The following is a 57,671-nucleotide window of genomic DNA, read 5'->3' on the forward strand; positions in this document are numbered from 1 at the left end:
ATTGTGTCAGCGATCGCGACGCTGAAATTTTATCGATCGGGCTGCTTTAATTTATCTCTATTCTGGCAATTTGCCCTTGGTTCGATTCCCTGCGCCTTTTTAGGCGGATCGATTGTCGTTCCCAGTCAGATCTATAAACCGATCGTCGGAATAGTATTGCTTTATGCTGCGGCTAGATTAGGTTTAATTAGCGGCAGTTCTCCGCCTCAGCAACCGCGTTCTTTTCCCATTTGGCTTGCCATTGGGTTAGGGATGGGAATTGGTCTATTGTCAGGGCTGACAGGTGTGGGTGGGGGAATTTTTCTGAGTCCCCTGCTGTTGCTGATGGGGTGGGCGACGATGAAACAGGCTGCGGGGGTTTCGGCGGCGTTTATATTAGTAAACTCGATCGCTGGATTACTCGGTTATCTAACCAAGTTTCCCACTTTACCATCGAGTCTATGGTTATGGTCGATCGTTGTCACTGCAGGTGGTTGGATTGGTGCCGAATATGGCAGTAAGCGGATTGGGAGTCAGCGACTACAGTATTTGTTAGCAATAGTTTTGGCAATCGCTGGGGTAAAATCGATCGCATTCTAAATATTAACGAACCCTTTGCGTCAGAAAGCAGTTACTAGTGGATAGTGGATCGTTTTTAGTAAATAAAAGTAAGTTTTGAGGCTATTTTATCAGTTGTCATATACTGGTGTAAGGTCTAAGTTCATCCCAGTTGCTACTGATAGTTTGTACAGCAGCTTGAGCGCAACTCTGCCACAAAGTAAATTTTGAAATCGATACCCATTAGTGGTTATGAATTTTTAGCTGTAGTGCGTTAGATCTAAATTTGCTGTAAATGAAATCCCCACAACACACCTGATTCGGTGATACTGTGGGGATTTCCATTTCTCTAGTACTAGGCGGCGCAAGTTACGGGACTAATCCCGAATCCCAACAATAGAATAGCAGCTTTATTTACGCTACTTAGTACTAGCTAAAACGATCTCAAATGAGTTATTAAATCTAAGTAATATCTGCGTTAGCTTGTTGACTTTTTGCTAGTTTCCGCTTGAGAGCGACACCATATCCAGCACCGAAGATCGTTCCCAAAACTGTAAGTGGTTCGGGAACATCAGTAACATTAGCAGGAAGCTGCGCGCGATTTATTGCGGTGCCTACATAAAGATTATCAAAATTTTCCCAAGTTGTTGTTGGACCACTGATGGTCAGGGATGTAATAATAGAGCCATCAGTAGTGAATCCACCAAAAGGTACGGGAGCAGAAGTTGGTGAGTTGAGATTGATAAAAGAACCATCATCGAGAGTCAATTTGATGATACCAGTAGTAAGATTGTCATCAGTATCGTTAAGGAAGAAATTACCGCCGATAGCAGTAACATTCCCACTGGTGAAAGAAATTGTGAGATTATCGTTAGGATTTTGGGTACCCACAAAAGGACTCCCAGTGTTTCCAATTCCACTGCCAACCCATAGTCTATTGGGAGCCGAAACTGTGTAAGCGAAACCACTCTGCGAAAATGCCTTTGGACTATTGAGTTCGCGGAGAGGTAGCGAATCAAATGTTTCGAGATAAGTGGTGGAAGTATTATTTAGAAACGTTGTTGAATTGGTGTAGGTTGTAGTTACCGCACTTGCAGATAGAGGAAATACGATCGCCAAAAGAGAGAGAGAGGCAACGCTGCAAGCAACTTTGGTAATGTTTTGCAAAAGATGGGACATCGGTGTTTAATTATAAATGAATTTTGACGATCGATATTTTGAGAGCGATCGGCGAGTAACCTACCCACCTGCTTACATGTTATCAAGCTCTCAAGCTTTCGTTCTCCGCTATTTATAGCAATTATCGATCGACATTTAAAGTCTGTGGATGTCCCCAGATAATCTGTTCATGCTTGTAGATTACCATGCCTGGTTTTGCACCTTTAGGTTTGTAGACATGTTTAGTCGCAGTGTACACGACGGGAACGGCTTGGCTTTGTCTGGCGCGACTATAGTAGGCGACAGCATTGGCGGTAAATTGTAAATCTGCTTCCTCGGCTACCGAGCCAGGGGTAATCCTTAATAAGCCATGACTTCCGGCGATTTCTTGGGCATGAAACCAGAGATCGTATTCTGTTGCTGTTTTAAAAGTGAGTAAATCGTTTTGACGATTATTTCGGCCGATTAATAGTTCAAATCCGCTGGGAGTTTTCAGGGAACGAGGTTTAGTTTCTGCTAGTTCGGCTTTAGCTAATCTATCGGCGGTAGGGAAGTAGCCAGTATCGATTAATTCTTTCTTAATTTCTAACAGAGTTTGCAGCATTTCTCGGACATCATTGGTGCCATCTTCTTGGAGCTGGATGACACTTTCTTCGACTTGCTCTAAATAGTCGATCTCGGCTTGAACGGCTGCAAGTAGTGGGTCTACGGCGAGTTTAGCGCGTTTTAATTTCTGGTGACGTTTGTAGAGAAACTGCGCATTTTGGATCGCATTCTTTTCTGGTTCGAGTTTGATTTTAACTGGTTCGCCTGTCTCAAAATCATTGAGAATAATTTGCTTCATCCCTGGTTGCCATTCCTGAAGATATGACATCAATAAATCAGCATTGGTGCGATATTCGTCTGCACCTGTAGATTCTTGGAGCTTGGCTTTGAATGTATTAGCTTTAACTCGTAATTTCGCTAGGATTGTGCCTAATTTCTGAGTGAGTTGATGTTTGAGTTGGGTAAATGCTTCTCGATCGAGGATCTGACTATAATAAGTCTCGATCGCACTATTGACACTAGCGACTGGAGTGCCTGAATCGGTCCATCCCATGACGCTAAAGCCGTTATTCGTCAGATGAGGATTAAAGCTATATCCATCGACTTGAGTAAGGGTTCTGAGCCAGATTTGCCAGTATTCAAATAAATTTTCCCAATCTGCGGGAGCTAATGTATCGGTAGTTTGAATCGGATCTAACCCAGCGGCGGTAATTAGCTCATTCATCAAGATCGTACTCAAACCGCGATAACTTCGCACAAGTCGCTGATTGAGCTTATCGGGAATCAGACTAACACGATCGATCCACCGCTCGATCGATTCCTCCAGATTCGGCATCGGATCTGTTAATGATGGCGGTACCTCGTAAGGTCTACCAGTTTCGATCGTTCTGACGCTAGACTGTTTATTACTAACCTGGTGCGCTGTGGTGATAATTAAATTATCGGCATCCGTGAGCGTGAGATTGCTATATTTACCGATCGGTTCTACATATAAATAATACAGTGCTTCCGCCCCAGGTCTGGTCGCAAACGTCAGCTTTACCAACCGCTCCCACGGAGATACCATCTCCATCCCCACCATCGCCAATCCGCCCAAAACAGAGCGCAATTGTTGACTGAGCGTAAATGTATCGGGAATCCGTGGTGGGGGGTCTGTGAGGACAATTCTCGCAGCTTGAGGATGCCAGGAGATGGCAATCCAGCCCCGTTTGTTGAGAGTTCTTAGGCTCAGGGCCAGGGTATATCGATCGCGTTGATATACTGATTCTACTCGTGCAGGTACCCAATCTGGTTGTAACTCCCGTACTGCTGCTGTTAATGTCGTGAAGTCAACCTGTTGCATAATCTGGGGGATAGGGGCTAGGGGTAGGGGCTAGGGGACAGTTAATTACAAGCTTTACCCCGAACTTGCTATTGGCGTAGCATTTGGATTAGCACCAAAGATGGAAAATTTAATTTAGATACAGTTGCTTAACCTATCTCCTACTTTACTATCCCCTATTCCCTATCCCCTATCCCCTAACTCATGGTTAATGTTGGTTTTGGAAATATTGTCTCGACACAGCGGATTGTGGCGATCGTCAGTCCTGATTCGGCACCGATTAAACGTAATATTAGTGAAGCGAGAGAACGCGGACAATTAATCGACGGAACTTATGGTAGGCGAACTCGTGCGGTATTAATTATGGATTCTGGACATGTGATTTTATCAGCAATTCAACCAGAAACGATCGCGAGTCGCATTCAAGGTTAGGCTTTAGGCTTTAGGCTTTAGGATACTTGCATCCTTCTAATTCCCCAAAACCTAACACCTAACACCTAATACCTAATACCTAATTATTCAGCCAACCAAGGCGAAACTGTAGGTGTCCAATTAACTAATTCTTCTTCTTTAAACCATAACGCAATCTCACTCTGAGCGGTTTCAACCGCATCAGAACCATGAATCAGATTACGTCCGATATTTATACCCAAATCGCCGCGAATCGTCCCTGGAGGGGATACGAGGGGGTTAGTTGCGCCAATCGCCAATCGGGATGCAGCGACGACTCCATCACCTTGCCAGACCATTGCGACTACTGGCCCAGACGTAATAAAATCAACTAAACCGCTAAAGAAAGGTCTTTCTTTGTGAACTGCATAATGTTGCTCGGCTAGTGCGCGGCTGGGGTGCAATAATTTTAAGGCGACGAGGGTAAAACCTTTAGTTTCTAACCGACGAATGATTTCGCCAACTAAGCCACGTTGAACGCCGTCGGGTTTGATTGCGAGAAATGTCCGTTCCACCGTGAACTCCTGAAAATATAGATAGACTTGCCAACGATCGATTATAGTTCTATTCGCGATCTTTTAGGAAGGGTTTAGGCTTTAGGCTCTAGGTCTGAGGTATTTAGACAGACAATCTTTGACAATTTTACCTAAATTCGATCGAATGTTAGTTTTCAACAAATTTAGATTTCAACAAAAAAGCCCTAATCGTTTTAGAACGGTTAGGGCTTTTTTGGATTACCGATTGGAATCGACCCAATTATCGGTTTGCTACTAGTTGAAGTCAGCTAGAGATCTAGCTGGTAAACCCACAGTAGTCGAAGTAGCTAGCCTATTTGTTGGTAACAAACCGAAAAATTTCGTTACTGTTGGTAACGATTGAGAGCCTAAAATCAAACCACCGAGGTTGTTACTCCGAGTAACTGCAGTCCAAGGCTGTTTGACCGCAGGTGTTAACTGCCGATCGTTCATTAGTGCTACGCTATTAGTCTTCCGCCCGACAACTTTGGTTGTTACGCTCTTCTGTTGTCCGAGACCGACTCCGAGTAAATTAACAGCAGGTTTCACCGCCAAGATCTTCTCGCCAGGAATATCAAATTTCGGGACGCTCGTGTAAGCTTGGGCGGTAGCTAACTGGAGGCTAGCCATCGTCACTGGCGTAGGTGTTGCCTTGGTGGGTGAAATAAACTGTTTTAAAGCCAGCAGGGAGGGTTTATTCGCGATTGTTGTCGCCTTAGCAATTGGTGCGACGGCAACCATTGGTTGACTGTTGAGGTTATTGCCTAACAACCGTTGTAGTCCAGATGGAATGGCAGCAATCGGATCGAGGGAATGAGGTGCCTCTGTTTTGAGACCGATCTGCTTGGGTGCGACAGTTTGAGGTCGTCTTGCGGGAATCACCGCAATCGGATTTATCGCATGTGGCGCACTATTTTTTGCAGTACTAGCAACTACTGGCGCACTTTGGAGCTTGCCCATCAATTCTGGACGCACGACGGGAAAAGGATCGACTGCGGTTTTTGCCGTCATCATTGCTGACAAAGGTGTTGGTGCGCCGATCTCTGGAGCTGCTGACATTGGTTGTGCCATCGGCTTGACATTGGGTAAAACCCGATCCGATAGCTTAACATCAGTATTGCCAATAAACAACCCTGGTACTGGCAGAGGAGTTTGGGGACTGATGGCTTGGGCTAATGCTGTCGCAACAGAATGTTTTACAGGCTGCGGTTTAGTTGCCTTGGAGAGCTTCTTGAACTTCGCTGCTGGTGCGGCTAGGTTAGCTAGTACCTTGCGGTTGCTTTGATGCGGTTTGGTGGCAGAAATAGTTGGCTTAATACCAGCCAACGGAATTTTGGTAGCAGAAATCGCTGGCTTAATACCACTTGTCATCATTGTGTTGATGGCTAGTTGGCGTACTGCTAGATCTGGAGTGACAGGTATTCCACTCAATAATTCGGGAGAAAGTGTCGTGCCTGTAGATTTCGCGCTACTCCAGGTGGAGGGCTGCGTTGGTATTTTATTGCTGTTGCTAATTGCTACTGGCTTGGGTGCCGCGTAGGAATAGATTGGGTTGGATAACACTAACGCTGTTCCAAACACACCAAGACGAGGTTGCAACCAGGTAAGCCAAATTTTTAACATCTTTGAATTAACTCTATATTTAATAGAAATTTTTAGTGACTGTAATTACTAACTCAATTGAATTCTTGCAAGTTGTCAACTGGACGTTTACTCGATCCTTGTCCGAGGAGGTACTGGTTACTTCCAAGTAAAGATTGGAGTTAATTTGCACCTACGTTCTTTCAGTCAATCGGCATAGAGAACAACGTTAGTCGCTGAATTACTGACTCACACATTACCTAAATTTTCTCAGTTTCAATCACTACCCATTTGAGTCGCTTTAAACTACCGATCCTGAATGTAACGTGATGCGAGTCTAGAGTAATACTATACTAACACCAGTATTATATCATGTCTTTTTTACAGGCTCATCAGTATTTATGCTGATATTTGCCACAAGCCAATTTCCCCAGACTGACTCCCTGTACCTAAATACGCACGATCGGGATGCCATGCCAAGGCCGTAAATCTACTGAGGAGCGAGTTGCTGATGACTCGATCGCTTTCTCCTTGTGCCGACCACAGACAGGTGTAACCATCAGCAGATCCAGATCCAAAAATGGGCGCGTGAGGGTGGGCGGCAAGTACCTCAACTGAGTCTTGATGACCTTCTAAAAGTTGACCGTTCCAGCTAGTTTCATCTGGAGTTAAGTTCCACAGGACGATCGTGTTGCCACTGGCTACAGCCAGACAGGGTGTTGTGGTGCCAGCGATCCAAGCAAGTTGCCGAATTTTGCCAGGACAACCTTTCAATGTCCATGAATCAGTAGGATTGTGCCAATCGACGATCGTGAGGGTGCGATCGAGATTACCTGCGGCTAGATACCGACCACCCTCAGCCCACGCCACCTTGAGGCTGGCTGTGTCTACATCAATGGTGTGAGTTGGTGCCATCCGATCGCGAGGTGCCCAAATCTGTACGCCCTTGTATCCAGCTACCGCGAGGTATACTCCCGCCGGATGCCATGCCAGATCGAAGATCGAAGATTTTTCAAATTTCCAGGCGAGCATCGACTCGGACTTCAGTATATCCCAAATTTCTAGTTGCGAACCATAGCCGATCGCCAGACACGATTCGGTTGGATGCCAAACTAGATGTTCGATCCACTTATTAAAGTTAATTTTAGCAACTAATTGGGGTGGGCGATCGATTTCGTCACAATTCCAAATTAATAATTCACCAGCTTGTCCGCCAGCAGCCAGCCACCGACTATCCGCACTAAAGGCAATCCTCTCGATCGATCGGTCATCGGCTGCGTGCAATTCGACTGAATCCATCAGCCCAGCATTCCAGATGATTTCTCCAGCCGCAGAGCTTGCCGCCCAACCACGACCATTTGGCGAACAGACTAATCCGGTCACGAGATCGCTTAATTGACCTTGCCACTCTAACTGTAATTCCGACATGTCAATGCACTCGATCCAAGTTTTGTGCTCGCGGAAATCTAAAGAAATTACCAGTAGTAGTCCCTAATCTGAAAGTTTCAAGTTAGGATGACTGCTACTGGTAATTTGGTGATGTATGGCTCAAGTCAGACTTGAACTGACGACCAAGGGCTTATGAGTCCCCTACTCTACCGACTGAGCTATTGAGCCGAGCTATTTAACGTATACCATCATAGCATGAAAAATGTGTTTTTACCACCAGGTCGATCGAATATTTTCGATCGGGAGTAGTGTAGACCTGGAATGCCAGCGATAGAGACTGAAGATCGCGCTGCGGTACTCAGTGCCCAAACCTAGCTGTTGGCAGGAAGATGAGCGATCGGATTGACGGCATTGCCACCAGTAGGGCGGATCTCAAAATGCAAGTGAGAGCCAGTACTATGTCCGGTGCTACCCATCTCAGCAACTTGCTGACCCTGACGGACAGTTTGACCGACACTAACGGATAACCGACTATTGTGGCCGTAACGGGTGATCGTACCGTCGTTGTGTCTGACTTCGACTAAGTTGCCATAGCCACCAGAATTCCAACCAGCAGCGATGACCGTACCATCAGCAGCGGCGTTAATTGGCGTACCGATCGGACCAGCAATGTCGATACCTTTGTGCATTCTACCCCACCGACGGCCGAATTTGGAGGTGAGTTTACCTGCTGCTGGCCAAGAAAAGCCGATGGTTGTTTCACCAGTTTGGGTGGGAAAATTATCGTTGGAGTTGTCGATATAACCTTCAGATCCCGTGGCGTATGGCTGTGCTGTAGCAACAGGCTTAAAAGTTTTAGTTTTTGGTGCGGCTACCTCGATCGGTACGACGACTTCACCAGTAAATTGTAAATTGTTGGAGTCAGTCCGATTGGCAACTGACTGCGGATAAGAACGGGGTGTGACAGCTTGGGCGATCGGTCCTGAAGGTTTTCGCTCGTGCTGTGCTTGCATGTCTGAGACATCACTACGGAGCTGTTCTATGTATCGATCTTTGCTCGTAGATTGATGTGCTGATGACTCGACGATCGAACGAGATGTAGATCCAGTAGAGTTTATAGCTGATTCGGCGGCTGTAACAGGATTGAGGTAGTTAGCAGGGAAACTAGACATGCCCATCAAGACTGTCAATCCGAGCATTAGTACAGAAGTACGATTTTGGCCATTGCCGATCGATCTAGTAATCTTTGCCAAACTCGATTGTCTATCTGTAATTGTTACTGACGATTGACTCGTCAACATCTCTGACTGGGGATTCGGGGAATGAACTAATTTAACCTTCTGTGTAGTTTCAGGCTTCAACAAAAATAACCTCCTAAATTTGAGTACAACGGTAATCAGCACAGATGAGTTTGTCTGAGATAACTCCCTGCTGACTGACATCTCACTCCGATCTCACCATCAAAAAATATCAACCAGGGCAACGATTTAGTCTGAGCTAAATTCCTACGTTTGCACTTTTATAGATCCATTTTAGATCTATAAAAGCAACGAACTGTCCCATGTTATCTGCGATCCCGATCGCTAATGTCACTTTAAGTGAAGATGCAATAATTTGCAAGTTTTTTTATGGTCGATTGGTATTTTTATCCGATCTTTGCGGTTGTCAAAATTGACGCAAAACACTGGCTATACAGGCTTTGAAGCTCATTTAACTGGTGAGAGGATAACTGATTTTGTCGATCGAGATAACCATAAACACGACCTTAAACGACGAATTACTCGATCGACAACCGTATATTTGCGTAGGAATATTTTGACAATCGACTTTGTGTATCAAAAAACACAAAATCCTTGAAATGCAGTGCTTTCGATGCTAATTATCTTTTGGATTTTTGATGAATTGAATAAGCAATTACTAACTTAATTCCCATAAATCTAAAAAATCAATGATATAAATTTCTTATCTAAAATTGGTAATTGTCTCTTTACTATTTACTGACAAGCACAAATTAGTGACCTCGATCTAGAGCCTGTATAGGGTATAGATCGATGTTTATTGCTATTCCAGATCTAATTGACGACGGGCCTCAAATAGCCCCACAGCGGCACTCACCGAGAGATTCAGGCTTCTAACACCGGATTCGTTCATGGGAATATATACCGTGGCATCGCACTGTTCTAAAATCTGGGCGGGTAGTCCATTCGTTTCGCTCCCAAATAATAACCAGTCATCAGCTTCAAACTGAAATTTAAAATGGCTGCAAGTACCCCGAACGCTAAATCCCACCCAACGTCCAGGCTGTTGGAGTCGAAATTCGATAAATGCCTCGATCGAATCGTGAATTTTGAGATCAACATAAGGCCAGTAGTCTAGTCCAGCCCGTTTGAGATACCGATCTGTAATTTCAAAGCCTAATGGTCTGACTAAGTGTAATTTGGTGCGAGTAGCGGCGCAAGTCCGCGCGATATTTCCGGTATTGGGCGGAATTTGCGGATTGACTAAAACTAACTGGGGCATAATTTCAAAATCGGCTGTCAGGAAATCGAGATTTAGTCAATTGGATGGCAAAAAGGTAGCTTAAACAGAGATTGGAGCTGGATTAGACCGATTTTGTTAACATTCTGCAATCTTTCGTAATATATAGATTTTCTTTATATTTGCAATTCTGGCTCGATCGATTGGAATTTTAAATGAAAGAGGGGTGTTGGGGTGTTGGGGTGTTTCTTACTCCGTTACTCCGTTACTCCGTTACTCCGTTACTCCCCTACCCCCTTTACCCTTAACCGACAGATTGACAGATATAACGATCTAATTCTATTTCTTGCTGTTCGACTTGGGCGATGGCTTGGACGATGACAGCGCGAGCATCGGGATCTCGATCGTACATTTTCAGCCATTGTTGAGCCGTATTGCCTTCGCGGAGAATTTTCTTCACGGGGGATAGGAAGCAAGCAAAGCCGCGTTGTTTGGCAAAATCATGTACCTCATCATAAAGTTCCCCAATCCAATCATGAGCGGTAATCGATCGACCATCCTGCCAATGTTGTAAAGTAGCATCGAGACTAGATTTAGCGACCAACATTTCATTGGCATCGGCAAGTTCGACTAATTCGTCGGCGGATAAACTACTCATCACCAACGGGTCGAGATTTGGATCGGCGATCAGTTGCCATAATCTCGCTTCAATCAGGCTGGTAACAGCGAGCAAAGCGATCGGATCGATGATTAGATCGCAAATCCTCAATTCAAGCCGATTGAGATTGTAGGGGCGGCGATCGCCGTTAGGACGCACTGACGACCAGAGGTGACGCACATTTTGCATCGTCTTTTGCTCTAACTGTTCGTTTACCCATTTGATATGATGCGCGTGACTCTCAAATAACGGGACATATTGGGGTGTCTTGGGAAATAGTCCCCAGCGAGTAGAGTGGTAGCCAGTTGGTGCGCCATTCAGGAATGGAGATGCAGCACTTAAAGCCAGATAGAGAGGGGCTTCAACTCTGACTAGCCGACACGCACGCATCAGTAATTCTGGATCGCTGATACCAATATTGATATGCACGCTAGCCGTGACAACATTGGTACCGTAAGTCTGTTCGATATATGTGTGGTATGGATTATTGGGATCGGAGCGATAAAATGTGTCCGTACCACCCAAGGATAAAGTACTACCAGGAATCAAAGTATAGTCGCCAAGCTGCTGAATATAAGCCCGTAATTGGCGGCGCGGGCGAACTAACGCGCAAAGCAACCGCTCGTATGAATTGAATGGTGCGGTGGTATATTCGACATTGCGACTATCCGGCTCAGTGATAAACCCCTCCAAATTCGCCACAATTCGATCGGACAAACCAACAATCTCTCCTTGGGGTGTACCAGTGTAGACTTCAATTTCAAATCCTTTGGAAAGTAGCATGGGGATAGGGGTTAGGTATTAGGTTTTAGGTATTAGGCTTTAGAACTGGGAGTTAGGAATTGGTAATGATATTTATAGATAATCATAGCGGTTTTGCCCGATCGATCTTCGATCGAGAGTTCTATCTCCGTCCGTTTGGAGCAACTATGGTGTAGTAAACTCCCCTAAAACCTAAAACCTAAAACCCAAAGCCTAAAACCTAACCCCTATTCCCTAATGTGCTGCGATCGCCGATAATTGGGGACTAATCGTAAAAATCACAAAGCAAGTAGCACGACATAAATAATGGGAGTGATTTGGGAGATCGACTTTTACTCACGCCCCCTGGTTGATGAGCGACAGAAAAAAGTTTGGGAATTGTTGGTGTGTGAAAGTCCATCGACTACCCAGCAATCGAGCAGCGAACTATTTCGCTATGCACAATATTGTCCGAGCGATAAAGTCAATTCGGTCTGGTTGGGCGAAGCCTTACAAGCCGCCATGTTAGAAGCAAAACAATCGCCCCAGCGGATTCGCTTCTTCCGGCGACAGATGAATAACATGATTACCAAAGCCTGCGCAGATATTGGGATTCCCTCTGCGGCTAGTCGGAGATCGATCTCTCTCAGGCAATGGTTAGATGAGCGGATGGAACAATTCTATCCCAGTCAGCCAAACTATCAAGCTGTCAATAGCGCGTCCGTTCAGATGTTCTCAGATCCGCCACAACCACTCCCTGAAGCCCTGATCGGCGAAAAGTGGTCATTTGTGAATTTAGCCGCCAGTCAGTTTGCTGATATGAACGATTGGAAAATTGGATTTGGGGAAGCATTCCCACTGGAAATGGTCGGAATCACCCCAGAAATGCAGATTCCTGGCTTAATTCTCTACTCGCCACGTTCGGTACCAATGGCAGCATGGATGTCAGGATTGGAAATTGTCGCACTACGATATCAACCTGCACCAAAGTCTACATTACTATTAGAGACAGGGGCAAGCGAAAGCTGGATTTTAGCCCGTCTAGATGGCACCACCCAACAAGAAGCCGCTCGGTTTGAAGCCAGCAAACAACAAGCTAAAGGAGTCCACTTCATCGCCATCCAAGCCAATCCCGACAGCGAAGAATTTGCCGGATTTTGGCTACTTTACGAAAGTTGAAAGTTGTGAATGGTGAATGGTGAATGGTGAATTTGGACGCTTGCGTCCTTATTACACCTCAACACCTCAACACCTCAACACCTCAACACCTCAACACCTCAACACCTCAACACCTCAACACCTCAACACCTCAACACCTCAACACCCCCCACACCCTGAAATGGATATCGCCGAACAACTATTAGATCTAGCTAGCAAGGCGGGTGCAGAAGCAGCAGAAGTTTATCAAGCTAAATCCTTAGCCCGTCCGGTTTTCTTTGAAGCAAATCGACTCAAACAGTTGGAATCAGCTCAGAGCGAAGGAATTGCCCTGCGGTTGTGGAAAGATGGTCGGCCAGGATTAGCAGTTGCTTACGGTGCAGTCGATCCCAAGATATTAGTTGCCAAAAGCATCGAACTGTCTCAACTCAACGATCGAGAAACGCCCGAACTAAATGAAGCCAATCGCAATATTTATCCCGATTTAGGTCATACAATTCCGATGGAAGAATTGTTGAAAATGGGAAAAATCGCGATCGAATTAGTGCGAGCCGATTACCCTGATGTTATTTGTAGCAGTCAATGGGATTGCGATATCGAAACCACCCGACTAGTAAATAGTCGAGGACTAGATTGTAGCTATACCGATACCACCTTGAGCGGCTACCTCGCTGTCGAATGGATTCGGGGTGATGATTTTTTGAGCGTGGGCGATGGTCAAACTCAACGGGGCGATTTAGATCCTGCTAGAATTGCCCAAAGTGTGATGAAAAGATTGGAATGGGCAAAAACTAATGTCAATCCACCCACAGGTAAAGTACCAGTACTATTCACTGCCAAAGCAGCAGATATGTTGTGGGAAACCGTTCAAGCGGCAATGAATGGTAAACGAGCGATCGAGGGAGCTTCGCCGTGGAGTGACAGATTGGGCAAAAAAGTGCTTTCCCCCCTGCTCACGCTTACTCAAGAGCCAGATTGGGGGCCATTTAGCTGTCCCTTCGATGATGAAGGTTCGCCAACACGTTCTCTGACACTAATTCAGGACGGTAAACTAAAATTATTTTATGCCGATCGGACGATCGGTTATCAGTTGGGTTCTGGCTCTACCGGAAACGGCTTTCGATCTGGTTTGGGTAGTTATCCCACGCCTGAATTAGTCAATCTAACGATCGCGCCTGGTACGATGAGCTTTCCCGAACTAGTCAAACATCTCGATTCAGGAATTATTATCGACCAAATTCTTGGCAGTGGGGCTGGAATGTCTGGTGATTTTTCGATCAATGTCGAGTTGGGATATCGCGTCCGTAATGGTGAAATTGTCGGAAGAATCAAGGATACGATGGTGAGTGGCAATGTCTATACCGCACTAAAACAAGTTGTCGCCCTCGGTGCCGATATCGATTGGAATGGTCCTTGTTACACACCATCTCTGATTGTCGAAGGATTATCCGTGACAGGGAGAGGGTAGGCTTTAGGCTTTAAGCTTTAGGCTTTAGGCTTTAAGCTTTAGGCTTTAGGCTTTAAGCTTTAGGCTTTAGGCTTTAGTAGGGAAGCAAGTATCTCTTTCATTCCCTAACACCTAACACCTAACACCTAACACCTAACACCTAACACCTAACACCTAACACCTAACACCTAAATTTAAAAGAGAGTTATTCTCAATAAGCCTTCCTTGTTGCAAATAGATCCCTAGTCAGATATGATAGTAACTGACGATAAAACTGGGGTAATGAGTATGTCATTCTATACAGCAGACTCCCTCAAAGCTGAACTACACGAGCGGGGATGGCGACTCACGCCCCAACGAGAAATCATTCTCGACATTTTTCAGAATCTAGCATCAGGCAAACACCTAAGTGCGGAAGATCTTTACGAGCTACTCAAGAGTGAGGGACATGACATCAGTCTGTCCACTATCTATCGCACAGTAAAACTCATGGCGCGGATGGGAATTTTGCGTGAGTTGGAGCTAGCAGAAGATCACAAGCATTATGAAATTAATCAGCCACATCACCACCACCACCACCTGATCTGCGTGCGGTGCAATCAAACGATCGAATTCAAAAATGAATCTGTCTTAAAAATTGGCGACAAAACTTCTAAAAAAGAAGGTTATCATCTCCTCGATTGTCAGTTGACAATTCATGCGATCTGTCCTACTTGTCAGCGATCAATTTTACCCGTGTAACAGCAATTATCATTTCGGCATAGTCAAGACTAGAGCTACAAACTCCCACAATCTTTTTCGCCCCGATCGTCAACTATATGTCAAAATGCAATATAGTCGCACCAGGGAGCAGCAGTTGAGTAACTCAGATCGGTCTAGACCAGCACATAAATCGGCTCCTCTAGGTAAAGCCGAAGATATTCCAGCAGCTTTGCGGGATGGCAATAAGATTAGATCGAATAGTCTCCAGAGCATGAATGCATCCAAGCAACTACCATTGGGACCGATCGCCATCGGGTTTGGGCTGCTATTGGCTGGTGGAGCTGCTTTTACGTTTACAACAACCTCCCACGAGCCACCTGCAACATCCAACTCAATGACTAGTTCAGGTAGTATTAACCAGCCAGGTAGTCCCACAACGGATAATAGCCAGCCTATTAATACAGATAACGTCTTAAATCATCTCCCCTATACCGAAGCTCCCGATGCCGAATTAGTCTCGATTGGTGGCGGTTATCGCTTGCGCAAAACTGCTGCGGCAAAGTTTCAATCGATGATCGCTGCGGCTCGATCGAGTGGTGTCAATATTACGACAATTTCGGCATTCCGATCGGTCGAAGATCAAAAACGGCTCTTTTTTGGCGTAGGAGCCGAACGCGGACAACAGCCGACTAAACGCGCCGAAGTCAGCGCACCGCCAAAGTATAGCGAACATCATACTGGTTACGCGATCGATCTTGGTGACAGCTCGGTTCCAGCTACTAATTTAAACCAAAATTTTGAAACTACACCTGCCTATAAATGGCTCAAAATTAACGCCGCAAAGTACAGTTTCGAGCTATCTTTTCCCAAAGACAACATTCAGAAAGTGAGCTACGAACCTTGGCACTGGCGGTTTGTCGGTGATATTAATAGCTTGGAAACCTTTTATAAAGCCCACAATTTAAAGGATAAATAGGCGTTGCTGATTTGCGGCTCGCGCTCCTCGGCTTTGCCGAGGGTTTAGCGAGACAAGACAAAGGTATGATTTCCCATTTTTGTGCTCCCCGCTCCCCGCTCTTCTCTCTAGCTTTTCATACATCACTCAATCCATCAATGCCAAATAATTATTAACGATCGACTAGACTTAAATAGTACGAGAGATCTATAGTAGTTATATATTGAATTTTGAGACGATTCGGCAAAGCCGACGTTACACGAACGAACAATGGAATTAACTAAAGCTCAACAACAACTCTACGACTGGCTGGTAGAGTATATTCGCGAACATCAACACGCACCATCGATTCGCCAGATGATGCAAGCAATGGAACTCAAATCTCCCGCACCGATTCAAAGTCGATTGGAACATCTGCGGAATAAGGGTTTTATCGAGTGGTCCGAAGGGAAAGCACGGACGATTAAAATTCTCAAATATGCAGCGAGTGGCGTGCCAATTTTTGGGACGATTGCAGCGGGGGGACTAGTCGAACCTTTTACCGACGTGACCGACAGATTGGATTTAGCCCCGCTTTTTCACCAGTCCGATTATTTCGCGCTGAAAGTGATGGGAGATAGCATGATCGAAGATTCGATCGTCGAAGGCGATATGGCTATCATGCAGCCTATTAAAGACTCCGCTGACGTGAAAAATGGCACGATCGTCGCCGCACGAGTTGAAGGTCAAGGTACCACCCTCAAACGCTATCATCGTCAGGGGGAAAATATTACACTCCAGCCTGCAAATGCTAAGTATAAACCGATCGAAGCTGAAGCCCATCTAGTTCAACTTCAAGGTATTTTAGTTGGCGTTTGGCGGGGTTATCAGTCGATGAAACGATAAACTCACATCTTTCACCAGCGACGCGCCATCCGCAGGGTGTCCCGAGGGTTTAGCCTCTCAATACAGTACAAAAATATAGTAATTAAGGTAGATCTGAGGGTACCCATTAAGCGGCGTTTTTATATCTCCTGGGGGAGAGGCTCCGCCAACGGGGGTTCCCTCCGATCGTCCTTTACCCACAACTAATCTACCCTGGTGCATACTGGGCAATTGTTTTTGACAAAAGTGCAATCTCTGCCTGTGCAAAGTATAGCCCTAAGTCAGTCAATGATTAAAACCGGATATAATCAAATACTGGCAGCCCGTTAGCGTAACCTTACCCATGTCGACCGAAATCTCCACCCACCTTCAAACCGAACTCGAAATTGCTGTCGAACATCGGCGTAATTTCGCGATCATTTCGCACCCTGATGCGGGTAAAACTACCCTGACAGAGAAACTCCTGCTGTACGGGGGCGCGATTCATGAAGCGGGTGCGGTGAAAGCGAGACGGGATCAGCGTAAGGCGACTTCTGACTGGATGGAGATGGAGAAACAGCGGGGAATTTCGATTACCTCGACGGTGTTGCAGTTTGAGTATCAGGGGTTTCAGGTAAATCTGCTAGATACGCCTGGACACCAAGATTTTAGTGAGGATACATATCGGACACTGGCGGCGGCGGATAATGCGGTGATGCTGATTGATGCCGCCAAGGGTTTGGAGCCGCAGACACGCAAGTTATTTGAAGTGTGTAAAATGCGGGAGTTGCCGATTTTCACCTTTGTGAATAAACTCGATCGACCTGGCCGCGAACCATTAGAATTGTTAGATGAGATCGAGCAGGAATTAGGCTTGCAAACCTATGCGGTCAATTGGCCGATTGGCACCGGAGATCGCTTTAAAGGCGTGTTCGATCGCCATCAGCGCAAAGTTCATCTATTCGAGCGAACGGCGCATGGTAAGAAGGAAGCGACCGATACGGTGATGGATCTGCACGATCCGCGTCTGAAAGAGATCTTAGACAAAGAATTATTCGAGCAACTCCACAGCGATTTGGAACTCCTGGATGGGGTGGCTTCGGATTTAGATTTAGAGTTGATTCATGCTGGTTACATGACTCCGGTATTCTTCGGAAGTGCGATGACCAATTTTGGGGTAGAGCTATTTTTACATTATTTCTTAGAATACGCGCTCAAGCCAGGAAATCGTAATTCTAACATTGGATCGATCGAGCCAAGTTATCCAGAGTTCTCCGGTTTTGTATTCAAATTACAAGCTAATATGGACCCCAAACATCGCGATCGAGTCGCATTTATTCGGGTCTGTACTGGTAAATTTGAAAAGGATATGACCGTCAGCCACGCGCGTACAGGGAAGACTGTCAGACTATCGCGTACGCAGAAACTATTCGCCCAAGATCGGGAATCGATCGAAGAAGCATATCCAGGCGACGTAATTGGTCTAAATAATCCTGGTGTATTCGCGATCGGCGATACAATTTACACAGGCATGAAGAAGCTCGAATATGAAGGAATTCCCTGCTTTTCACCCGAATTATTTTCTTTTCTCCGCAATCCCAACCCATCGAAATTTAAACAGTTTCAAAAAGGGGTAAAGGAGCTGCAAGAAGAAGGAGCAGTTCAGATTATGTACTCTGCTGATGAATCCAAACGTGACCCAATTTTAGCAGCAGTGGGACAACTGCAATTTGAAGTTGTGCAGTTTCGGATGAAGAATGAATATGGTGTCGAAACAACCTTAGAACCACTCGGTTATTCGGTGGCGCGATGGGTGTTGAATGGTTGGGATGCGCTGGATAAAGTGGGGCGGTTATTTAATACTGTGACAATCAAAGATAACTGGAATCGTCCGGTGTTATTGTTCAAGAATGAATGGAATGTTAATCAGTTATTAGAAGATCATCCTAGCTTGAAATTGAGTTCGATCGCACCGATTACGATCGGGACTTCATCTGTGAGTTAGGTTGAATTTGGGCGGGGATAATTGGTTTTCTCCGTTTGAGAACGCCCTCAAATGAATTTGGGGCTAAGAGCGAAAGTCCATTGAAATGGACTGATTGCGATCCGACAGTTCTCTTCAGAGAACTTTTGCTGTTAGCCCGAACTTCTAGTTCAGGGTGGTACTGGGGTGGAGCAAAAAATTACCTATCGGGTCAATTATTCATGATATCTTCCAATTTTTTAATATATCCAAGTGTTTTAATGACTCAGGTGTAACTTCTATCTGATTGTTGTAAAGATTCAGACGTTTGAGGTTTGTAAGTTTACTAATTGACTCAGGAATGAGCTTAATCTGATTATTGCTGAGACTAAGTTCTTGGAGACTAGTGAGTTTACTAACGGATTCAGGAATAACCTCAATCTGATTATAATGAAGAGAGAGCTTTTTCAGATTAGTAAGTTGGCTAATCGACTCAGGAATAACCTCAATCTGATTATGACCGAGATTGAGTTCTTGGAGATTAGTGAGTTTACCAATCGACTCAGGAATAACTTTAATCTGATTACAATAGAGATCTAGTTTTTCTAAATTAACCATCTGACCAGTCGACTTAGGGATAACTAACGGATTTTGATCGTCGTCATTAACACCAAGATTTAAGTGCTTAAGGTTAATGAGTCTTGTAACTGACTCAGGAAATATCTCTATACAATTTGCACTCAGATCGAATACTTGAAGATTGATAAGTCTCTCGATTGACTCAGGAATAATTGTTATGTCGTTACAACTGATATCTAGTGTTTGAAGGTTAGATAATTGCTCGATCGATCTTGGGAATTGGGTTAGTAAATTACAGTATAGTGACAGTGATTCTAGATTCTTCAGGCTTCCTATTTCTACTGGTAAATCAGTGAGTTTATTGCCTAATGGTTCAGTTGATATTCTCTCATCGTATTTCCCCAAGACCAATCGCTTTAAATTTACTAAACTCCCAATCTCTGGCGGCAAAACTTCTAGATCTAATCCAGCCAGATCTAGCTCTTTCCACCTCCAAAATCGCGCTCGTGCGATTAAATCCAGTAATTCCCGCTCAGTCACGATCTCATGCCACTATCACAATAACTCTAGCGTACCCAAGTTGATGGTAATGTTGTTGCTAATCTCGATCGATCGTTAGTCTAGCCGCTCAATCGAGTTAAAATAGTAACACCACAATAAAAGCAAGTTTTTATGTTGTCGATCGAACAACTTACCCAAGCAGTCCTCTCCTTGCCTAGTGCCTCAAGATCTAAACTAGCAGAAGAATTGGTGCAGAGCTTAGAATTTGATGTAGATCCAGCTATTCAAACAACTTGGCTCAATATAGCCCAGCAACGTCGCGATGAGATTCGTAGCGGCTCAGTCCAAGCAATCGATGGACAAAAGGCTTTAGATCGAGTCAGACAGCTTTTAGAATAATGAAATATATCTTTCATCCAGCCGCTCTCATCGAATATTCAGAGGCGGATCAAGTTGGCATGACTAGACAAGGTTTACAAAAAGCTTTGTCTGATGAAGGCAACCCCCGCTTTGGCAATATCACATCGATAGTTCAGGCGATGGGATATCGCTTAGTACCGCAAAAGCTGCCCCAATCGCAACCCTCACTATAAGTCGTACCCAACTTGATGCCAATGTTGTTGCTAATCTCGATTAATGATATACTTTGTGTATCTTAACTCGATCGATAGCATGAAAGCTCAAATTGGTCGCTGGGGAAATTCTTTGGCGATCCGAATTCCTAAATACATCGCAGATGAATTGGCTCTGGGGGTCAATGACGAAGTTGATTGTCGGTTGGAAAAGGGTCAACTGATTGTCGAGCCAGTGCAGAAAATGCCTAAATACACCCTGGCTGAACTCCTCAGCCAAGAACTAGAGCCAGAGCCAGAGCTTGATTGGGGTAAACCTAGTGGAGCAGAGGAATGGTAGATTATATTCCAGCGCGTGGCGATTTTATTTGGCTAAATTTTGACCCGCAATCTGGACACGAACAGATGGGTAAACGTCCAGCACTAGTCGTCAGCCACACTGAATTTAACCAGCAGCGGGGGTTTATTTTGGTTTGTCCGATTAGCAATACCAAGCGCAAAAATCCGTTCTACATCAATATTCCAGATGGAGAAGCTGTCACTGGTGTCTTGATGGCTGACCAATTGAGATCGTTAGATTATCAATCTAGAGGAGCCGAACTAATTGCTATTTGTTCTAAAGAGTTATTAATGGAAGTTCTGGGTAGAATTTACCCAATTATGTTTTGAATCTGGCGATCGAATTCCACTATCGATCGGATAATAGTCAATAGCTGACTTGAGTTGGCACTTTATCGTTTATGTTCGATCGATCGAGGATCGTTGCTGGCAGCAAACATGAATCAAATTGTAATTATTGGTGCTGGTCCGACAGGCTTGACTCTCGCCATGCTACTCGCAAAACGGGGCATTAACGTCAAATTAATTGAAGCCTCGAATAGTTTTCGGCGGATCTTTCGTGGCGAAGCACTGATGCCCAGCGGTCTGAAGGCGATCTCGCAGATGGGGTTATCGGATGTAGTCCAAAATATTCCGCACCGCTGCTTTGATGCGTGGGAGTTTTATATCGAAAATCGACCGATTTTTCGGGTTGACGAACCGATGGAACTAGGTGGTCAGCCCTGTATGCTGATTTCCCAACCTGCTTTTCTGGAGACGGTGCTGGAAAAAGCTAATGAGTGCGAGCAGTTTGAGTTTATCCAAGGTACTGCCGTTCGGGATTTATTGTGGCAAGACGATCGGGTATCGGGTGTAAAATTGAGTGATGGTCGAGAGATCGCCGCAGACTTGGTAATTGGTGCCGATGGGCGTAATTCGATCGTCCGCCAACAGGCAAATTTGGCTCTGACGCAAGCAGCTCAAAGTTTCGATATTCTGTGGTTTAAACTGCCAACTAGCCCAGATTTTACGGAGAATATCTTTTATTCGATCTTACGAGATCGGGATGGATTTGGGGTATTCCAAAGCTCTGAGGGCAATCTACAGGTGGGTTGGTCGCTAGATCGAGACCATCCGATTGAGTGGCAAAAAATTGATTGGGCGGAAAAACTGGCTTCAGCTTCCCCCGATTGGTTGGCGACCCATTTTCGTCAGCAAAAAGACTTCATCGAACGACCGCTATTACTATCGATCGTGGTTGGGCGTTGTCCTCAATGGCACGTTCCTGGATTGCTATTGTTAGGCGATGCAGCCCATCCGATGTCACCCATCCGCGCTCAGGGCATTAATATGGCCCTCCGCGATGCGATCGTGGCGACAAATCATCTCGTCCCATTATTACAGCAGCAACCCAATTTAGCGGCAATTGATGCCGTTCTTCCCCAAATTCAAGCGGAACGGGAACCGGAAATTATCCAGATCCAACGGTTGCAAGCAGCGGAAGTTTCCCAGGGCGAATTGATGAAAAATAACCCACTGCTTAGATATGCGGTGAGTTTTCTCGCACCATTAATTGGTAGCATAATTAAAAAGTCTTGGCTCGATCGACAACTCCAGTTACGGCAAGGAGTTACATGCGTAGATTTAAAAGTAAAGCAGTAACATTAACGGCGTTGCTGATTTAAGGTATGATTCCCTATTTTTGCACTTTCTACGCCCCGCTCCCCCCTTTCCTCTCTAGCTTTTCATACCTCGATCTAGCAACGCCACATTAACTAGGTTCCCAACATTTGTAGTTGGTATAAGCTAGCATATAAACCACCTTGTTGGAGTAACTCATCATGGCTGCCAGATTCAATTAAGCTACCTTGCTTGAGCACAAAGATTCGATCGACGTTGCGAATTGTCGATAAACGGTGAGCGATAATAATCGCAGTCCGATCGACTATTAATCGATCGAGTGCATCTTGGACTAAGGCTTCCGTACCGACATCTAAACTTGCCGTAGCTTCGTCCAAGACTAGCACGCGGGGATTGCGAATTACCGATCGAGCGAAAGCAATTAACTGCTTTTGTCCAGCGGATAAATTAGAACCGCGTTCCCGTAATTGAGTATCATAACCTTGGGGCAGTTCGCTAATAAACCTGTCGATATTAGTCGATCGAGCTGCATGGAGAATTTCAGCTTCGGTATACTCTTCGCCTAGGGTAATATTCTCGCGGACATCTCCTGCAAATAGAAATCCATCTTGGAGAATTACGCCCAAATAGCGGCGAAGTTCGGCTTGAGTGATTTTTTTGATATCTACTCCATCGACTAAAATTCGCCCCTTTGTTGGCTCATATAGACGGCAGAGCAAGCGAATAATTGAACTTTTTCCCGCACCAGTTGGGCCGACTAGGGCAATTTTTTCACCTGGTTTAATGGTGAAGTCTAAGTTGCGAATTACATAGTCGTCATCTTTGTAGGCAAACCAGACATTTTCAAAGCGAATTTCACCCTGGGCGGCACTATCGATATGGGTGAGATGTAAACTTTGAGCGTTGTCGATATCTTTGATTTCGATCGGTTCATTGAGAATATCGCTAATCCGTTCGACTGCGGTAAATCCCGATTGAATTGCGGTGAATTTCTCCGCAAATTGGCGCAATGGTTCAAACAGTTTTTGGGCGTATAAAATAAATGCTGATAACGTCCCAAAATCTAATGTTTTATCTAGCACCATCAAGCCACCCCACCAAAGTACGGCCGCGATCGCCACGAGGGAAATCCACTCTAGAGTTGCCGATACTGCCGAGTCATGAAAGTTAGTTTTATCGATTTCATTAATATATCGATCGCGGACAGTCCGAAATAGTTCGGCGTTGTATTTTTCGCGTCTAAATAGTTGGACGACATTAATACCAACGACATTTTCCTGTACCATCGAGTTAAGTAAAGATAACTCTTCTCTGCCCCGATAATTTGCTTTTCGATACTCATGTTGAAAATAAATTACCAATGCTGCCACAGGTACTAACATGAATAGTAGCATCAGGGCAATTTTCCACTGCAGCGTGAACATATAGTAAATCATCACCAGGATCGAGAATAGATCGCTGATGATGCCGATCGCTCCAGTTGTAAAGACATCACCTAATGCTTCTACATCGTTAGTTAATCGAGTAATTAACTTGCCGACGGGCGTGCGATCGAAAAAACGTACCGCTAAAGATGTGACTCGATCGAATAAATCATTCCGAATATCTGCGGTGATTTGTTGCCCGATCCGTTGGACGGTATATCCTTGAATTGCAGTGAGAATTAAGCGAATTATCACCGTTCCCATGAGAATCAAAGTGAGGAGATTTAATCCATCTAACATGGACAAACCACTTACAAAATTCCAGGTTTTTTCACTTCTAATTTTAGAAATTGCCTGCCCGATAATCAACGGTTGAATTGCGTTAGAAATCGCTAACGGAATCAATAATCCAAATGATAAGAGAAATAATTTCCCACTCCGACGAGCATAGGGTACTAGTCTCAATAATAATCGCCAGTCATTATCTGGAAGTACTGGCGATTCTAGATTTTGAGAGCGAGATTTTGTAGCATTAGTCATGTAATTGGGTCGGCAGAGTGCAAGTAATTAGAGGTTAGATAAAATTGCGCGAACTACACAATTAATCTGAAAGAGTACCCTAGATTGTCGCAGTAATAAATATCTATGTGTTTAGATGAGATCTGAGGTGAAACTTTCAAATTAACAGATAGGTTTTTGCGTAAATTGCGGCTTGGGTGCGATCTCTTAAGTTTAACCGACTCAAAAGATTGGTGACATGATTTTTGACTGTACCTTCAGAAATGTATAGTTGCTGGGCAATCTCTCGATTATTATCACCTGTGGCAATCAGTTTCAAGACTTCTAATTCTCTGGGAGTTAGTTCCGCCAATTCTAATGGTAAGGCAATTTTAGTTTCATTGCCTCGACCAGACATCACTTTTGCCATCATCCCTGGTGCTAAATGAGTATAACCTCGATCGACAGCTCGAATTGCTGCGGCGATTTCCTCGGAAGGGGTATCTTTGAGCAGATAACCTTTTGCACCAGCTTCAATTGCTGCTGACACGGAAATATCATCATCAAAGGTAGTCAGTACCAGAATATTTACAGCGGGAAACTGCTGACAAATTTCCCTAGTCGCCGTCACGCCATCCATCACAGGCATCCGAATATCCATTAATATTACATCTGGCTGAAGTGCTTTGACTCGATCGTTGGCGAAGCCTTCCAGAATGGAAATCGCAATTTGCCCATTCTCCGCTTCTCCAATTATCTTTAAATCGGGTTCGAGTTCTAATAATGCTTTTAGCCCCTGACGAATCAGATTTTGGTCGTCTACCAGCAAGATATTAATCATAGCGGTGCGCCATCTGTTAACGGAATGAGTGCCACAATTTGACAACCTGAATCGATCGCACTAATAATCTCAAACTTGCCATGTAATGATAGCACTCGTTCGCGCATCCCTTGTAAGCCAAATCCAGTCATATTATTCGTAGGAATAAAACCGCGTCCATTGTCGATGACTCTTAATTCTAACTCAGTCGGTCGAGTTTGGATTTCGACGATCGTTTCGCTAGCACCAGCATATTTGCTGATATTTGTCAATGCCTCTTGAACGATCCGATAGATGGTAGTTGCTACGGGTTGCGGCAGGTTCGGGGGCAAATCCAGGCGACAGACGGGTTGAATCTGGTTAGACAGCTTAAATTCATCCGCTAATTTCTGAATTGCTGTCGCGAGATCTTGGTTCTGGAGGGGATCGGAGCGGAGCGTAGATACAGATTGACGGACATCGTGTAAGGCAATCGAACCGAGTCGTTTGGCTTCTGTCAGCATCGCGCGAGATTTTTCTGGTTGAATCTGCGAGAGTTTGACAGCCATTTCCAGGTGCAAATTGAGCGCAGTAAGGGAATGTCCGAGGGAGTCATGAATTTCTCGCGCAATCCGATTTCGCTCCTGTAAGCTGCCAATTTCTTGCGCTCTGACTGCGTAGCTGCGGATACGTTGATTGGCAATTGCTAGTTCTTCTTTGGCTTGCTTTTCTGCTAAAATTCGGTCTACTAATAATTGGAGACTGAGTAAGATCCCGCCAAATAGAATTACAAAACCCCAGCGAAACCCATCGCGATCTCGACGATTTTGTGGGGCTTCGGCGGTGGTAATCCGCCGATCTGAATTGCGAAATCTTCCTCCTGAGGGATGTGGATGATGGCGGGGAAATAATTGCATGGTTATCAAAAATAGCGCAAATATTCCACCTGTAATCCACACTCGATATTTTCGCCCAAACACCAGATAACTGCGAATTACTACAATGATATAAAACAACCCAACCGGACGCATCCCGATATAAGATGCTACTAAAATCGGGATAATTTGGGCGATTGTATAGAGAATTTTAATCGATAATTTATCTGGTGGGAAACGTAGTCCGATCGCTGCTAATATCACCACAATCCCAATATTAAGCCATTCTGGTTGATACTCCTGCGAAGATACTTCCAATGCCATCACCACTGCAAATAAAATCCATTCAATATATAGCAACAATCGCAGGGGATGGCGCATGTTAAATTAGTGGAAAGTTGAAAGTTTTGTCTCGATCGCGATCTTTAGCATAATCGATCGAGATCGTGCTCGATCGTTACTTTAGTCATGCTTTGAGAAGTTGAGATTGAATTACAACCCTTGCCTCGATATCCCCGACTGTCTTGTCTCGCTGTCTTGTCGTTTTTTTATTCGGGGGGAACCCCCGTTGGCGGAGCCTCTCCCCCAGTAGATATAAAAACGCCGCTAAACCCTCGGGGAACCCGAGGAACGCGAGCCGCTGTCTTGTCTTGACGCACACAACCTGGAGGAAACCTCCAGGTCGATGCGTCGCTGTCTCTCTTCCATGGTCGGGGAACAAAGGCGGGAGAGAGCCGCTTCTTGAAGAAGTCGGGGATATGTCCTCTCAGGGAGATTTTCTCACAAAAAAAGACCGTTCTAACCGAACGATCTTTAACATAAATCAATAGAATATTATTTAATGAATAACATTTCTTGATAAGTAGGTAATGGCCATAAATCGTCTGCAACTTCAGCTTCTAGTCCATCGGCATATTTGCGAACTTCATCCATCAACGGACGAACGGTTGCGACTAAATATTGCATGTGTGCTTCCATCGTATCAAAATGGTCATTGTCCAATGCAGATGTTAACTTGCTGACACAATCCATCATTGATTTAGTCGATGTCGCTACACTTTGGGCACTTTCAGCATCAAAATCAACACCGATTTCTTTGAGTCCAGCAATCGTAGTTGCTAAGTCAGTTAGATAACGAGTTGCGGCAGGGTAAATCAGAGTTTTAGCAATACTAATAACTAGTTTAGCTTCGACTTCGATCGACTTGATATACTGCTCGGCGTAGGTTTCGTACCGACTAGCTAGTTCAACAGGGGAGAGGATGCCCATGCTGCTGAATAAATTGACGATTGCCGCTTCATTCAGTACTGGTAATGCATCTGCTGTCGTCCGCAGGTTGCGTAAACCGCGCTCTTCCACCGCCATTTTATGCCACTCTTCCGAGTAACCGTTGCCATTGAATACCACTGCGCCGTGGTTGTCGATGACTTCTTTGAGTACAGTTTGAATCGCCGCATTTAGTTCGCTACCTTTGGCGATTTCAGCTTCTAATTTGTCAGCCATCCAGATCAGCGATTCTGCTAAGATCGTATTCATTGCCACTAATGGCCCTGCTACCGACTGTCCCGAACCCACTGCTCGGAACTCAAAACGGTTGCCAGTAAAAGCAAACGGTGAAGTTCGATTGCGATCGCCAGCATCTTTTGGCAAGATTGGCAAGGTATCGACACCAATATTCATAGTGCCTTTAGCGGTCGATCCTTTGAGCGCACCCTGCTTGATTTGCTCGAAGACATCTTCCAGTTGAGAACCCAGGTACATGGAAATGATCGCTGGTGGAGCTTCATTTGCGCCCAGACGGTGGTCGTTACTAGCCGTTGCGATGACTGCACGTAAGAGCGGGCCGTATTGATGAACGCCACGAATTACTGCACCGCAGAAGACTAGGAATTGAGCGTTGGAGTGAGGATTGTCACCTGGGTCTAAAAGGTTGCCTTGAGTGGCATTTCCAACCGACCAGTTGACGTGTTTACCCGAACCATTAATCCCTGCAAACGGCTTCTCGTGGAGCAAGCACATAAAACCATGCTTTTTCGCAGTGGTGCGCAGAATTGTCATGATCAGATGTTGGTGGTCGGTGGCGACGTTTGCTGCCTCATGGTAAGGTGCGATTTCAAACTGACCTGGTGCTACTTCGTTGTGACGGGTTTTGGCGGGGATGCCCAGTCTATAGAGTTTTTCTTCGACATCCTGCATGTACACCTGAACCCGCTCTGGAATTGCCCCAAAGTAGTGGTCGTCAAATTGTTGACCTTTTGCAGGTGGCTTCCCAAACAGGGTTCTGCCTGCCAATAAGAGGTCGGGACGATTAATTGCAAAATTAGCATCGACAAGGAAGTATTCTTGCTCTGCACCGCAACTAGAATTGACTGGAGCGATATTAGTATTGCCCAAGATCTTTAAGACTCTGGTCGCTGCCTTATTCATCGCCGCGTTGGAACGCAACAGGGGTGTTTTCTTGTCTAAAGCTTCCCCAGTCCAAGATACAAATACCGTCGGAATGCACAGGGTGGAACCATTATCAGTTTCCATGATAAAGGCTGGACTGGTCACATCCCATGCCGTATAACCACGCGCTTCAAAGGTGGAACGGATACCACCATTCGGGAAAGAAGAACCATCTGGTTCGCCCTGGACGAGCAATTTACCTGCAAACTCCGAGATCACTGTTCCATCACTTTGAACGGATACAAAACCGTCATGCTTTTCAGCAGTGGCATTAGTCAGGGGATAAAATACGTGAGCATAATAAAGTGCCCCTTTAGAAATCGCCCAATCTTTCATCGCCACAGCGATCGAGTCAGCAATGGAGATGTTTAGTGGCTCGCCAGTTTGGATCGTCTTCTTTACCGATTTAAACACATCCTTGGGCAGACTTTCTTGCATCTTTGCCAAAGTAAAGACATCTACCGCCCACAGATCTTCCAATCGTTTGGGAGCTTTGGGGGGCATTGGCTCGCGATTGGTGATTTGATAAATTGCTTGCATCCGGGATTCATTTCCACTCACAGCTTTTTTCCTCTCTGGCTCTTGACACCAATAAATAATAATTCCGATGCATACCTAAAATAGATACATATGATACCGATCTTCAGCGATAGATATGTGCTTGACAATTCTTTCGCTGTCGAGCAGTCAATCAGTGCCTGAAACTAAACGCTACGATCTTCGAGATCGATCTAGCTGAAATTGCTTGGTAACAGTACTTATGAAACACAGCAATTCGTTTAATTCAGTTCTCTGACTCGATTTCAGACATTATCTCATGGTAGCGCGAGATCTGAAAATTTTCTTGTGATATCGACAGATTTTCTCGATTCTCAGCCAGATGTACTTACCATTTGTGTTGTATCACAAACAACTGGACAGTCGATTAAATTAAGTTATGATAGAGATTGTGAGAAAAGTTATTGTAAAACTTCTCGCCACAACAAAATCATTCTTTTTTTGGCATAGTTTTCAGATGAGTATCTCCTCACACATACCCACTAACGATACCTCGATTTGGACTAGCCTCAAGCAAGCGATCGCCGCTAGTTCGGGGTTTCAACACTGGGCATCACAATTAACTACTCTAGAGCAATCAGATCTCAATCTCGATGCTCGCGTCCAACGCTATCTCCGCGAAACTTTAGAGACTCTAGCATATTAAATTAGGGGCAAGGGTAAAGGAAAGATGCCTTCGATCGGTAAGTGATGTCGGTGCGATCGCATGACTTGCCGATTTTGCAGTGACCTTGCCCCCGATCCCATTTTGTGTCACTTAGCTGGTTTTTCGATCGCTAACCCCTTTGACTTCACAATCCAGTTGCTACGCAACCAATTTTTGGTTACTCTGAACAGGCCGTTAAGATATTCTAGCAGGTGATTTCAAGAACGTCTGACTGAGAATTGCCGTACAAGTGAGCGCGAAAATAATTAGCAAGCCAAAGCCCATTGCATAACTTCCAGTTACATCTCGGCAAATCCCCAAAACAATCGGTGGGAAAAAGCCACCCAGTCCTCCCGCAGCACCGACTAGTCCGGTGACACTTCCCGTCTGCTGAGGGAAATATTGGGGTACGAGTTTAAAGACACCACCATTACCCAGTCCAAATAATACAGCACAACCGATCGAGCCAATCGTAAACAACACGATCGAGGGCATCGCCATCAACCAACTAATCGCCGCAATGCCTAGAAATACGCCCACAAGCAGCTTTTGACCACCGATCTTGTCGCTCAATATGCCACCGACAGGACGGGATAAAGTGGCTACCAAGACAAAAAATGCAGTTCTCGCCCCTGCATCTGCTGGAGCTAGTGCAAAGACTTCCTTATAGAGGGTAGGTAAATAAATACTCAGCGCGACGAAGCCACCAAATGTTAGTGCGTAGAAGATACTCAATACCCAAGACAATTTTTCAGTTTTCAATACTGCGATATTTTCAGCCAGTGATTTAGATTTACTTGGCGGCTTGGCATTATTTGCAGTCAGTGCGAAAATCCCACCCCACACTACAGCAACCGCACTAAAAACGAGAAACGTCGCCGGAATACCGATATTAGCAGCTAAAACTGGCCCACCAAACACCGCCACCGACTGTCCGATATTTCCCGCGCCATAAATGCCCAACGTAGTGCCCTGCTGACTCGGTGGAAACCAACCAGAGACAAAAGCCACACCCACAGCAAAAGAAGTACCTGCTAGCCCCATCCAGAAGCCCCAGAATAGCAAGCTGGGATAGGAATGATTGAGTGAAAGTGCGACAGCCGGGACGATCGTAAATGCTAATAGTATACTAAACACGATGCGGCCGCCGTATCGATCGGTCAACAGCCCCAGCGGAATTCGTCCGACAGAGCCTAATAAAACGGGAATCGCAATCATCACACTCGCTTGCGTCACCGATAGCCCCAATTCTTTCCTTAATAATGGTGCTAACCCTGAGATGATGCCCCAATTGGCAAACGCCACCGCAAAAGCCATTGTGGCTAGAAATAGGTTTTGATTAGCAGCAGATCGATCGGCAGTATTCATAGACACAGATAAAAACACTCAGAATATGATGTCACTAAACCAAGACCTAAAAATGGGATAGACATCAAATATCTATCCTATTTCTGCATAAGCTGACTAAAAATTAATTATTAGTGTCCGCAGCAAGCGACTAGCAGATGGACTTTTAAATGTCTACAATCCTTGACTCGCAAACTTTTGAAGATATAAATACTCGATCGATAAGCTCGTCTAAATGCGATCGCAAGCAAGCATATTTGCATTTTGGTAGTACGGCAAGTCGATCGATAGCTAGGATTCTAATTAAAATCTTCACTTTCTTGATAAATATCAATCTGGTATTTGAAATCATTACGAACGCGATCGATGAATTTAGTGATGCTATCAATAGTCCACTGATTGTAAACAACCAATTCCTCTCCATCGACTGTTGTGATAACCTCATTAGGCTTCATGAAATATAGCTTGTCAAACTTTACCTCTTGCTTCAAACTGACTACTAATTGGAACGAAAATGCTTTTTCGATTTCACCACATGTAAAGGATGAATTATCCTTTACATGTTTACTGATTACTGCCAGTACTAATCGCCGCTTATTGTAAATATTGCCGTCGAATAGATACCGAGTATGGTCAGCTTTTTTTGTTGCAATCTGGATAGATCTTTGTTCGTTAGATTGTTCGCGAACTTTAACCTGATAGTCTTGTGCTTCTGGCAAAGGAATAATTTGCTCGATATCTAGTAATACTGTTTCATTTAATTGATACGGCGTTAATCTCACACAGCGAATATCTAGATTTCGCTGATTTAGCCAGATCGCAGTAGTAGTAATCTCAGGACTAAAGTTCGCAGCAGCTAAGACAATCCGTACATCATTAGGAAATATAACATCTTGTTCTTCGCCACCTAAAAAATTTCGCAACTCAATTTCAGCATCTTTGGATTCTCCTAATCTATTTAGGTGCTTTTGATAAATATCGATGGCTCCTTTAAAAGTAAGCGTAGATACCATTGCCGCATATCTCAGGGCCTGTAACTCCATATGCGATCCTGTTTCGTCGCGCTTGAGTTCGATAACGACGATATTACTATCTCGATCGATTCCTAATAAATCTATTCGTCTAGTGCCTTCACTCCAGTCTGAAAATTCTTCAGAAATTATTAGAGTATCTGGTGAAATAGCTGCGATGCGATCGCGTAGAGCTTTTTGAAGATGAGTTCGTTCGAGGATGTGGAGATTTTGAAAAGTTTGTTGAGATATCGGCGCGATTGTACAATCTTGAAGCTCAAACGTATATATTGTCATCAGCGGAAGCTAGTTCTATCTTTAGAGTATTCCCTAATGCCATTCGTTTCTCTACATCAAAAAATTGTAATTAACTACCGTATGATTTGGGATATTAATTATCCTCCTTTGATTATAACTATGACATCTGCTTTTTCCCGTTTTCCCGATCGATTACAATCCGCCATTACTTCCCGCTTGGGTTGGACATCATTGCGCCCAGTCCAAGAACTGGCGGGACATGCGATCCTTGATGGTTATAATACGATCGTTCTCGCACCGACTGCTGGGGGGAAGACAGAGGCGAGTATGTTTCCGCTGTTGGCAAAGATAGTAGAAAAGGAACCGCAGGGCGTGGGGATTCTGTATATCGCGCCGATTAAGGCGTTGTTGAATAATCAAGCCGAGCGATTAGGGATGTATACTCAGATGCTCGGTTTGAGTCGGTTTTTGTGGCATGGAGATATTAAAGCCGCCGAGAAAAAAGCTTTTCGTAAACAGCCGGCAACGCTGTTGATGACGACTCCCGAATCCTTGGAAGTGATGTTGATGTCGGGGAGTGTGCCCCATGCTGAGATATTTGCAGATTTACGGGCGGTGGTAATTGACGAGGTTCACGCCCTGGCTGGGAGCGATCGAGGAGCGCAGCTAATGTCAGTGCTAGAGCGGTTAATTCGGGTGAGCGTCAATGATGTTCAACGAGTGGGTTTGAGTGCCACTGTGGGCAATCCTGACGTGATTCTGGACTGGTTGCAGGGGACTTCTGAGCGTCCGCGCTGTAAGATCGATCCGCCCAAGGAGCATAGTAAAAAAGAGATTCGGATCTTGATGCAGGATTCTAAGCTGGATATAGCTAATCGATCGAGTATGTTGGCGCAGGGCAAAAAGAGTCTATTATTCTGTCAGAGTCGTGCGCTGGCTGAGGAAATATCTGGAGCGATGCAAAATCGCGGGATTGATGTGTTCATCCATCATAGTTCGGTGGCGTTGGAGGAGCGCACCCTGGCTGAGGAACGGTTTGCCAATGGGCATAATAATTGTATCGTCTGTACTTCGACGTTGGAATTGGGGATCGATGTCGGCGATTTGGATGCGGTATTACAGGCGAATGCACCGGATACGGTTTCGGCTTTTTTACAACGATTGGGGCGCACGGGTAGACGGGGTGGCGGTGCGAATACGACGTTTTTGATCGATAATTCGGCGGCTCTATTACAAGCGATCGCGGTGGTAGAATTAGCACGGCGAAATTGGGTAGAATCGATCGTGGTATCCGATCGCAATTGGGCGGTATTAGTCCAACAATTACTGGCGATGACGCTGCAAGCAACTTCGATTTCACCTGGGGATGTGTGGGCACAATTAGGCACGATTCCCGATTTCAAAGGGATTAAACGAACGGAATTCGATCGCTTAATCAAGCATATGATTAAGACAAATTATCTTTATCTGACTGGGGGATTACTGGCGATCGGAACTGAAGCTGAAAAAGCTTTCGGACGGAAGAACTTTATGGCTTTATATGCGGTATTTAGTTCGCCCCAACAGTATGAAGTTTACACCCTAGATGACCAACCGATCGGCTCATTAGAACAAAAATTTATCGATACTCTCACACCCGAAATTAGTTGTTTCTTATTGGGTGGCAGAGCCTGGATCGCCCAATCGATCGATCGGGATAATCGCAAGATAATAGTAGCTCCGGCACCCCACGGCAAGAAACCAACCTGGGGCGGATTTATTCCGCAATTTCTGGGCTGGGATATCTGTCAGGAAATCGCCACTTTATTAAAATCTAAAGCCGATCTAGTCTATTTAGATAAGGATGCTAAATTAGTATTGAACACTGCTCGGAGCGAACGCCGTCAGGAAGTTGTCGATCGAATAATTTGGGAAGAAGATAAACAGGTACAATGGTGGACATTCGCAGGCGGGAGAATCAATCGCACGTTGAAATATGGGTTGGAATGTCTCTGGGGTTGGGAAGTCAGAGCGGATAATTTTCAAATTACTGTCACAGGCGAACATTTAACAGCAACAATGTTTGAGAGTGCGATCTCAGAGGTAATTAAACCAGAGTTTTGGAAGTTAAAAGAAACTCAAAAATATTTATTACAGAATCTCCCTAATTATCGGTTTAGTAAGTTTCAGCAAGTTTTACCCGATCGATATGCTTTAGAGATGGTGCAGGGGTATTTATTAGATATTGAGGGGATTAGTAAATTGAAGATCGATCGATCTTAGATTGTTGCCAATGGAGATCGTCCTCAAAACCGAACAATAACGATTCATTTAATCGTAAATTGACGCAGGACAATTCAGTAATGCCGAACAAGTAATTGACACCGCTTTTCGTCTGCTCGAACAGCATTCGGTTGGTGGACTGTTGTTAGTGTGAGATCTAAATTTCACTCTAACAACCCAATCATCAATTATCGATCGAGATCGCGATCGATCGTCATGATGCTTGGATTTGCGATAGTATCTGCTATGAAGCCTTCAAGATCCTACATACCCAGATGGGCTACGATCTGCGGCATGTGTAATTAAAACAACACGCTCGCCCTAAATTAAGGAATGCATCATGAAGTCAATTTCCTCATATTTCGCAGTATTTAATAGTCGGAAGATGGTAGCAATTTTGCTACTTGGCTTTGCCTCTGGCTTACCATACGCTCTAGCTGATGATGCTTTTAGAGCATGGCTGACTAAGACTGGATTTGATATCAAGACCATTGGGTGGTTGAGTTTGGTGGGTTTACCTTATTCGCTCAAATTTCTCTGGTCGCCATTAATTGACTACTTTCGACTACCTGTGCTGGGACGACGAAGGGGCTGGATTCTGGCTACTCAAATTGGGCTAATTATTGCGATTCTGGGTTTGGCTAGTCAGATGGGGGTAATTGCCGGATTAGATCCCGCAGGTAGAAACAATGCCCTGCAATTAGTTGCTATTACCGCCGTGGCGATCGCCTTTTTAAGTGCAACTCAGGATATAGCAGTTGATGCCTACCGAACTGATGTAGTTAGCACTTTGGAAGTGGGAGCTGGCGCATCGGTGGCTCTGTTGGGCTATAGAGTGGCGTTACTGCTGACAGGTTGGATTGCCTTCGTTTTGGCAGATCGGATTGGCTGGGCATCGGTATATGGTGTCATGGCACTATTCTTGGGAATTGGGATCGTGGGTTCTTTCATCGCACCTAATGAAAAAGCTAATATCACCCCACCAAATATTGGCGAAGCTGTCATACAGCCTTTTTTGGAATTTTTTCGTCGCCTGGGTACCCAACAGGCTATTTTAGTTCTAATTTTTATTGTGGTGTTTCGGCTCGGTGATGCAATGGTGGCGAAAATGGCGGTGTCGTTTCTCGGTGCTAAAGGGCTGGGCTTCAGTGATACGGACATCGGCAATATTCGACAAGGGATGGGCTTAATTGCCACAATTGTTGGTACCTTAGCTGGCGGCTCTTTCTTGAGTAAATTAGGTATCAATCGATCGCTGTGGGTGTTTGGCGGTCTACAAGCTGCCAGTAATTTGGCTTATTACTTTCTGGCTTTAACGGGCAAGAATCTCTCAGCGATGGTAGTGGCGATTAATATCGAAAATTTTTGTAGTGGTTTAGCTGTTGCAGGTTTTGTGGGATATCTCATGAGTCTATGCAATCCCGAATTTTCAGCCACTCAGTTTGCACTGTTATCCAGCTTGATGGCGGTAGGTCGGGATCTGATTGCTGGCCCAGCAGCGGGAGAACTGGCAACTAAGTTCGGTGCCGGGACTGGGGCGGCTGGACTAGCGGGCTGGGGCGGATTCTTTTTGGTGACATTAGCAATCGCAATACCAGGGATGGTGATGCTGTTTTTCATGGCACCTTGGAATGCCAATAGTCCTGAAGATTCTATGCGTTAACAGGGTTGTGGCGGGTAGAGAGTAGGGATTCGGGGTTCTCCGAACCCTTGCGTCTTTAAATCCACTCTCTAACCTCTATCGACACTAGCTACTTATTACTTATTTTCCCCACTGCGGACAGATAACCCTGGTGCTGGTCGGCGAGTCCTCCGTCTGGGCGGCAATTAGCGTCACCTTCCCCTTCCCGTCAAAGACCCAACCCACCGCAGGTGGTACTAATTTTCGAGTGGTTTGACTGTTCGCATTACTAGCTACAGGCTGCGAATTCGCAGTGCGAGGATCGCGCCAAACTACCTCACTGGTGAGGGGATCTTCCGCATTTGGTGGGTGTCCGCCGCGTCCGATGATATAGAACTTGTTATCCCGTTGACTGGCACTACAGGCTTGGGAAATTTGATTACTCGCATCATTGGGCGCAGCCTTGAGTTCGCCTTTGTCTTTTCCTGGATCTGTCCCTGGGGTGCTGATCGTGACGACTCCACTCTGTCCGAAGGTCGAACTGGCGGTAATATCATTAGTGAAGTCCGAACCTTGAGTGCGATATTGAATGCCAAATAAGCCTTGACTGGTGATATTAACATTACCACCCGTGCCAGCATAGGCATTAGCGATGATATTATTATCGCCAGGTGTGGCGATAATTAAAGGACTACTAATCGTGATATTCCCACCATTACCATTTCGTTCGCTGCTACCAGAACTAGTAGTTATAAAACTAGCATTTTGTAATAATAGTCGATCGCTAATTGCTAGGGTAATATTACCGCCGCTAACAGATTTGGCATCTGATAAAATTCCGCCGTTCTTGAATGACAATTGAGAGGAACTAACTGAAACATTGCCAGCTTCTCCCGTACCAATGCTTCTGGTAAAGATTGATGAGAGATTTTTCAAGGAGATTTTGTCTTTGACTTTAAGATCGATATTTCCCGCTTTACCAGTACCATTTATACTGGCAATCTGGTCTGTACCACTGCCAATAAAACTAGCATTGTTTAATTCGATCTCCCGTGCGGAGATCGAAATACCTTTAGCATTACCTATTGCATCCTTACGAATGCCACTAATAACAACACCTTGATTTTCTAATAACAATTTACCTTGAGTATCGATCGAGATCTTACCCGCATTACCCTGTCCAGAACTACCGCTATTAATTTGCGAGACTTGTCCTACTGTGAAATTAGTTGCGCCAGATATCTTAATATCTCCAGTAGTTATAATTTCGATGTCTCCAGCATTACCTTTGCCATCTACTCGATCGGCTTGTAATGTGACTGTTCCAATCGTGCTTCCATTCGCTATTTCCAATTCTTTGGCATTAATTTTAATGCCCTGACTATTGCCGATCGCACTAGGTGCAATCGCACTATTAATTACACCTTGATTGACTAGAGATAATTTGCCCTGAGAGTCGATCTCGATCTTACCAGCATCCCCTTTGCCGTAGGAATTACTACGGATTTGTGATGCTTTCAGCGGGTTAAAATTAGTCGATCCAGATATCTTAATGTCTCCAGCAGTTTTAATATTAATATCGCCGCCCTTACCTTTGTTCTCCACTCGCTCGGACTGGAATGTACTTGCTTCAATGTAACTACTATTAGCTAGCTCCAATTCCTGCGCTGCAATATTAATGCCTTTACTATTACCTACCGCGACTGAATCGATCGTGCTAGAAATTCTCCCTCCATTAAAGAGAGATAACTTACCCTGAGTATCAATAGTAATTTTCCCTGTATCTCCCTGTCCATAAGTACTGCTATCGATATATGACGTATTTGAATTAGTGGGATTAGTTGATGATGAATCGTAGCCAGATATCTTAATATCTCCAGTAGATTTAATATTGATATCTCCTGCATTACCTTTGCCATTCACTCGATCGGTTTGAAATGTACTAGTAGAAATATAACTCTGATTGGCTAGTTCCACTTCTCGCGCTGTGATATCGATCCCTTTACTATTACCTGATCCTGTCTGAGCGATCGCACTAAAAATTTCACCTTGATTAACAAGAGACAACTTACCCTGAGTATCGATGGTTATTTTTCCTGCATCACCTTTTCCGAAATTACTACTGTTGATGAAAGATATATCTGAAGTGGTGGGATTTTTCAATGATGAATTGTATCCAGATATCTTAATATCTCCAGTAGTTTTAACATTAATATTTCCCGCATTACCTTGCGCCGATGTGAGTGTACTTGTGTCAATACTACTCTGATTGGCTAGTTCTAATTCTCGCGCCGAGATGCTAATACCTTTACTATTCCCGACTGCTACATCAGAGATCGTACTAGAAATATTTCCATAATTTACCAGAGACAACTTACCCTGAGTCTCAATAGTAATTTTGCCAGTATCACCTTGCCCGAAAGTATTGCTACTAATAAACGAGGTACTGGGGTTAGTTGATGATGAATCATAGCCAGATATCTTAATATCTCCAGTAGATTTGATATTGATATCTCCTGCGTTACCTTTGCCATTTACTCGATTAGCTTGTAATGCGATCGTGGAAATATCACTATTGTTTGCAAGATCCAATTCTCGCGCCACAATACTAACACCTTTACTATTCCCTACTGCTGTCGCACCAATTTTACTCGAAATTTCTCCGCTATTGACAACCGACAATTTACCCTGAGTATCAATGGTTATTTTTCCTGCATTACCTTGACCCACTGTTTGGCTAATGAGATAAGATGATGTGGGGTTAGTCGATCCTGACTCGTAGCCAGATATCTTAATATCTCCAGTAGTTTTAATATTAATATCTCCCGCATTTCCTTGGGCAGTTTGCAATAAATTCTCACTTGAAATAACGCTATTATTTGTAAGATTCATACCTCCACTTACGGTAAGATCGATATTGCCAGCATTGCCCTTGCCACCTGTCCCTGCTGATATAAGTGAGTTATTAATATTTAAAGCACCAGCCTGAATTTTAATACCACCAATACCGCCCTCTGCGCCAGCGCGTAAGGTGTTCTTAATAACCGAATTATTGATATTGACTTTCCCGATGGCATCGATCTTAATATCTCCAGCAGCTTTCGTTGGTACCTGCAAATTTGTTTCCAAACCCGCATCCAAGGCTGGAGATTGGGTACCAGACTGCGTACCTGAGTTAAGAAGATCGAGATTGTTTGCACTGATATTAATGCTGCTACCAGGAGCAGTCACATTATTAAAAAATGTCTGAACGGTGTCTAGAGTTCCCGTAGCGCGGACTGTCACGTTCGCGCCATTAATCAGCGATACATCACTGTGTAATCCACCGCCACCAAAGACTAAACCCTTGTTATCGATACTCACAGTTCCGACACTATTCAATCCACCAATATCTACTCGTCCCCCAGGCGCGATTATTTTTCCGCCGCCCAAACTACCATCGAGGGTGACATTTCCACCAATTAAACCAATGTATTGGCTGTCATTCTGAGTTTGCAATGTCCCAAAATTTCTAATCGCGCCATTTCCCCCGCCCATGTTTAAACGAGAGATATTAAAAAAGACATTGGGATTAACAGATAGTAATGGTGCATCGCTATTCGGATTAGTACCAAAAGTAATCGTTCTCCCCCCACTATCGACTAACTCGATCCCATTCGCAGTACTCCCCACAAATGCTTTTCCTACATTTAATCGAGCATTCGGTCCAAATACCAGCCCATTGGGATTAATTAGGAAAAAATTAGCTCCTTGGGTATTTACAGTCCCATTAATATCTGAAAATAATCCTCCCGTCACGCGGGTAATAATATCGCGATTCCCTGCTGGATTGAGAAAATTAGCTTGTCCACTGGTAGGTACAGAAAAATCGCTGAAACTATGAAATAAAGTCTGTCCTTTTTGCAGCCCACCCACGATGCTAACGTTATTATTATTGCCAGAAACTTGAGTGCCTAAACTATTGTCCGCCACCGGAATGCGGTTAGAAGGCGCGTAGGTTTGCGCGTGCGCGATATCTGCAACCATTAGCACACTAGTTAGGGCGAGGGGAGCAACCAAAAGTATAGGAGTCTTCATTGTGGGTTATCATCGCCAATATTTATGTCTTTTATAATATCTGGCTGCCAGAATTAAACTAACTCGATCGATAGATTTAGATACAAAAATTTAGGTGGAGAAATATTTTTTATCTTGGATGGCATCGCTGAATCGAGATCTGATTCTGTACTTCTGACAAAAATTAGCGTTCCTCTTTTCTCTTTCCGAACCCCGAACCCCGAATCCCGTCGATCTTTTTCATACCCCAATTCAGCAACGCCATTAATTTGTCTCTAAAATATCCAGTAGTTACGCCAGTAAAGTCTTAAAATCACAGATTTTGTCAGTATAGGAAAGCTTTAATTACCAAAATATATCGGCAAAATGGCGTATAAACACTATTAAAAATAGTTCAGATCGATACTCTACATTTACGGAGAAACTAATGCAAAGAGAAATCTTACTTGACTAGTTGGGATCTCAGATTTCCTCAATCTGCTCCCAACCATGCCTCGTTTTTAGGCTCTGTCCAGTCTTTAACCCTTTCCATCGCAACGATCTTGGCATAGCCGATCATGAGAGAGCGGCTGGAGCGGCAGAAGGTGGAACTACATTTTTTGTAACGATAGTGACTGAAATAAAGTTTGACAATGTTCCCTGTTGTGCGGTACAAATATGAATGTGAACTTCCCTAGCGTATTGGATTACTCAGTTAGTAAAGAGTATTGAGCGGGAAGTTAGTTCGAAATTAAGCATTAAAACAATTAAATCTTTATCTATGACCCAGCAAGTGCTTCACCCGATGGTGAAAATGCAACGTCAAGTCGAGTCTTTGGTCGCGTCCAAGATTCTCAGTCCGAGCGATGGAATTTGGAAAATTGCCTTTTTATACGGTGACAAATGGAAACATTGGAAAAATGAACTACTAGAGTTCGGTTTTACACTTCAAGATCCAGTTAGTGAATTACTCGAAGTTGAAGGTTGGGACGAAGACTAGGATAAGTTGTAAGACGTAAATATGATCGATCGCAACTCGATAGAGATTGAGTTTGAATTCACCCACTATTTGGATGCCCCTGTGGCGTAGACTCTTTGCTTGTTAATGTGGTAGTTATTATTTGTCCAAGTAATTAGGCAATTCTATCCAGTCTATTCATCGCAATTCTCAGTCGGATTCTAGATTGCGCTACCTCGATTTTGACTTAAATCCAAAATTGACACTGTACTTTGCACTGGTATAGATGGCGTTTTCGCCAAAAATAACCGCCCAAGCTATTAGTTGGTGCGTTAAGGGTACAGCCTAACACACCCTACAATCTGACTCAGATTATCACCATGCAAAGCATATCAGATTTTGTCGATCGAACCAATCAAATTATCGAGTAAAGATCGAAGAGATCGTTCTGTCTGAGGATCTTTTATCTCACCTTCTGGGCTAAGTTTAGCAGAAACACCTGGAATACACAGTGTCGATCCAACAACTATTTCCGCCATCATCACCTTGAGTGTTTCTACGAGTGAAGCATTCGCTTTCGCGCCACCATCCATTGATGGGGATGCGCTAATTACCGCAGTGGGTTTATGCATAAACTCACCCGAAGACACGATCCAATCGAGGGCATTTTTGAGCGCGCCAGGTACGCCATGTGCATATTCGGGCGTGCAGAAAATTACTGCGTCGGATTCTTGTAATTGAGTCCGCCAATTTCGGACGGAAATCAGTACTAGCTCGTCATCAAATTCGGGATTAAAATGTGGAAGATTGCCAATTCCCGCATAGATTGAGAAATTTGTATTTTTAGGTACTAACCCCATCAACGCACGCAAGATTGTCGTATTGGAAGAACTCGAACGGAGACTACCAGAGATTGCCAGGATTTTTAGCATGGTTTGATGCTTGGGCGAGGAGTACTGGGTGACAGGGCAATACGGTTCGGCTAAATAAATCCTTCAGCGTAATATTTAGAACGACAAGACAGGCGGATTTTTCATCACTAGCGGCGACTGAAGTCGCGTGGCTCAACTGTTGTAGCCTGTACTTTGCACTTACCGGATTGGGTGACGGGAGACTAGGATTTGACAAAAAACCCAACACCTAATCTCTAAAGCCTAATCCCTAAAGCCTAAAACCTAAAGCCTAAAACCTAAACTCCCAACAGCCCCAGTCCTCGCGTTATAATTCTTTACAGAAGCACAATTAAACGTAGCTACCCATGACGAAACCCGTACTGAACAGTTTTTTTGTCGGTCGTGCACTAGCACAGAGCCTCAATGATAAGCTAGGTGAGACTTTGACCTATACCCTGAGCGAACTAGGGAAAATTAATGCCGAACAGGGTGAAAAACTTCGTCAGTTTACCCAAGAAGTAATCGATCGAGCCGCACGAGAAACTAGCAATGCTGGTGGGAACACTACTACAGTATCCGCAGATGGGCAAACTGTCGATGTCCAAGAAACAATCGACGATCTCCGAGCTGAAATTGCCAGACTCAGAGCCGAAATCCAAACATATCGCCAATAATTTTAAACAGGGGAAGGGGGAAAGGGTAAAGCGGATGCGTGCTCGTCGGGTTCCCCGACGGTTTGCGAAAAGCGATCCACCTGGGTAAACCCCCGCTTGGGTTCATTCCATAGTCGGGTTCCCCGACCGAACTTTTGCGGTAGGACAGGCAAGTGGATCACCTTTTTAGGACAAGCGCAACCAAGCAGGGTAAAGGCAATCAACAAAACTACCAACTAACAACTAATAAGATAAATTCCGTGACTGCTACCTCTGAAGCTTACACGCCGTCTAGTGGCGATTTATTGTCCTTACTACCCGAAGATCCCGTGTCAGAATTGTCCGTTATTTCCATACCCCAAATTGTGCCAGAGCCTTCAGCTAGTATCGATTATCGTGCCTATCGATGGAACCGGACTAATTACTCGAAGCGACGGCGGAAAATTGATATTTGGTCGTTTTTCCTGACTTTCTTGAATGGTTCTTGGATCGATGGCAAGAAGTGGAGTTATCTTGGGGGCTACACTGAGGCAAAACAGGCTGCTAGACGGCGGAAGCAAGCGATTTGGATTAGAGATACGTTTTTGGAATTGGGGCCGACTTTCATCAAGTTAGGGCAGCTATTTTCGACTCGTGCTGACTTGTTTCCAGTGGAATATGTTGAGGAACTCTCGAAGTTACAGGATCGGGTACCCGCATTTGGTTACGAGCAGGTGGAAGAAATTATCGCGCGGGATTTGGGGAAAAATATTCCCGAACTATTTGCAAGTTTCGAGCAGATTCCTCTAGCCGCAGCGAGTTTGGGACAGGTGCATCTGGCGAAGTTGCACACAGGGGAAGAAGTCGTTGTCAAGGTGCAACGCCCAGGATTGCACAGATTATTTACGATCGATCTGGAAATCCTTCGAGGTATCGCCAAATACTTTCAAAACCATCCCAAATGGGGACAGGGTGGGCGAGACTGGGTGGGGATTTATGACGAATGTTGTCGAATTCTGTGGGAAGAGACAGACTATATTAGCGAAGGGCAAAATGCGGATACCTTTCGGCGGAACTTTCGATCGCAAGATTGGGTCATGGTACCTCGCGTTTACTGGCGATATTCCTCTACTCGGACGCTGACATTACAGTATCTACCAGGGATTAAAATCAGCCACTACGAAGGATTGGAAGCTGCTGGACTCGATCGCCAAACGATCGCCCGTCAGAGTGCGACTGCTTATCTTCAGCAACTGCTCACCGATGGCTTTTTTCATGCCGATCCCCATCCAGGGAATGTAGCGATCGATCCAAAAACTGGAGCCTTAATCTTCTATGATTTTGGGATGATGGGGCGAATTGCGCCTGGAACCAAGGATAAGTTAATGGATACTCTATTAGCTATCGCGGGACGGAATGCCGATCGTGTGGTCAGAGGTTTAGTCGAATTAGGGGCAATATCGACAGAAGCAGATACCGATCCGATTCGGCGATCGATCCAATACCTGCTAGACAATTTTCTCGATAAACCCTTTGAAGCTCAATCGATCTCTCAGATTACCGACGATCTCTATGATATCGCCTATGGACAACCCTTCCGGTTTCCCGCCACCTTTACCTTCGTCATGCGCGCATTTTCGACGATCGAAGGAGTTGGGAAAGGACTCGATCCCGATTTTAACTTCATGACCGCAGCCCAGCCCTTTGCCTTTGAAATGATGAATATGAACGGTAATAGTACCCCCGATGCCAATACATTCCTCGCCGAAATCGGCAGACAAGCCGCCCAAGTAGGGACTTCAGCCCTCGGATTACCCCGCCGACTGGAAGAAACGATCGACAAATTAGAACGCGGTGATATTCGCGTGCGGGTACGTTCGAGCGAAACCGATCGATACTTACGCAGACTCAGTGCGATGCAGCAAAACACTAATTATGCGATTTTAGTTGCTACATTTACATTGTCTGCTACGATGCTATTTGTCAATCAATATGCGATCGCGGCTGGGGTAGTTGGCACAATTGCCTTGATCGCTTTAGTAATTTGGTTTCGGCAAATGCGCAAACTCGATCGCCAAGATCGGATGTCATAGATTACAGACGATTAGTCCCAATTTGGGTACTATGGTATTGATAGTAGCAAAGACGCAGTGAGCTTTTCGGATGATAAGATTTGCAAACAAATTAATAGCAATCTCCATCTTCTGTCTATTTTAAAATTTTGGATTGTTAATCGGTACAGGTATTAGATTATGAAATCGCTGTTCACAGGTCTCACAGATAAAGGTATGGTCCGCAGTGCCAACCAAGATGCATATCATATCGATCCTGATGGACGATTTTTTATAGTTGCTGATGGGATGGGCGGCCATGCTGGTGGCGAAGAAGCTAGCCGGATCGCGATTGAGACAGCGCATACATATCTAAACAAACATTGGGACAGCGAACCCGATACCAAAAACCTGCTCGCACAAGCTCTAATTGCATCCAATGATGCAATTGTCGCCGACCAGGAACAGAACTCGGTGCGGGGCGATATGGGCACCACTATGGTGATGATTTTATTCCGCGACGATATAGTCTGGTCGGCTCATGTCGGTGACTCCCGTCTCTATCGGCTCCGTGGTGACAAATTAGACCTAATTACTGAAGATGATACCTGGGTGGCTAGGGCAATGAAATTGGGTCAACTCAATGCGGATGAAGCTCGAGTACATCCGCTACGTCACGTACTTTCACACTGTCTCGGTCGTCGCGATCTGCGCCAGATTAATATTCAAACTCAAGAAGTCTGCTCTGGCGATCGCATCTTACTCTGTAGTGATGGTCTGACAGAGGAAGTTCCCCACGACGAAATCGCGATCCATCTCCAAGCCGAAACTAACGAACTCGCCGCTCAAGCCTTGGTCGATGCAGCCAAGCAACATGGTGGTAGCGATAATATTACAGTGATTATCGCCACAATTCAATAGAATTTCTACCGCAGATTGGCCAACTTGCTAGGTGTTATGTGAATGAGAGCTTGTGGGTACAATGAGAAAAAAGTCTATTTGCAACGATAGATTAATGGAGATTAATGGCAGAAGATTACGTTACGTCTTCAAAATTAAAGTACGATCGGCAAGATTATGACGGAGCATTAACCGATCTAAATCAGGCGATAAAACTTAAGCCTAATTCGATCGATCTCTATGTCAATCGCGGTTTGCTGAAGGAGCAAAAACTCAATGACTACAATGGTGCATTGGATGACTACAATCGGGCGGCGCAACTCAAACCTGATGCTGCGGTTGTTTATAACAATCGCGGTTTGCTAAAAGAGAACAAACTCTGCGATTATAGTGGGGCATTAGATGACTACAGCAGAGCAATCCAGCTCAACCCTCAGACTGCGGTTGTTTACAACAATCGCGGTTTGCTAAAAGAGAGTAAACTCTGCGATTATAGTGGGGCATTAGATGACTACAGCAGAGCAATCCAACTTAACCCTCATACTGCTGCGGCATATAGCGATCGCGGTTTATTAAAGTATGATAAATTTCAGGATGTTCGGGGAGCATTAGCTGATTACGATTACGCCATTCAACTCGATCCCCTGTATGCAGAGGCTCACGTTCTTAGAGCTACACTCAAATACGATCGACTCAACGATTCTCCAGAGGAGAGGCTACGTCAAAGAGACAGTGCAATTAGCGACATGAAGCAAGCCGTCAGACTGTATCAGCAACAATGCAATCCAAAAATGTATAAATTGACGCTCACTCTACTGAATCAATGGCAAGAAAATAGAGATAATCCTAATTTTTCGATTCGGCGGTAAAGAAGAAGATGGTGCTAGTTGAAGGCTATTTCTAAGTCAACCAGCAATTTACTCCCTTCCCACCTAAGAAATAGAAAATTCTCGAAGGGGAGAGGCTCCGCCAACGACATCACAGATTGAGATCGTCTATGGTGCCATCCACCACCCACTCACTACTCCAGATGTCTAAATTTAACACTGGAAAGTGAGTGGTTTAAGTTCCAAAGGCTCGATCGCCAACATCGCCTAAACCAGGGACAATGAAACCAGATTCATTGACGTGTTCGTCAATCATCGCGGCATAAATACTCAAAGTGGGATAAGCCTCGCTTAATTTTTGCAATGCTGGTGGTGCGGCGATAATCGCAATAATTCGCACATAAGCCGGATCGATTCCTCTTTGAGTTAGCTCACTCATCGCGTGCATAATTGTTCCCCCAGTCGCCAACATCGGTTCGGCGATAATAATCCGCGTATCTGGCTCGAACTTGTCGGGTAGTTTATTTAGATAACAACTGGGGAGTAATGTCTGTTCGTTCCGCACCAATCCCAGATGATAAATTGCTGACTCTAGGGGTAAAACAGATTGAATTCCCTCGACTAATGTCAATCCTGCCCGTAAAATCGGGACGATCGCCAATTTAGTTTGAGGATGGACAAAGGTAGCCGTGGTTTCAGCTACAGGTGTCGGAATCTGAATGTCGATCGTCGGTAGCCACTCTCTGATTGCTTCATAAGCCAACCATTTCCCTAATTCTGCCAAAGTTTGGCGCATGATTTTCGGCGAAGTCTCTTGATTCCGCGCCATCCCCAACCAGTGTTTAATTAATGGATGTGGGGGGACGTAGACACGTAGTTGGATTGCCATAGGGGTGTGGGGAAGGGGGAAGGGGGAAGGGGGAAGGGGGAAAGGGTAAAGGGAGTTTATAGGTAAAAATATGCTTGCGTCCAAATTCACCATCCACCACTTGTACTGAGCGTAGCCGAAGTATCCACCATCCACCATTCACCATCCTCACAGTGATTGCTGTGCGGCTTCGGTCAATGACTTAATTTCGGCTAAATCTGGTGCTGCAATTAGTTCATCACCATTTGTATTTAACCATAATAGATACTCAATATTTCCGGCTGGCCCGACTAGTGGCGACCATGTTAAGCCGCGATAGTGCCAACCCAAATCTTGGGCTGCTGTTAATACTCCTGAAATTGCCCCTGCTTGGGCTGATAAATCTCTAACCACTCCATTCTTGCCGATCGCTTGTCTACCCACCTCAAATTGCGGTTTAACTAGCAATAAGAGTTCTTTTGGGGGTGCCAACAATAGTTTTAATGCTGGCAAAATTTTAATCGCGGAAATAAAGGAAACATCAACTACCGCCAAGTCTGGTAGGATGGCGGGATAAATACCTTCAACTGGCTCTCCGTAGAGTTCATCTGGAGTCAAATGACGAATATTTGTCCGTTCGCGCAGGATTAGTCGATCGTCAGTCCGCAGTTTCCAGTCTACTTGTCCGTAGCCAACATCGATCCCATAGACTTGTTTCGCGCCTGCTTGCAATAGACAATCCGTAAAACCGCCTGTAGAAATCCCACTATCCAAGCAGATTCGATCGAGTGTGACGATCTCAAATACTTCCAAAGCCTTCGCTAATTTTTCACCGCCACGGGACACAAATCGCGCTCTAGCTTTAACTTCAATAGCGGCTGTTAGTAAGATTGCTGTGCCGCATTTATCCACTACCTCGCCATTTACTCGCACTTCTCCCGCCTGAATCCAGCGTTGCGCCAACTGTCGCGATTCACACAAATTGCGTTCTACTAGTAATAAGTCCAGGCGTTGTTTTTTCAAGTCAAAAAGAGATTGGTAAGAAACAGTCGCTAAATCTCAATCTTAAAAATAACACGCCCTAAAACCTAAAACCTAACCCCTCTAGCCGACAACGCCATCACTAGTCATTGACAGACTATTTGCACTACACCATAGTTGCCATAGATAGGATTCTACGCGATCGGGTAATTGGGTGACGAATATGCCCTCCACACTATCCAGATGAGTAGAGAGCCAATAGCCAGTCAGTCCAATTTCGACTCGATCTAGATCGCAACGATTGACAGTGACAGTGTTCACCCCCTGATGATCTAGGTAAAGACTGAGTTCTGTAGCTTCACAGACTACATCTGGCAAGAGGAAAGTCGCCTTTTCCTCACTCACAAAAATTGCTTCACCAGTGCTAATCGCAAACATGAGTCGTTGTTCTACCCAATCTTCTAGGTCAGAACCTAGTAGTTCCAAATATAAGGCTGTCTCTGTATAGATAAATTTCAACATGGGTCTTCATGAATTGATGAAGTCGGAGTACTGGCTCATCGATGTAGCTTATAATTAAATTGTGAGGAAATTGTGAGGTTCCCTTTGCTCGTCGATGTTGCAAGTTACTTCTGGATAGATGCACATGGAAGCTATTTTCACAGTTCCCTATACCCCTACACCCGATCTTCCCTTGATTCCCTAAATCTATTCCCTGAATTTCGCAGGAAGTTTATTGAACCTAAACCGAATTGCCATCCAATACAGGAGAGCCTTTAAATCCTGACAGGTACCTGTTGCTGATGGAGATACTCCTTAATCTCAGCGACGGTTAATTCGCCATAGTGTAACAAAGAAGCCAATAATGCCGCTTCAGCGCGTCCTTCAGTGACAGCTTGATAGATATGTTCGCAATTACCAGCACCACCCGAAGCAATTACTGGAACTTGGACAGCAGTGGCGATCGAGCGGGTCAGATCGAGGTCGTATCCAGCCTTGGTACCGTCTGCATCCATGCTAGTAACCAGAAGCTCGCCCGCACCCCTTTTCGTGACTTCTCGCGCCCATTTCACCGCATCTAGTCCGGTATTTTCCCGCCCACCCTTGACATAGACATCCCAACCAGGATTACTGGGGTCATTGCGGCGTTTGGCATCGATCGCGACTACAATACACTGATTGCCGAAGAGGTCGCTAGCATCGTTAATTAAGTTGGGATTTCTCACTGCTGCTGAGTTAAGACTGACTTTATCTGCGCCTGCACGTAATAAGTCTTTGATATTTGACGGTGATTGAATTCCACCCCCGACAGTGAGGGGAATAAATACTCGATCGGCAGTACGATAGACAACATCGATCATCGTATCGCGGTCTTCATGGCTGGCGGTAATATCTAGAAATACTAGTTCGTCGGCACCAGCATCGTTATAAATTTGGGCGAGTTCGACTGGATCTCCAGCATCCCGCAACCCAACAAAATTTACTCCTTTTACTACTCGCCCAGCTTTGACATCTAGGCAAGGTAATATTCTTTTGGCTAACATATTGAAATATTTTTACTGTAATTAACTACCCCAGGAAGATTACCTGTTAGCGGTCTAGGTATCTCATTTTAGATCGCGATCGTCATGTTTTGGCGAGTACGAAGCAGCGCAAGTTACGAGACTATTCTCGAAACCCGAAACCCGAAACTTGATTTGTGGTAGGATCTACACATTATAGATACCAGTCTAAATTTCTTAATATAAGCTGAGTCAATCGATTTTATGGGTGATGCCAAACGACGGAAAGAGAGTGAGCTAAAACCAGCGAGTCAAAGAATTGTTTCTTGGCTGCCACTAACAACAACTCAGTCTGAAGACTTTGTTAGAGTTAGCACGAAGGGGGCTTGGATTGGCATTGGATTATTAGGTTTGGGCTGGTTTACATTTCGCTGGATTGGGCCTAGTTTGGGTTGGTGGCAGCTAGTAGGTTAGGTTGAGACTAAGTACGGTAATCTGGGTAGCGATCGATCTCTACCGTAACTGGCGATAAATGTCATAATTAAGCATGGATATTTATCCATCCACCCACTTGTAATTAGTTCGATTCTCCGGAGGAGAGGCTTCGCCAACGATCGGATATGAACTCTTCAGAACCATCCCTAACTCGCGCCTACAGCCAGGAAGATGTCCAACAGATTCTGAACATTGCGCTGGCGCAGCATCCTAGTACAGGTACGGAACTATCCTACGCACAGTTATTAGAAATTGCTGATGAATTGCGGATCTCACCAGATACGCTCGAACTTGCTAAAAATAAGTGGCTCAGTCAACAGGGCGCGAGTGAAAAATTTCAGGAATTTGAAGCTTACCGTCGATCGAAATTCCAAGATAAATTAGGAAAATATGCGATTACCAATGCTTGTTTGGTCGCCTTAAATTTCCTAACTGGATTTGGATTACCCTGGTCTTTATACGTGCTAATTTTCTGGGGGATGGGCTTTGGCCTAGATGCCTGGAAATTCTTTTATCAGCGTCAAGGGCAAGCTTACGATCGTGCTTTCCAAAACTGGCAACGCAAACAGAAAATTCAGAAGTCAATTACTGGATTAATTGATAAATTAGTTTGAATTAGTTGAAAGTTGAAAGCGATGCGCTGAGTCTACTTGCACTTATAAGAACTGTCATATGTTAATCGGCGGTAGACAATGGCTGTTATTGTTGCTCTGGACGATCCTTGGTGCTAGTTTGCGGTTGACAAATTTGGATGGTAAACCGCCGTGGACGGATGAATTTAGAACGCTGGTTTTGAGCTTGGGTAATAGTTTTCAATCAGTTCCACTCGATCGAATCATCGATCTCCAAGATTTACTCGCGCCACTAATGCCCAATTCTAGTGCGACAGTTAGCGATATTATCCATCGAGTATCGATCGAAGATCGTCAGCCACCAATTTATTTTGTCCTGGCAAACTTGTGGATGAACCTATTTCCCGCCGAGGGGGGATTAGTTAATCTGTGGGGTGCGAGAGCTTTACCTGCTGTCTTAGGAATTTTGACAATTCCCTGCGGATATATTTGTAGTTATTTTACCTTTCGATCGCGTCCAGAAGATCGGCGATCTGCACGGACAATTGCCAACTTTACTGCTGCAATGTTGGCTTTATCACCCTATGGTATCTTTATTGCCCAAGAAGCCCGCCATTATAGTTTAGCCATCTTGTGGGTCACAATATCAATTAATTGCCTGGCGATCGCCTGTAAATACCTCACCGCAGGGCAAAAGTTACCAATCTCGATCGTGCTGATCTGGATCGTTGTGAATATTTTGGGAATAGGAACACATTATTTTTTTAGTATTGCCCTAATTGCTGAATTAATGGTACTAGGCGTATTCTTATTATGGCAGTTTCACCAAATTTTAGCTAAGTCTGAATCAACAACTGCTAGTAATAGTTTATTACATGCCAATTGGCAACGATTAACGAGCGCGATTCTGGGTACTGCTGCGGGTGGAGCTGTCTGGTTGTGGCTATTAATTAGTACTTACGATCGGCGGATTCCAGGCTGGATCGATAACGAACCGCATAAACTGATTGAAGTATTTAATCCCTTTTTTCAAATAATTGGCGCATCAATTTCGATGATGTCCTTGCTATTAGTTGAAGTGACAGAATTCCCGTCAATATACATCCTGTCAGAGAATCCAATTGATATTAATATCCCGATCGTAATTTTGTCAGCGGTTTTGATGCTGATGTTTTTTGCATGGGCGACTCCGATGGTGAAGCGGGGAGTGCGAATCCAGTGGAGACAGCCGCAAACAAAAATTGGGACGATCGCGATCGCTAGTTTTACAATTAGTTCGATCGGGTTATATTTAGCAATACCCTGGCTGACTGGCATCGATATTACGCGTGGTGCGAGATATCACTTTGCCTATTTTCCAGGGATAATGATGTTAGTTGGATTGGGATTGGCGAGTTGTTGGGATAGTAAACCGTCGATCGCTAAATGGGTATCGGGGAAACAAGCTGTGACGATCGTCTTGTTGATGGGATTGGTAAGTAGTGCAATTGTGGCTAACAATTATGGCTACCATAAGTACTATCGCTCCGAACAAATTGTGCCAATGATTCAAGCATCGGCACCGATTCCCGTCTTAATTGCGACTACTCACAATAGTTTAGTTCAAGTTGGCGAAATGATGGGATTAGCGTGGGAAATGCACCGGACCTCACAACTAAATTCAACCGCATCAACTCAGTTTTTATTGACTAGTCAATTCCAGAAATTGTGCGATCGAAATTGTCCAGCTAGTAATATTCTCCGCGAAACTGTCGCTCGAATTTCGCACCCGATCGATCTCTGGCTGATTAATTTTTATGCACCTGTAAGCTTACCACCTACTTGCGATCGATCCAAAAAGTTTACACGGGGAGTCTATGGCTATCAATACCAACTCTATCATTGTCAACCAATTAAAGATGTTACTTCCTAAAGGTATTACAACATACCGATCGATCCAAATCTAAGTAGTTACTTGTTGCTTAATCAGGTATTTTTCAGGTCTAAAATTTGGGAATTATATACCGAAGGGACTCCCAACAATAAAATCGTTCCAGCCGGATAAATCGATTATGCCGTCTCGGGATCGGTCAATCTATTTGGAATGAATTATTATTTGCAAGTCCCTTATCAATTATCAATTATCAATTTACTCACCTGGCTTGACCAATCCTAGAGCTGTTTTTAACTTAAACCATTGTTTTCGTAATTTCCAAAACTTAGTACTTTCCATTGACTCAATAATATTGAAGGCATTATTAAGCTGTACTTGTAGCTCTTCAATGCTCAAGGAATTAAGCATTTCTTTGGTAATTGAAGGGTCGATCGCTAGATCGTGGCGATCGGCACTATTGACAAATTGAACGCGATCGAAATCTTTGCCCCAAAACATATTTCTAATGCGATTAGCACTATCTTTCCATATTTTATTATCCATAAAAGTTGAGTTGTCTTTCTTTGAAGATCGCCAGTAAAATTCACATGTAACTTCATAGCTAAAAGAAAACTTTGTTTTTCTGCACAAGTTCATCAGCAAAAAAAAGTCTTCTACTACTTCTAGCTTTGGATCTTCTAACATATTTTTGTCTAGCAAATTTCGCCTGGTGATAAAGCTATTAGAGACAATGAAGTTATCTAGATTTACTAATTTATTGATATTAAAAGGCTCGAAATGTGCTAGTTCTGAATTTTCCAACTTGGAATCTGGTTCGTCCGATTCCCAATTGCAGATAGCCCCAGAATAAGCAACACCTATTTCTGGAGAACGATCGAGGATATTAACTAGCGTGTAAATGTGGTTAGGATGGATCGCATCGTCATCATCTAATATCCCAAAATAATCAGCACTAATTGCATTCAAACCTGCTGTCATCTGAGTGCTTCTAAACCCAGATGGTTCGGAGTTGACTAGCTTAAAGTCTAGTCGGTCTTGATATTTTTCAATTATACAATTTAGGTGTGGAAGTTGCTTATAAATTACTAAGACGACTCTAATGTTTTTATATGTTTGATTAGCAAGACTATCGAAGCAGCGTCGAATAAGCTTTTCACTTCTATCGCCTATTCTGACAATTATTTCTACCAGTTTTTCCTGGTTTTCAGCCAGATTTACTGCCTTAATAAAACCTTTTTCTACAATTAATTCCTGATGATAAGGTAATATATTTAGCAGTAAATGTTCGAGACTATATTTTTCTGTAAATATTTGATGTGCCCGTCGAGACATTTCCAGAGCTTGCTGCTGGTTGTTTTTCACCCACTGCACATGTTTCGATATCTGAAGTACTTGTGATTTCGGGCTTGAATTTGATTCTATATAAAGCACCGAATCACCAAAAGCTCGTTCGATAAATGGATGTTCTTCGCAAATTGCTACTGCTCCAGCCGCAACTATCTCAAATATTCGCATTGATGGTACTGCGGCATCAATATGCTGTTGTTTATGCAAGCATAAACCTATCCCTGCTTTGTTTAAAGTTGTTACTAGACTTTCACCATCAAATGGTAATGAGCCTTGATGTGATAAACGCAAATATTTCCAAGCTTCTGACGGTCCATAGACCTGCATATAGCTTTCTCGATCTAGACGCTCAAATAGTTCTTGATAACGATTGCCATCCCAATTAGTGCCAATATAAACTAGCTGAGGATTTTCAAGTTGAGGCTGCTGATATGGTGTCTGATGACAACTAGGATAAAAATCTGGATAAATAAAACATTTTTTATCTCTTCCAAATAATATATCCTTAAGCCAAATCTCTATTTGTGGAGATGAAGATAGATAGCCATCATAGCTGAGGATATTTTTTCGCGATCGATCTGGATTCCACTGTTCAAAAAAGCTGGTGGGATTCCACATACACCCATAAGTGGGGAAACCAGTCAATTTCGGTGTCATAAAATGGAGAGCTAGCACAAAATCAGGGTTGAAGCTTTTAATCGCATCAGCAGATCCAACTTCAATTACCTCCCAACCCAATCTCGCTCCAGCAATACAGATTCTTCTGGCCAGTTCTGTCTCGGCGCAATAGGTTTCAAAAAATTCATTGTGAATTGCAACTTTCATAGGCTTCACTGTTTGATTTGTTGTAGAAATTAGGGAATACATGTCTCAAGCGGTCTATGAATAACTAATCCAAGCGAAGTGGTCACAGCACCTGACATCAGCAATTTAAGATGGATATCAGAACTGTAAGGAGGTATATCAATAAAACCATCTTCCACTCGATCGCCAGTATAAAAATTAACGGGATCGACATCAAAATTCTCGATCGATAACTCTTTAACTAATTCTTCAATATCGCACTTCCGATAAATAGAAGTTTCGTTAGATTCGATCGTTAAATCATTAGATGATAAATTATACTCTGTAGTGTGTACGGCAATCCCGCCTGGATTGAGATATTGTGATGAGTTTAAGATAAAGTCCATACCGTGTTTGAGCGAACCCAAATGCTCGAGCGCACATGAAGACCAGATAAAATCAAACTTTGGTAAATTAATCGGAATATGATTCATATCTATCGTCATAAATGAAGCATTTTCCTCAAAAACTTTCCACTCACACACCTCTTTTTTATGTAAATCTTTTAGTTGACTGGAATGTTGATTTGTAGCTACCCACCCTTTTTGAGAGGCATCATGATTATCGAGATCTGACAGCAGAATATTACAGCCATATTTTGCCATCACACTGGCGATTGGCTCTTTACCACATCCAAAGCCTAATCCTGTAACTCCTTTGTCGAGCTTTTGATGGTAATCCAATACACTTAAAATATAGATGAATTCCCATTGTTTGCGATGCAATCTTGCTGTCTCTTTGATTTCATCAACCCATCGCTGATATTCGACACTATCGAATTGTGAAGCTGTACATAGCTGGCTAACTGGATGCGTTAAATTGGGTATCGCTCGATTTTCTTGACTATATCCAATCGTCATGGCTACGTTGGAAGGCATCTGGAATAAGAGCTGATATCGATCGATACCTAAAATTTTATTTAGAGATTTACGAATTATTTGCTTTAAATTTTGCTTCATCAGAAATCTCCTTAGTTCGATCGCTTATTTATTGCTAGCAAATTCGGCGATTGCTTCACGATAAACTGTCAATGTTTCCCGAGCACAACGCTCCCAGCTAAATAATTTATTTTGGGCTAGCCCTAATTTACTCAGATTAGCTCTCAAAGACTCATCATTAGCAATTGTTGTAATCGCGCGACAGATTTCTTCAATCGATAGAGGATCGATTTTAATCGCTGCATCTCCAGCAATTTCCTGGATACAGGGAATATCTGAAGTAATTACTGGACATCCACAAGCCATCGCCTCAAGTACAGGTAGCCCAAATCCCTCGATTAAGGAAGGCAACATCAGTGCTTGAGCGTGAGAAAATAATGCGGGTAGCCGATCTGTTGGTAAATAGCCTGGGTGAATTAAAGTCCCTGCTGCGATCATTTCTGTCATTAAATCTTTCACATCATCAAAGCCCCAGGCGTGGCTGCCAATCATCACTAGTTTACAGCCTCGTGGATCGGACATCGCAAACTGCTCGAAAGCTAATAGTAACCGCTTAATATTCTTTTTCGGCTCAATGTTACCGACAAAGACAAAGTAAGGAATGCTAACTTCGTCAACAATCAAACCAATTTTACTCAAAATTGGTCTAGCGATTTCGGCACTTACGGGTTGAAATTCTTTGCGGGCGGCTTCATACACTACCGTAATCTTGGCGGCTGGTACCTGACAATAGCGAACTAAGTCATCTTTGGTTGCTTGGGAAACAGCGATCAGTCTGGTAGAATTACCCAGATTAGCTTTAAGTAATTTTGCAAAAACTAAAACTAACTGACTACTGACTAACTCTGGTCTAATTAATGGCACGATATCGTGAACTGTAGTCACCTGAGGCAGATTTGCGACGGTTAAAGGGCTAATATGAGTGCAGTGAAATACATCATAAGCTTCAGCTAAATGACGAGAACTAATCCGATTAGAAATTTTTAGCACACCCCGTAGCATCAAAAAGCTTCGAGAAAAATTAACCAAATAGGGCTGATGGTGATGCAGAAAATCGTAGCTAATAAAACTATCGTTGAGAATTTCAGTCAGACTGGACTTGAGTACTGTTGGAAAAGAGAATGCTTGGGGGCGCAAAAAAAAAGATACTGGCAAAAATATCGTCCGTAAAATCTTTCTCAGCAGGCGTTGAGCCAAGGGTATCCAATTATTCGATCGATTGCTACGGCTGATATTGGGGTAGCGAGTTTGAAATAATTGCGATAGCAATTTGGCATAGCTTTGGATGTTTTTTAGTTCGTGAGAGCTACTTAATCCCCCCAGCGGTAGATTGATTTGTTCGTTTAAGAGTAACAGTAATCCAGCACTATTATTATCTCGTTCGGTATTAATTCCCCTGAGCAGGTTGAGGGCATATACATAAATACCAGTACCATTCTTGAGTGTGAGTGGATAAGCTTCAAATAAAATCCTTGGATTGGATATACTTAACTCGTTGTTACAGTCGCTCTGTGCAGGTAGCGGCTCCGCGAGCGGAACGATAATCGATCGATCTGGCTCCGATATTTGACCTTTATCTTTCAAATTTTCGTCTTCTTGTAAATCTCGTGCCAAATTCATATTCTCCCAAGCCATTTCCATAATTGAATTTGCTTTTCTATTTTACACCCCAAATACTAGATAACAATCCTGAATCAGATCTCAACACTAGATCGAGGATGAGTAAAGGACTGAAATTAGATGGTGCGAAGAAAATCATAAATTCGCTGCCTACGGTCGATAATTTTGAATTTGCTTGCCATCTGCACCGTAAACTTCTAGTGGTAATTTTGCATTTTCACTGATAGTTTGGAGAGCATTACCGAGAGTGTTGACATGGTTGACAATTCCAACTCTCGCAACACTATCGCCTTGAGTAGAGGCTACCATTGCTGTTTGCTTGAGTGTCTGAGTATAAAGTGGCATCAACCTTACTAGTATGGACTTCCCAGTAACCATGTAAGTACAGATCTGGGGCGTACCAGCACAAGTTCGTTGGAGATCTTTATTTGCTAAGACGATCTTTTGAGTAGTTTTAAGTTGTGCCTCTACCTGTTGAAAACTTTTGGTGTATTCAAGAACTAGCGGTTTCGCCTGAGCATAAATAGAACTATTCTGGGGAATACTTTGAATCGCCAC

The 57,671-nt window shown here is 44.2% G+C and carries 49 protein-coding genes, 1 tRNA gene and 1 pseudogene (1 of these 51 running past the window's edge); 24 read left to right on the plus strand and 27 right to left on the minus strand.

Translation table 11 applies throughout. The features are described 5' to 3' along the window. Positions 1-579, plus strand: a 579-nt coding sequence (locus RMO55_RS17820) for a sulfite exporter TauE/SafE family protein (protein WP_310428759.1), incomplete at its 5' end; no start/stop codon positions are given. A gap of 420 nt (positions 580-999) precedes the next feature. On the opposite strand, the gene RMO55_RS17825 is transcribed toward RMO55_RS17820, so the two are convergent. After that, on the minus strand, positions 1,000-1,716 hold the full coding sequence (locus RMO55_RS17825; RefSeq protein WP_310428761.1) for a PEP-CTERM sorting domain-containing protein: 717 nt from the start codon (positions 1,714-1,716) through the stop codon (positions 1,000-1,002). Positions 1,717-1,837: 121 nt separating this feature from the next. Next, on the minus strand, positions 1,838-3,583 hold the full coding sequence (locus RMO55_RS17830; protein ID WP_310428763.1) for an NFACT RNA binding domain-containing protein: 1,746 nt from the start codon (positions 3,581-3,583) through the stop codon (positions 1,838-1,840). Between the two features lie 183 nt (positions 3,584-3,766). On the opposite strand from RMO55_RS17830, the gene RMO55_RS17835 reads away from it, so the two are divergent. Beyond that, the gene (locus RMO55_RS17835; RefSeq protein ID WP_310428765.1) at positions 3,767-3,994 is read left to right on the plus strand and encodes a DUF370 domain-containing protein; all 228 of its coding nucleotides are present in this window, start codon (positions 3,767-3,769) and stop codon (positions 3,992-3,994) included. An 83-nt stretch (positions 3,995-4,077) separates the two neighbouring features. Here the strand turns inward: RMO55_RS17835 and ndk are convergent, their stop codons facing one another. The 7 genes and pseudogenes from ndk to gshA form a co-directional block, all read right to left on the minus strand. After that, on the minus strand, positions 4,078-4,527 hold the full coding sequence (ndk, locus tag RMO55_RS17840) for a nucleoside-diphosphate kinase (protein ID WP_310428767.1): 450 nt from the start codon (positions 4,525-4,527) through the stop codon (positions 4,078-4,080). 255 nt (positions 4,528-4,782) lie between these two features. Continuing rightward, positions 4,783-6,150, minus strand: coding sequence for a hypothetical protein (locus RMO55_RS17845; RefSeq protein WP_310428769.1), 1,368 nt, complete (start codon positions 6,148-6,150; stop codon positions 4,783-4,785). A 357-nt stretch (positions 6,151-6,507) separates the two neighbouring features. Further along, positions 6,508-7,536 carry a WD40 repeat domain-containing protein gene (locus RMO55_RS17850; protein WP_310428771.1) on the minus strand — a complete coding sequence of 343 codons (1,029 nt, stop codon included), beginning with the start codon at positions 7,534-7,536 and terminating at the stop codon, positions 6,508-6,510. Between the two features lie 116 nt (positions 7,537-7,652). Continuing rightward, positions 7,653-7,725: transfer RNA gene (locus RMO55_RS17855), tRNA-Met, on the minus strand. A gap of 143 nt (positions 7,726-7,868) precedes the next feature. Next, positions 7,869-8,246 (minus strand): annotated as a pseudogene (locus RMO55_RS22345) (M23 family metallopeptidase); the annotation flags it as partial. Between the two features lie 1,312 nt (positions 8,247-9,558). After that, a complete protein-coding gene (locus RMO55_RS17865; RefSeq protein WP_310428775.1) occupies positions 9,559-10,017 on the minus strand; it encodes a tRNA (cytidine(34)-2'-O)-methyltransferase in 459 nt (152 codons plus the stop codon). 262 nt (positions 10,018-10,279) lie between these two features. Next, positions 10,280-11,416 (minus strand): glutamate--cysteine ligase, encoded by a 1,137-nt coding sequence (gene gshA, locus RMO55_RS17870; RefSeq protein WP_310428777.1) that lies wholly within the window; start codon positions 11,414-11,416, stop codon positions 10,280-10,282. Positions 11,417-11,701: 285 nt separating this feature from the next. Between gshA and RMO55_RS17875 the strand changes: the two genes are divergently transcribed. From RMO55_RS17875 to prfC, 6 genes are all read left to right on the plus strand, one after another. Beyond that, on the plus strand, positions 11,702-12,553 hold the full coding sequence (locus RMO55_RS17875) for a Tab2/Atab2 family RNA-binding protein (RefSeq protein WP_310428779.1): 852 nt from the start codon (positions 11,702-11,704) through the stop codon (positions 12,551-12,553). Positions 12,554-12,713: 160 nt separating this feature from the next. Beyond that, positions 12,714-14,000: a TldD/PmbA family protein gene (locus tag RMO55_RS17880; RefSeq protein WP_310428886.1), complete on the plus strand. Its 1,287-nt coding sequence runs from the start codon at positions 12,714-12,716 to the stop codon at positions 13,998-14,000. Positions 14,001-14,267: 267 nt separating this feature from the next. Continuing rightward, the gene (locus RMO55_RS17885) at positions 14,268-14,720 is read left to right on the plus strand and encodes a transcriptional repressor (protein ID WP_310428887.1); all 453 of its coding nucleotides are present in this window, start codon (positions 14,268-14,270) and stop codon (positions 14,718-14,720) included. Between the two features lie 85 nt (positions 14,721-14,805). Continuing rightward, complete coding sequence (locus RMO55_RS17890) at positions 14,806-15,657, plus strand: M15 family metallopeptidase (protein WP_310428780.1); 852 nt, start codon at positions 14,806-14,808, stop codon at positions 15,655-15,657. A gap of 249 nt (positions 15,658-15,906) precedes the next feature. Continuing rightward, positions 15,907-16,521, plus strand: a complete 615-nt coding sequence (gene lexA / locus RMO55_RS17895) for a transcriptional repressor LexA (RefSeq protein WP_310428782.1) — start codon at positions 15,907-15,909, stop codon at positions 16,519-16,521. Positions 16,522-16,855: 334 nt separating this feature from the next. Continuing rightward, positions 16,856-18,484 (plus strand): peptide chain release factor 3, encoded by a 1,629-nt coding sequence (prfC, locus tag RMO55_RS17900; protein WP_396134388.1) that lies wholly within the window; start codon positions 16,856-16,858, stop codon positions 18,482-18,484. Between the two features lie 198 nt (positions 18,485-18,682). Here the strand turns inward: prfC and RMO55_RS17905 are convergent, their stop codons facing one another. Next, positions 18,683-19,561, minus strand: coding sequence for a leucine-rich repeat domain-containing protein (locus RMO55_RS17905; RefSeq protein ID WP_310428786.1), 879 nt, complete (start codon positions 19,559-19,561; stop codon positions 18,683-18,685). Positions 19,562-19,693: 132 nt separating this feature from the next. On the opposite strand from RMO55_RS17905, the gene RMO55_RS17910 reads away from it, so the two are divergent. The 5 genes from RMO55_RS17910 (at position 19,694) to RMO55_RS17930 (ending at position 22,074) form a co-directional block, all read left to right on the plus strand. Further along, a complete protein-coding gene (locus RMO55_RS17910) occupies positions 19,694-19,921 on the plus strand; it encodes an addiction module protein (RefSeq protein ID WP_310428788.1) in 228 nt (75 codons plus the stop codon). Beyond that, the gene (locus RMO55_RS17915; protein ID WP_310428791.1) at positions 19,921-20,115 is read left to right on the plus strand and encodes a hypothetical protein; all 195 of its coding nucleotides are present in this window, start codon (positions 19,921-19,923) and stop codon (positions 20,113-20,115) included. Before RMO55_RS17910 ends, RMO55_RS17915 begins: the two co-directional genes overlap by 1 nt. Positions 20,116-20,194: 79 nt before the next feature. Further along, positions 20,195-20,434 (plus strand): AbrB/MazE/SpoVT family DNA-binding domain-containing protein, encoded by a 240-nt coding sequence (locus RMO55_RS17920; RefSeq protein WP_310428793.1) that lies wholly within the window; start codon positions 20,195-20,197, stop codon positions 20,432-20,434. Next, a complete protein-coding gene (locus tag RMO55_RS17925; RefSeq protein ID WP_310428795.1) occupies positions 20,428-20,763 on the plus strand; it encodes a type II toxin-antitoxin system PemK/MazF family toxin in 336 nt (111 codons plus the stop codon). Before RMO55_RS17920 ends, RMO55_RS17925 begins: the two co-directional genes overlap by 7 nt. A gap of 108 nt (positions 20,764-20,871) precedes the next feature. Beyond that, positions 20,872-22,074, plus strand: coding sequence for an FAD-dependent monooxygenase (locus tag RMO55_RS17930; RefSeq protein WP_396134389.1), 1,203 nt, complete (start codon positions 20,872-20,874; stop codon positions 22,072-22,074). A 113-nt stretch (positions 22,075-22,187) separates the two neighbouring features. Here RMO55_RS17930 and RMO55_RS17935 read toward each other — a convergent pair whose 3' ends face one another. From RMO55_RS17935 to RMO55_RS17950, 4 genes are all read right to left on the minus strand, one after another. After that, complete coding sequence (locus RMO55_RS17935; RefSeq protein ID WP_310428799.1) at positions 22,188-24,017, minus strand: ABC transporter ATP-binding protein; 1,830 nt, start codon at positions 24,015-24,017, stop codon at positions 22,188-22,190. Between the two features lie 136 nt (positions 24,018-24,153). Next, positions 24,154-24,816: a response regulator transcription factor gene (locus RMO55_RS17940; protein ID WP_310428801.1), complete on the minus strand. Its 663-nt coding sequence runs from the start codon at positions 24,814-24,816 to the stop codon at positions 24,154-24,156. Next, positions 24,813-26,030 carry a sensor histidine kinase gene (locus RMO55_RS17945; protein ID WP_310428803.1) on the minus strand — a complete coding sequence of 406 codons (1,218 nt, stop codon included), beginning with the start codon at positions 26,028-26,030 and terminating at the stop codon, positions 24,813-24,815. Before RMO55_RS17945 ends, RMO55_RS17940 begins: the two co-directional genes overlap by 4 nt. Positions 26,031-26,483: 453 nt before the next feature. Next, positions 26,484-28,658 carry a glutamine synthetase III gene (locus tag RMO55_RS17950; RefSeq protein WP_310428806.1) on the minus strand — a complete coding sequence of 725 codons (2,175 nt, stop codon included), beginning with the start codon at positions 28,656-28,658 and terminating at the stop codon, positions 26,484-26,486. Between the two features lie 454 nt (positions 28,659-29,112). Between RMO55_RS17950 and RMO55_RS17955 the strand changes: the two genes are divergently transcribed. After that, the gene (locus RMO55_RS17955) at positions 29,113-29,301 is read left to right on the plus strand and encodes a hypothetical protein (RefSeq protein ID WP_310428808.1); all 189 of its coding nucleotides are present in this window, start codon (positions 29,113-29,115) and stop codon (positions 29,299-29,301) included. Between the two features lie 195 nt (positions 29,302-29,496). Here the strand turns inward: RMO55_RS17955 and RMO55_RS17960 are convergent, their stop codons facing one another. Next, a complete protein-coding gene (locus tag RMO55_RS17960; protein WP_310428810.1) occupies positions 29,497-30,669 on the minus strand; it encodes an MFS transporter in 1,173 nt (390 codons plus the stop codon). A 278-nt stretch (positions 30,670-30,947) separates the two neighbouring features. Further along, on the minus strand, positions 30,948-31,955 hold the full coding sequence (locus tag RMO55_RS17965; RefSeq protein ID WP_310428812.1) for a hypothetical protein: 1,008 nt from the start codon (positions 31,953-31,955) through the stop codon (positions 30,948-30,950). A 120-nt stretch (positions 31,956-32,075) separates the two neighbouring features. On the opposite strand from RMO55_RS17965, the gene RMO55_RS17970 reads away from it, so the two are divergent. Beyond that, entirely contained in the window at positions 32,076-34,178 is a 2,103-nt protein-coding gene (locus RMO55_RS17970; protein ID WP_310428814.1) for a DEAD/DEAH box helicase, read from the plus strand. A gap of 340 nt (positions 34,179-34,518) precedes the next feature. Further along, positions 34,519-35,841 (plus strand): AmpG family muropeptide MFS transporter, encoded by a 1,323-nt coding sequence (locus RMO55_RS17975; RefSeq protein WP_310428816.1) that lies wholly within the window; start codon positions 34,519-34,521, stop codon positions 35,839-35,841. 99 nt (positions 35,842-35,940) lie between these two features. Here RMO55_RS17975 and RMO55_RS17980 read toward each other — a convergent pair whose 3' ends face one another. Further along, on the minus strand, positions 35,941-39,876 hold the full coding sequence (locus tag RMO55_RS17980; protein WP_310428818.1) for a filamentous hemagglutinin N-terminal domain-containing protein: 3,936 nt from the start codon (positions 39,874-39,876) through the stop codon (positions 35,941-35,943). Positions 39,877-40,615: 739 nt separating this feature from the next. Here RMO55_RS17980 and RMO55_RS17985 point away from each other — a divergent pair. Next, on the plus strand, positions 40,616-40,834 hold the full coding sequence (locus RMO55_RS17985) for a DUF4327 family protein (protein ID WP_310428820.1): 219 nt from the start codon (positions 40,616-40,618) through the stop codon (positions 40,832-40,834). Between the two features lie 350 nt (positions 40,835-41,184). Here RMO55_RS17985 and RMO55_RS17990 read toward each other — a convergent pair whose 3' ends face one another. Both RMO55_RS17990 and RMO55_RS17995 read right to left on the minus strand, forming a co-directional pair. Then, positions 41,185-41,724, minus strand: a complete 540-nt coding sequence (locus RMO55_RS17990; RefSeq protein WP_310428822.1) for an NADPH-dependent FMN reductase — start codon at positions 41,722-41,724, stop codon at positions 41,185-41,187. Continuing rightward, positions 41,696-41,920: a hypothetical protein gene (locus tag RMO55_RS17995; protein WP_310428824.1), complete on the minus strand. Its 225-nt coding sequence runs from the start codon at positions 41,918-41,920 to the stop codon at positions 41,696-41,698. Before RMO55_RS17995 ends, RMO55_RS17990 begins: the two co-directional genes overlap by 29 nt. 130 nt (positions 41,921-42,050) lie before the next feature. Here RMO55_RS17995 and RMO55_RS18000 point away from each other — a divergent pair, with 130 nt between their 5' ends. The 4 genes from RMO55_RS18000 to RMO55_RS18015 all read left to right on the plus strand — a co-directional run bounded on the left by RMO55_RS18000 (position 42,051) and on the right by RMO55_RS18015 (position 46,137). Next, entirely contained in the window at positions 42,051-42,359 is a 309-nt protein-coding gene (locus tag RMO55_RS18000) for a DUF6825 family protein (RefSeq protein WP_310428826.1), read from the plus strand. Between the two features lie 344 nt (positions 42,360-42,703). Continuing rightward, positions 42,704-44,410 (plus strand): ABC1 kinase family protein, encoded by a 1,707-nt coding sequence (locus tag RMO55_RS18005; RefSeq protein WP_396134390.1) that lies wholly within the window; start codon positions 42,704-42,706, stop codon positions 44,408-44,410. Between the two features lie 159 nt (positions 44,411-44,569). After that, a complete protein-coding gene (locus tag RMO55_RS18010; RefSeq protein ID WP_310428829.1) occupies positions 44,570-45,289 on the plus strand; it encodes a protein phosphatase 2C domain-containing protein in 720 nt (239 codons plus the stop codon). A gap of 104 nt (positions 45,290-45,393) precedes the next feature. After that, a complete protein-coding gene (locus tag RMO55_RS18015) occupies positions 45,394-46,137 on the plus strand; it encodes a tetratricopeptide repeat protein (RefSeq protein WP_310428831.1) in 744 nt (247 codons plus the stop codon). A gap of 193 nt (positions 46,138-46,330) precedes the next feature. Here RMO55_RS18015 and upp read toward each other — a convergent pair whose 3' ends face one another. From upp to hisF, 4 genes are all read right to left on the minus strand, one after another. Next, complete coding sequence (gene upp / locus RMO55_RS18020; protein ID WP_310428833.1) at positions 46,331-46,984, minus strand: uracil phosphoribosyltransferase; 654 nt, start codon at positions 46,982-46,984, stop codon at positions 46,331-46,333. Positions 46,985-47,131: 147 nt separating this feature from the next. Then, entirely contained in the window at positions 47,132-47,965 is an 834-nt protein-coding gene (locus RMO55_RS18025; protein ID WP_310428835.1) for a TlyA family RNA methyltransferase, read from the minus strand. 81 nt (positions 47,966-48,046) lie between these two features. Beyond that, on the minus strand, positions 48,047-48,445 hold the full coding sequence (locus RMO55_RS18030; RefSeq protein ID WP_310428838.1) for an alr0857 family protein: 399 nt from the start codon (positions 48,443-48,445) through the stop codon (positions 48,047-48,049). 254 nt (positions 48,446-48,699) lie between these two features. Continuing rightward, on the minus strand, positions 48,700-49,467 hold the full coding sequence (gene hisF / locus RMO55_RS18035) for an imidazole glycerol phosphate synthase subunit HisF (protein ID WP_310428840.1): 768 nt from the start codon (positions 49,465-49,467) through the stop codon (positions 48,700-48,702). A gap of 222 nt (positions 49,468-49,689) precedes the next feature. Here hisF and RMO55_RS18040 point away from each other — a divergent pair, with 222 nt between their 5' ends. The 3 genes from RMO55_RS18040 (at position 49,690) to RMO55_RS18050 (ending at position 52,404) form a co-directional block, all read left to right on the plus strand. After that, on the plus strand, positions 49,690-49,899 hold the full coding sequence (locus RMO55_RS18040; protein WP_310428842.1) for a DUF2839 domain-containing protein: 210 nt from the start codon (positions 49,690-49,692) through the stop codon (positions 49,897-49,899). A 146-nt stretch (positions 49,900-50,045) separates the two neighbouring features. Continuing rightward, on the plus strand, positions 50,046-50,534 hold the full coding sequence (locus RMO55_RS18045) for a 2TM domain-containing protein (protein WP_310428844.1): 489 nt from the start codon (positions 50,046-50,048) through the stop codon (positions 50,532-50,534). A 58-nt stretch (positions 50,535-50,592) separates the two neighbouring features. Continuing rightward, the gene (locus RMO55_RS18050) at positions 50,593-52,404 is read left to right on the plus strand and encodes a glycosyltransferase (protein ID WP_310428846.1); all 1,812 of its coding nucleotides are present in this window, start codon (positions 50,593-50,595) and stop codon (positions 52,402-52,404) included. A gap of 216 nt (positions 52,405-52,620) precedes the next feature. Here the strand turns inward: RMO55_RS18050 and RMO55_RS18055 are convergent, their stop codons facing one another. From RMO55_RS18055 to RMO55_RS18070, 4 genes are all read right to left on the minus strand, one after another. After that, the gene (locus RMO55_RS18055) at positions 52,621-54,537 is read right to left on the minus strand and encodes a glycosyltransferase (RefSeq protein WP_310428848.1); all 1,917 of its coding nucleotides are present in this window, start codon (positions 54,535-54,537) and stop codon (positions 52,621-52,623) included. A 29-nt stretch (positions 54,538-54,566) separates the two neighbouring features. After that, complete coding sequence (locus RMO55_RS18060) at positions 54,567-55,514, minus strand: methyltransferase domain-containing protein (RefSeq protein ID WP_310428850.1); 948 nt, start codon at positions 55,512-55,514, stop codon at positions 54,567-54,569. 24 nt (positions 55,515-55,538) lie between these two features. Next, positions 55,539-57,134: a glycosyltransferase family 1 protein gene (locus RMO55_RS18065; RefSeq protein ID WP_310428852.1), complete on the minus strand. Its 1,596-nt coding sequence runs from the start codon at positions 57,132-57,134 to the stop codon at positions 55,539-55,541. Positions 57,135-57,263: 129 nt separating this feature from the next. Next, a protein-coding gene (locus tag RMO55_RS18070; protein WP_310428854.1) for a hypothetical protein crosses the window boundary here: on the minus strand, positions 57,264-57,671 show its final stretch. 1,518 nt of this gene lie beyond the right edge of the window; 408 of the gene's 1,926 nt are visible here — the last part of the coding sequence; its start codon lies off the right edge, out of view — the gene reads right to left on this strand; the stop codon is at positions 57,264-57,266.

Origin of the sequence: Chamaesiphon sp. VAR_48_metabat_135_sub (genome assembly GCF_031418915.1) — a bacterium.
In the GTDB taxonomy this organism is placed as follows: domain Bacteria; phylum Cyanobacteriota; class Cyanobacteriia; order Cyanobacteriales; family Chamaesiphonaceae; genus Chamaesiphon.

Coding starts and splice junctions, on each gene's coding strand:
- RMO55_RS17825 (WP_310428761.1), bottom strand. CDS start 1,716: ATGTCCCATCTTTTGCAAAACATTACCAAAGTTGCTTGCAGCGTTGCC.
- RMO55_RS17830 (WP_310428763.1), bottom strand. CDS start 3,583: ATGCAACAGGTTGACTTCACGACATTAACAGCAGCAGTACGGGAGTTA.
- RMO55_RS17835 (WP_310428765.1), top strand. CDS start 3,767: ATGGTTAATGTTGGTTTTGGAAATATTGTCTCGACACAGCGGATTGTG.
- RMO55_RS17845 (WP_310428769.1), bottom strand. CDS start 6,150: ATGTTAAAAATTTGGCTTACCTGGTTGCAACCTCGTCTTGGTGTGTTT.
- RMO55_RS17850 (WP_310428771.1), bottom strand. CDS start 7,536: ATGTCGGAATTACAGTTAGAGTGGCAAGGTCAATTAAGCGATCTCGTG.
- RMO55_RS17865 (WP_310428775.1), bottom strand. CDS start 10,017: ATGCCCCAGTTAGTTTTAGTCAATCCGCAAATTCCGCCCAATACCGGA.
- gshA (WP_310428777.1), bottom strand. CDS start 11,416: ATGCTACTTTCCAAAGGATTTGAAATTGAAGTCTACACTGGTACACCC.
- RMO55_RS17875 (WP_310428779.1), top strand. CDS start 11,702: ATGGGAGTGATTTGGGAGATCGACTTTTACTCACGCCCCCTGGTTGAT.
- RMO55_RS17880 (WP_310428886.1), top strand. CDS start 12,714: ATGGATATCGCCGAACAACTATTAGATCTAGCTAGCAAGGCGGGTGCA.
- RMO55_RS17885 (WP_310428887.1), top strand. CDS start 14,268: ATGTCATTCTATACAGCAGACTCCCTCAAAGCTGAACTACACGAGCGG.
- RMO55_RS17890 (WP_310428780.1), top strand. CDS start 14,806: ATGCAATATAGTCGCACCAGGGAGCAGCAGTTGAGTAACTCAGATCGG.
- lexA (WP_310428782.1), top strand. CDS start 15,907: ATGGAATTAACTAAAGCTCAACAACAACTCTACGACTGGCTGGTAGAG.
- RMO55_RS17910 (WP_310428788.1), top strand. CDS start 19,694: ATGTTGTCGATCGAACAACTTACCCAAGCAGTCCTCTCCTTGCCTAGT.
- RMO55_RS17915 (WP_310428791.1), top strand. CDS start 19,921: ATGAAATATATCTTTCATCCAGCCGCTCTCATCGAATATTCAGAGGCG.
- RMO55_RS17920 (WP_310428793.1), top strand. CDS start 20,195: ATGAAAGCTCAAATTGGTCGCTGGGGAAATTCTTTGGCGATCCGAATT.
- RMO55_RS17925 (WP_310428795.1), top strand. CDS start 20,428: ATGGTAGATTATATTCCAGCGCGTGGCGATTTTATTTGGCTAAATTTT.
- RMO55_RS17930 (WP_396134389.1), top strand. CDS start 20,872: ATGAATCAAATTGTAATTATTGGTGCTGGTCCGACAGGCTTGACTCTC.
- RMO55_RS17935 (WP_310428799.1), bottom strand. CDS start 24,017: ATGACTAATGCTACAAAATCTCGCTCTCAAAATCTAGAATCGCCAGTA.
- RMO55_RS17940 (WP_310428801.1), bottom strand. CDS start 24,816: ATGATTAATATCTTGCTGGTAGACGACCAAAATCTGATTCGTCAGGGG.
- RMO55_RS17945 (WP_310428803.1), bottom strand. CDS start 26,030: ATGCGCCATCCCCTGCGATTGTTGCTATATATTGAATGGATTTTATTT.
- RMO55_RS17955 (WP_310428808.1), top strand. CDS start 29,113: ATGAGTATCTCCTCACACATACCCACTAACGATACCTCGATTTGGACT.
- RMO55_RS17960 (WP_310428810.1), bottom strand. CDS start 30,669: ATGAATACTGCCGATCGATCTGCTGCTAATCAAAACCTATTTCTAGCC.
- RMO55_RS17965 (WP_310428812.1), bottom strand. CDS start 31,955: ATGACAATATATACGTTTGAGCTTCAAGATTGTACAATCGCGCCGATA.
- RMO55_RS17970 (WP_310428814.1), top strand. CDS start 32,076: ATGACATCTGCTTTTTCCCGTTTTCCCGATCGATTACAATCCGCCATT.
- RMO55_RS17975 (WP_310428816.1), top strand. CDS start 34,519: ATGAAGTCAATTTCCTCATATTTCGCAGTATTTAATAGTCGGAAGATG.
- RMO55_RS17980 (WP_310428818.1), bottom strand. CDS start 39,876: ATGAAGACTCCTATACTTTTGGTTGCTCCCCTCGCCCTAACTAGTGTG.
- RMO55_RS17985 (WP_310428820.1), top strand. CDS start 40,616: ATGACCCAGCAAGTGCTTCACCCGATGGTGAAAATGCAACGTCAAGTC.
- RMO55_RS17990 (WP_310428822.1), bottom strand. CDS start 41,724: ATGCTAAAAATCCTGGCAATCTCTGGTAGTCTCCGTTCGAGTTCTTCC.
- RMO55_RS18000 (WP_310428826.1), top strand. CDS start 42,051: ATGACGAAACCCGTACTGAACAGTTTTTTTGTCGGTCGTGCACTAGCA.
- RMO55_RS18010 (WP_310428829.1), top strand. CDS start 44,570: ATGAAATCGCTGTTCACAGGTCTCACAGATAAAGGTATGGTCCGCAGT.
- RMO55_RS18015 (WP_310428831.1), top strand. CDS start 45,394: ATGGCAGAAGATTACGTTACGTCTTCAAAATTAAAGTACGATCGGCAA.
- upp (WP_310428833.1), bottom strand. CDS start 46,984: ATGGCAATCCAACTACGTGTCTACGTCCCCCCACATCCATTAATTAAA.
- RMO55_RS18030 (WP_310428838.1), bottom strand. CDS start 48,445: ATGTTGAAATTTATCTATACAGAGACAGCCTTATATTTGGAACTACTA.
- hisF (WP_310428840.1), bottom strand. CDS start 49,467: ATGTTAGCCAAAAGAATATTACCTTGCCTAGATGTCAAAGCTGGGCGA.
- RMO55_RS18040 (WP_310428842.1), top strand. CDS start 49,690: ATGGGTGATGCCAAACGACGGAAAGAGAGTGAGCTAAAACCAGCGAGT.
- RMO55_RS18045 (WP_310428844.1), top strand. CDS start 50,046: ATGAACTCTTCAGAACCATCCCTAACTCGCGCCTACAGCCAGGAAGAT.
- RMO55_RS18050 (WP_310428846.1), top strand. CDS start 50,593: ATGTTAATCGGCGGTAGACAATGGCTGTTATTGTTGCTCTGGACGATC.
- RMO55_RS18055 (WP_310428848.1), bottom strand. CDS start 54,537: ATGAAAGTTGCAATTCACAATGAATTTTTTGAAACCTATTGCGCCGAG.
- RMO55_RS18060 (WP_310428850.1), bottom strand. CDS start 55,514: ATGAAGCAAAATTTAAAGCAAATAATTCGTAAATCTCTAAATAAAATT.
- RMO55_RS18065 (WP_310428852.1), bottom strand. CDS start 57,134: ATGGAAATGGCTTGGGAGAATATGAATTTGGCACGAGATTTACAAGAA.